Below are 49,256 nucleotides of genomic sequence, written 5' to 3'. Positions count from 1 at the left end.
TTGGGTTGATTGGCTCTATGGCCAGGGTGAAACCGCACGCAAACGCTATACCCCGGCCGGGCTGCGGCCTATGATCAGGGCCCCGGCCGGCCGATGGGCGGCCTTCCACCGACAGTGAGGCTAAATTTTGCAGGGACTTGCCCGATTCCACACCCCCTTGGTCAAACGCTTCGCTCCGGTGCTTTTGGCCCTGGCCATGGCCGGTTGCGCCGGCCACAAGCCGGCACCGCCCATCAAGGGCCTGCCGGATCGGGTCGAGCTGAGCAGCGTGCCGTTCTTCCGCGGCGATGCCGAGCAGGGCGCCTCCATGGCCCTGGCCAGCGCGCTGTCGCAGCAGGGCGTGATCATTACCCCTGGCCTGCTGGACAAGTCCCTGCACCTGCCGGGCGGCGAGGACAAGCTGCAGGCCTCCCTGCAGGCCACGGCCCAGGAATACGGCATGGTGGTCTACCCCCTGGCCGACGACTTGCCGGCGTTGTTTGCCCAGGTGGCGGCCGGCTACCCGGTGCTGGTGCGCTACATGGAGGGCAAGGTCTGGACCAGCCCGCGCTACGCGTTGCTGGTGGGCTATGACCGCTACAAGCAGCATGTGCTGCTGCGTTCGGGCAACGATCGGCGCAAGTTGATGGATTTCGCCAGCTTCGATTCGGCCTGGAAGAGCGCCGGGCACTGGGCGGTGCTGGTGCAGAAGCCAGGGCAGTTGCCCGCCAACGTCGATCGCCAGCGCTGGCTCAAGGCTGCCCATGACCTGGGCCAGGCCGGCCAGGAACAGGCCGCGGCCCAGGCCACGCGTACCCTCGGCGCGCAGTAACGAAAACGGCACCCCAGGGTGCCGTTTTTTCATTGCCGAGCTTACACGCCCAGGCGGTCACGCAGGCTGTAGTACCAGGCGCCCAGCGCGGTCAGCGGGGTGCGCAGCAGTTGGCCGCCGGGGAAGGGGTAGTGCGGCAGGTCGGCGAACGCGTCGAAGCGCTCGGCCTGGCCACGCAGCGCCTCGGCCAGCACCTTGCCGGCCAGGTGCGTATAGGTCACGCCGTGGCCGCTGCAGCCCTGGGAGTAATAGATGTTGTCGCCCAGGCGGCCTACTTGCGGCAGGCGCGACAGGGTCAGCAGGAAGTTGCCAGTCCAGGCGTAGTCGATCTTCACGTCCTTGAGCTGCGGGAAGGCCTTGAGCATTTTCGGCCGGATGATGGCCTCGATGTTCGCCGGGTCACGGGCGCCGTACACCACGCCGCCGCCGAAGATCAGGCGCTTGTCGGCGGTCAGGCGGTAGTAGTCCAGCAGGTAGTTGCAGTCCTCGACGCAGTAATCCTGGGGCAGCAGGGTCTTGGCCAGTTCGTCGCTCAGCGGTTCGGTGGTGATCACCTGGGTGCCGCACGGCATCGACTTGGACGCCAGCTCCGGCACCAGGTTGCCCAGGTAGGCGTTGCCGGCGACGATGACGAACTTGGCGCGCACGCGGCCGTTGGGGGTGTGCACCACCGGGTTGGCGCCGCGCTCGATTTTCACCGCCGGCGACTGTTCATAGATGGTGCCGCCCAGGGATTCCACGGCCGCAGCCTCGCCCAGCGCCAGGTTCAGCGGGTGAATGTGGCCGCCGCTCATGTCCAGCATGCCGCCAATGTATTGGTCGCACGCCACCACTTCACGGATGCGGCGCTGGTCCATCAGTTCCAGCTGGGTGTGGCCGAAGCGCTCCCACAGGCGCTTCTGCGATTCCAGGTGGCCCATCTGCTTGCTGGTGAGGGCGGCGAACACGCCACCGTCCTTCAGGTCGCACTGGATGTTGTACTTGGCCACGCGCTCGCGGATGATGCGCCCGCCCTCGAAGGCCATCTGGCCCAGCAGTTGCGCCTGCTTGGGGCCCACGGTGCGTTCGATGACGTCGATGTCGCGGCTGTAGCTGTTGACGATCTGCCCGCCGTTGCGGCCCGACGCGCCAAAACCGACGCGGGCGGCCTCCAGCACGGTGACCTTGAAGCCGTTCTCTAAAAGAAACAGTGCGCTGGACAGGCCGGTGTAGCCAGCGCCGATGATGCACACGTCAGTTTGCACTTCATCCTGCAAGGACGGGCGTGAAGGCGCGGCATTGGCTGATGCGGCGTAGTAGGACTGTGGATAGGGGGTGTTCGCCATTGCTGCAACCTCTGTTTTATATTTTTGACGTGTTGGCGAATCGTACCTGAGATGAAATCCGGATTCCAGCGCTAACTTGCAAGCGTGTTTTGAGCAAAAATTTCGGTTATTCAGTAAGTTAGCTCAAAAAGGCGTTGACAGCCCCCGGCAAATCCGTAGAATACCGCCTCACAGCAGGCACGTAGCTCAGTTGGTTAGAGCACCACCTTGACATGGTGGGGGTCGTTGGTTCGAGTCCAATCGCGCCTACCAAACAAAATCCGCTCTGCTGGGCGGTGTGAAAAAGGCGATCCGAAAGGGTCGCCTTTTTTGTTTGTGCGCAGAAAATGTCGCGGCTGCCAATGGGTCGCCTGAGCATCCGCGCCGTCGTGATGGTAGAGTCCCGCCCCAGACCAATCATGAGGGAACACTATGCGTAAGCTGTTGAGCGCGATGCTGCTGGTTTCATTGGGCGGCTGCATGTCGGCGAACATGGACCAGGTGCGCAGCGAAGGCGCCTACCGCGCGTTCACGTCGCAGAAGCCGGCAAAGGACGTGGCCCAGTGCATCGAATATTCCTGGCAGGACGAAGTGTTATCCGGCGCCGCCGCCGACTCCCACACCGAGCCTGCCAAGGATGGCAGCCTGACCGTGATGGTGGATTCGAAGAACTTCGCCGACGTGCGCCAGGCGGGCGCCGGCAGCTCGGTGACCTACTTCGCCGAACGCGGCGTGCCCTTGTCGCAGCAGCGGTTGGCGGCCTTGAGTACCTGCCTGTAACGCCTGTATGCACGTCCGTACGCACGCCTTCCATGGGTGATGTAGGACGCTTCTGATTTGGATTCCTTGGGTTGTTGTGCTCGCAGCGGGTACTCATACTCGCTGCACCGGCATCAACGGGTGCCGGCTCGCCCAAGGTTTTTTCCAAGGAGTGCAATCATGCCAGGCAAGAAGCCGTCTCTATTTTCAATTGCCGTGGCGCCAGCGCGTTTGAGCAGTGTAACGCTCGTCGCTGCCGTGGCCGGGAGCGCAACCATTGCCAATGCGCTGGTCCCGGGCACTGCCAGCATGCTGGTAGGGGCGCTGGTGGGGCTGCTGTTTGGCTTGTTCGCGGTCCGAGCGGGCTGAGTGGCGGCGATGGCTACCGAGTTCGATCAGATTGGCTGGTCCATTGCGTTCAGCCTGCTCGGTATTTTTATCTGCCTGGCCTTGTGCGGGGTTCGGCGCAAAGTGCCCGGCCTGACCCATGCGGTCATGATTGCTATGTCCTGCTCAGGTTTCTTTGCGGCGGTGTTGCTGGGGGTTACCGCCTATGGTGTGCCTCCTGAGGAACTCGGTGTGCTGAAGGAGCAGAAGGCTGGCATTTTGCTGGGTGCGCTTGCGATGGGATGGGCTTCGGTGGTGTCGGCTTGCACAAGCGTGGTATCACCATTGGTATCGCCTGCCGCGTCGGTGGAATGATCGCCTGCGCCGCTTTCATGAAATCGCTCCCTCACCCCTTCGACCGCTTGTCGGCTGTCGCCGCCCCGGCCTATAGTCAGGCACGGTCTGGCATGGAATGCGCTGCCCTGTGCTGCGGCGCTGCTAGAATCATGGGTGTAGTCCCCTCGTGGAGGTCTCATCATGCGCACGCTTTCTGTTGTGATGGTCGCCCTGGCGCTGGCCGGTTGTGGCGACAGCGCCGTACAGGACGCCCACAAGGCCGTGGCCTATAAATTGATGGACCCGGGGTCGGCGCAGTTTCGTGAAGACCGCGAGCTGGCAGATGGCAGCGTCTGCGGCGAGGTCAATGGCAAGAACAGCTATGGCGCCTACTCGGGCTACGGGCATTACCTGGCGCGCAAGGGCGCGGATGGCTTTCAGGTAGTGCTGGACCCGCAGGCCACCAACCCCGACGCCGCCCAGGCATGCGGTTACCCGTTGGCCGCGCTGCCAGCGCCGGCACCCGCACCTGCCCAGGCGCCAGCCGCGCCCGTGGCGGCTGCCAAGGGGCCGAATGAAATAGCCGGGGTGAAGTGGTCGGTGAAGGTGGCTTCCACCAGCGCCGAATCCGCTGCGGCCATGAGCAAAAAGCTGGCGGGCTACGGCTATGCACCGTACGTGGCGCGGGAGGACAACGTCAGTCGCGTCTACGTGGGGCCGTTCGACAGCAAGTCCGATGCCACCCGCAAACTCGACCAATTGCGCCGTGACCACAAGCTGCGCGGCGTGCTGGTGCGCTACCGCGGGGTAGGCGACCTGCCCGCGCCCGCCGTGGTGCACGGCTAGTCGACGCTGTTGATGCCCTCATCGACATAGCTGTCGGACTCGTCCGGCAGCACCTCGCTGGTGTCCACCTCTTCCTCGCCCTCGTCCAGGTCGTTCAGCGGTGCTTCGTCGCCGTGGTCGAATTCAGGTTCGTTGTCCATTTGGGGCCTCCAGCTGCTTCGGGGGTTCAGGGCTCGATGTCGTTGAACGAGCAGTACTCTTCCCAGCTCATGCCCAAGGCTTCGGCCACTTCCCGGTGCACTTCCAGGCGCATGGCCTTTAGCTCCTCCGGGCTTTGCGCGATCAGTTCCAGGGTCAGCTCCCAAGGCTCGATGCCCTGTTCCTCGGCCTGGTCGTCGAACGCCCATTGCAGCTGCTGCTGTTGTTCCTCGGGGCTCAGGGCCTTGGTTTCTTCCAGCAGGTGCGGGTTGGCAGCGGCGAATTTGTCCAGGGCAAGCTGGGTGCGGTCTTTGGCAATCATGGTGGTCTCTGTAAGGCGGTAAAGGCTTGTCTTGGGCAGCAAAGGGGGTTCAAGGGGCGGCGGCGTTCAGCGCGGCCGCCAGCAGTATCAGGGCGAACACCAGCAGCAGTAGCAGCATTACTAACTTCATCGCTTGTCCTGCGCGCGGCGCTTCGAAAGAATCACGTTCATATTACAGCGTAACGTCATGGCACGGTTCCGCGCGGCTGGGCGGGCCTCTGCGCGACGATCGGTGGTAAAATCGGCCGATCATATTCGGGAGGTGGGCGTGTGCGCAAATTGATCGTGGTAGGTGCGGTGCTGATGCTGGCCGGTTGTGGCAGCGCGGTGGAAGAGTCGGCCAAGGCCGTGCTGCTGCACCTGGACAATCCCAAGACGGCGCGTTTCACCAACGTGCGCACCACCGCCAAGGGCGATGTCTGCGGCCAGGTGCGGCAGAAGAACGCCGCCGGCCAGTTCGAAGGCTATCGCAACTACGCGGCCATCAAGACTGAAGATGGCTTTACCGCCATCATCGACGAAGACGGCAACAACCCCAAGGTGCGCGAAGTGTGCGGTGAAGCCCAGGAAGTGACGGCCAATGCCGAGCCTGGCGCCGCTGCCGCCCAGGCCGCCCACGGCTGGGAAGTGCAGGTCGTCGATGGCGCCAACATGGGCGCCCTCAGCGACATGACCGCGCGCCTGATCGAGAACGGCTTCATCGCCAGCGTCACCCAGCGTGACGGCAAGCAACTGGTGTACCTGGGGCCGTTCCAGACTAAGGAAGAGGCCGAGCAGAAGCGTGCGCAACTGCTGGCGTCCCAAGGTATCAAGTCAGTGGTGGTGGAGCACCAGGCGAACTGACTGGTCGCGGTGGCCGAGGGTCCCGTACACTCGGGCGTCAAAGACAAGGAGTGCAGCCCGTGAACGGATCGCCTGACGATATAAGCCTGGAAGCAGCCACCCAGCAGCACGCCCAGGGCCTGGCCCACCTGTACGGTGACCCGGCCGTGGCCCGGCAGGTGCTGCAATTGCCTTGGTCTACTGCTGAAATGTGGAGCAAGCGCCTGGCGGCCGGAGCCGACAATGAGCGCCGCGTGGCGCTGGTGGCGGTCGACCAGGGCCAGGTGGTGGGGCATTGCGGCCTGTGGCAGAACGAACGGGTGCGCCTTGCCCATGGCGGCTCACTGGCGATCGGCGTGGCGCCGCGCTGGCAGGGCAGGGGCGTAGGCAGCCGGTTGCTGGCGGCCGCGCTGGAAGTGGCGGACAACTGGATGGCGCTGCGCCGGGTGGAATTGACGGTGTACATCGACAACGCGCCGGCGCTGGCGCTGTATCGCAAGTTCGGTTTCGAGGTGGAGGGCGAGTTGCGCGACTATGCGGTGCGTGATGGCCGCCTGGTCAACGTCTACACCATGGCGCGCCTGCGTGGATAACACTCATTTTCCCTGTGGGAGCGGGTTCTACCCGCGAAGAATGCGCCGCAGTGAGTCAGGCATACAGCGCTGTGCTTTTCGCGGGTAGAACCCGCTCCCACAAAGATTGTGTAGCGGGTGCTGGGGTCAGCGGTGCGGGCGGGCCATTTCGTGGCGTACGCAGCCCTGGTAGTAGGTCTGCTTCACGGCGGTGGGCCGTAGGCGCGAACGGCTGTGGTAGGTCTGCTCGGTGATGCCAAGGGCCATCTTGCGCATCCAGGGCTGGCTGTAGCGATGCTGCTGCACCTTGCGCCGCGCGCTGTACAGGGTCACCCCCGACAGCTTCCACTGCTGCGCCTGGCGCGCAGCCTCTGCACCCCACTGGCACATACTGCGGTCGTGGCGGCTCAGGTCGCGGGCCATCGCGCTGCCTGCGGCAGTCGTCAGCACCACGGCCAACATGGCTAGAATCACACGTCTCATCAATAACCTCGTCTGAATGTCAAAGCGGCGCCCGCATCAGCGGCAGTTGCCGGCGATGTGGTAATGGGCGGCCAGGGCTGCGGCCTCGCTGTCGAATTCCACCCGGTTCTTGGCGGCGATCGAGCCGTATGACGGGCAGTCCGGGCGGTGGTAGGTCATGGATGTGCGGTTGCCACGCACGGCGCCGGCGGCAGTGCTGGCGGCACTGGCCACCTGCTGGGTCGCAGCCGGAGCCGCAGGCTTGGCAGCGGCGAACGGCGCGGCCTTGCCCGCTGCCTTGCCGCCCATCACCACGTCCATGAAGATTGGCGCGTGGTCGGACACGCTGGAACGGCCCTTGGCGTTGGTCATCTTCAGGTAGGCCGGGTAGTCGAACACCTTCACGCTCTTGACGTTGATGGTGCTTTCGTTGGCCACGAAAATGTTGTCATACAGGTTGGAGAACTGGCCGTCGGTGGTCGCCAGGGTGCTGGCGCCCTGCAGCATCAACGGGCGCGCGCTGGTGCGCAGGCCGGCCCAGGCGGTGGAGGTGGGCGGGGTGTTGAAGTCGCCCATCAGCATGATGTTGGTGTTGCCGTCATACACGCTCTTCAGCCAGTCCCAGTAGTCGCCCAGCACGGCGATTTCCTTGGTGCGGTCGGCCACGGTCTTGCCGTAGTGGATGTGCACGGTGGCGGCGACGAAGGTGGTGTTGTCCTTCAGGTTGCGGAAGCGCGCCGAGTAGGGCTCGCGCTCGAAGTGGTCGCCCTTGTCGAGGTAGGTCACGGCGCCGTCTTCGTAGGAGACAGCGTCGTCACGCCAGACGAAGCCGTACATCTCCTTGTAGGAGCTGCGCCCGGTAAGGTGGGAGGCCATGGCCGACCATTTCTTCCCGGTGGCCTGTTCCAGGGCTTTCTGCAGGGCGGTCAAGCCGTCCTCGTTCATCAATTCCTGTACCGCGAGAAAGTCGACGTTCTGTGCCACTTTGGCAATGCTGGTGAAGTCCTTGCCGGGGCGCACGCTGAGGTGCTCCAGGTTCCAGGTGCCGATGCGCACATCGGCAAAGGCCTGCCCGCAGACAAGCATCAACGCCAGCAGCGCCGTGGTTAATTTCCTGAACATGCATGATTCCAATCAAAAACGAGGGGAGGGGCGGGCCATGGGGGCGGCCCGCCACTGTAAGAAGCGAGGCGAAGCGGGCTCAGTCTTCCTTGGGCACGACCCAGAAAATCTGTACGCCGCCGTCGTCACGCCAGGCGAGGGTGACGTTGTCGTTCTCGCCGATCTCCTCCAGCAGCTGCGCCCAGTCCTCGGGCGATTCGTGGTCCAGCTTGAAAATCAGGGCCGACTTGGCCTTTTGCGCGGTAGGCGCGTTGATGATTTTCGAGATGCGCAGACCCAGCTGTTGGTAGCTATCGAGCGGGGAAGGGGCTGAAGATGAGTTGGCCACGAAGCATTCCTTATTTTGCTGTACGTGCATACAGTATTTCACTGTGGGCAATTTCGCAACGGGTCTACTGAAGAAGCGCGCTTCTGACCGCGAATTTCATGATTTGCTGCGCGGCCAGGAAATTTTTCTGTTTATTCGTGGCTCTCATGCAGGAGGAAGCGCCCCTTCATGCCCCAGGAGACGTCAGATGAATACCCGGAACCTGATCTTCGCCAGCGTGCTGGTGGCCACTGCCAGCCTCGCCGGTTGCTCCACGCAGACGGTAGTCACCTTGCAGAACGGCACCCAGTACATCACCCGCGCCAAGCCGGACACCAAGAGCGCCGACGGTTTCTACGAGTTCACCGACGTCTCCGGCAAGCACGTGCGCGTACGCGCCGATGAGGTGGCCACGGTCAAGCCCGAAGACTGATGGCCCTACCTGCGCTATGCTGTGACTCCGGGTGGTTTAGCCGCCCGTAGGACTTTCCCCACGCCTGTGACCCACCTCGCAGGCGCCGCAAAATTAGCCGCGCGACCCGTTGACAAAGTGGCGCGGCGTTCGCATAGTTCACTCACGCAAACGTTTGCGTTGAGGGATCCTGGCTTTATCCTTTCAGCACGATCTCTGCGCATATCCGCTGCAAACAATAATCATAAGATCGGAGTGACCCATGAAATTGCCATTCGCTGGACGTTTCCTCGCTGTCTCCCTCCTGGCCGCCGTCTGCGCTGCCGCGCCCCTGTCCCAGGCCATTGCCGACACCACCAAGCCGAAAGTGGCGCTGGTGATGAAGTCCCTTGCCAACGAATTCTTCCTGACCATGGAAGACGGCGCCAAGGACTACCAGAAGGCCCATGCCGCCGACTTCGACCTGATCTCCAACGGCATCAAGGACGAATCCGACACCGCCAACCAGATCCGCATCGTCGAGCAGATGATCGTTTCCAAGGTCGACGCGCTGGTCATTGCCCCGGCTGACTCGAAGGCCCTGGTGCCGGTGATCAAGAAGGCCATGGACGCCGGCATCACGGTGATCAACATCGACAACCAGCTGGACCCTGCCGTGCTCAAGAGCAAGGACATCAGCGTGCCGTTCGTGGGCCCCGACAACCGCAAGGGCGCGCGCCTGGTGGGTGAGTACCTGGCCAAGCAGCTGAAGGCCGGCGACCAGGTGGGCATCATCGAAGGCGTGCCGACCACCACCAACGCCCAGCAGCGCACCGCCGGCTTCAAGGACGCCATGGACGCCGCGCAGATGAAGATCGTCTCGGTGCAGTCGGGCAACTGGGAAATCGACAAGGCCAACGCCGTGGCGTCGGCCATGCTCAGCGAATACCCGGACCTCAAGGCCCTGCTGGCCGGCAACGACAGCATGGCCCTGGGCGCGGTGTCTGCCGTGCGCGCCGCCGGCAAGGCCGGCAAGGTGCAGGTGGTGGGCTACGACAACATCAACGCCATCAAGCCAATGCTCAAGGACGGTCGCGTGCTGGCCACGGCCGACCAGTTCGCCGCCAAGCAGGCGGTGTTCGGCATCCAGGCCGCGTTGAAGATGATCAAGCACGAGCCCGTGGATGGCGCCGCCAATGGCGTGATCGAAACCCCGGTAGAGCTGGTCACCAAGCCCTGATTCCCTGCACTGCCGCGCCCGCGCTTCCGGTAACGGGAGGCGGGCGCCTGGAGAATTCCTATGTCAGCTGCTGCCCCGAACGTCGTACTCTCGGTCAGTGGTATCGGTAAGACCTACGCCCAGCCCGTGCTCTCTGGCATCGACCTGAGCCTGGTGCGTGGCGAGGTACTGGCGCTGACCGGCGAGAACGGCGCCGGCAAAAGTACCTTGTCGAAGATCATTGGTGGCCTGGAAGTGGCCACCGTGGGTGAAATGCAGTACCAGGGCCAGCCCTACCAGCCCGGCAGCCGCGCGGCCGCCGAGGCGTTGGGCGTGCGCATGGTGATGCAGGAGCTGAACCTGCTGCCGACGCTGTCGGTGGCGGAGAACCTGTTCCTCGACAACCTGCCCAGCCGTGCCGGCTGGATCAGCCGCAAGCGCTTGCGCGAAGCGGCGCTGGCAGCCATGGCCCAAGTGGGCCTGGAGGCCATCGACCCGGACACCCTGGTGGGCGAGTTGGGCATTGGCCACCAGCAGATGGTGGAAATTGCCCGCAACCTGATCGGCGATTGCCACGTGCTGATCCTCGATGAACCGACCGCCATGCTCACCTCGCGCGAAGTGGAAATGCTCTTCGAGCAGATCACCCGCCTGCAGGCCCGCGGCGTGGCCATCGTCTACATCTCCCACCGCCTGGAAGAGCTGGCGCGGGTGGCCCAGCGCATCGCCGTGCTGCGCGACGGCCAGCTGGTGTGCGTGGACGAGATGAGCCAGTACAACAGTGAGCAACTGGTCAACCTGATGGTCGGCCGCGAGCTGGGCGAGCACATCGACCTGGGCGCGCGCAGCATCGGCGAGCCGGTGCTGGCGGTGAAAAACCTCAGCCGCGCGGACAAGGTCAAGGACGTGTCCTTCGAGGTACGCCGCGGGGAGATCTTCGGCATTTCCGGCTTGATTGGCGCCGGCCGCACCGAGCTGCTGCGGCTGATTTTCGGCGCCGACGCCGCCGACAGCGGCCACGTCGAGGTGGGCGCGCCGCTGCGCAAGGCCGCCATCGGCTCGCCAGCCGACGCGGTGGCCCACGGCATTGCGTTGATCACCGAGGACCGCAAGGGCGAAGGCCTGCTGCTGCCGCAGTCGATCAGCGCCAACATCGCCCTGGGCAACATGCCGGCGATTTCCGCCGGCGGCGTGGTCAACGGCGGCGCCGAGCGCGAACTGGCCCAGCGCCAGATCGCCGCCATGCGCATTCGCAGTTCCAGCCCGGACCAACTGGTGTCGCAGCTGTCGGGCGGCAACCAGCAGAAGGTGGTGATCGGCCGCTGGCTGGAGCGCGACTGCTCGGTGCTGCTGTTCGACGAGCCTACCCGTGGCATCGACGTGGGCGCCAAGTTCGACATCTACGCGCTGCTGGGCGAACTGACGCGCCAGGGCAAGGCGCTGGTGGTGGTGTCCAGCGACCTGCGCGAGCTGATGCTGATCTGCGACCGCATCGGCGTGCTCTCGGCCGGGCGCCTGATCGACACCTTCGAGCGCGACCACTGGACCCAGGACCAACTGCTGGCGGCAGCCTTTGCCGGCTATCAAAAACGAGACGCGCTGGTCAGCGATACAGCGCCCAGGAACCTTGCATGAAAACTCCCGTACTGCCCCAGGCCTCGCCTGCGGCCAAGCGCAGCGGCACCTACTTCGGCCTGGGCACCTACCTGGGCCTGGCCGGCGCGCTGCTGGCCATGATCGTGCTGTTCTCGCTGCTCAGCGATCACTTCCTGTCCTACAACACCTTCAGCACCCTGGCCAACCAGATCCCCGACCTGATGGTGCTGGCCGTGGGCATGACCTTCGTGCTGATCATCGGCGGCATCGACCTGTCGGTGGGCTCGGTGCTGGCGCTGGCGGCCTCGGCGGTCAGCGTGGCGATTCTCGGCTGGGGCTGGAGCGTGCTGCCGGCCGCCGTGCTGGGCATGGGCTGCGCGGCGCTGGCTGGTACCATCACCGGCTCCATCACCGTGGCCTGGCGCATCCCCTCGTTCATCGTGTCCCTGGGCGTGCTGGAGATGGCCCGCGGCGTGGCCTACCAGATGACCGACTCGCGCACCGCCTACATCGGTGATGCCTTCGCCTGGTTATCCGACCCCGTCGCGCTGGGCATCTCGCCGTCGTTCATCATCGCCCTGCTGGTGATCGTCCTCGCCCAGGCGGTGCTGACCCGCACGGTGTTTGGCCGCTACCTGATCGGCATCGGCACCAACGAGGAGGCCGTACGCCTGGCGGGCATCAACCCCAAGCCGTACAAAATCCTGGTGTTCTCGCTGATGGGCCTGCTGGCCGGCCTGGCCGCGCTGTTCCAGATCTCGCGCCTGGAGGCGGCCGATCCCAACGCCGGTTCCGGCCTGGAGCTGCAGGTGATCGCCGCCGTGGTGATCGGCGGCACCAGCCTGATGGGCGGCCGCGGCTCGGTCATCAGCACCTTTTTCGGCGTGCTGATTATTTCAGTGTTGGCCGCGGGCCTGGCGCAGATCGGCGCCACCGAGCCGACCAAGCGCATTATTACCGGTGCTGTCATCGTGGTGGCGGTGGTGCTCGACACCTACCGTAGCCAGCGTGCCCGGAAGCGGAGTTGAGTCATGGCAACCATTAAAGACGTGGCCGCATTGGCGGGCATTTCCTACACCACCGTGTCCCATGTGCTGAACAAGACGCGGCCGGTCAGCGAGCCGGTGCGGCTCAAGGTCGAGGCCGCCATCGCCCAGCTGGACTACGTGCCCAGCGCCGTGGCGCGTTCGCTGAAGGCGCGCAGCACGGCCACCATCGGCCTGCTGGTGCCTAACAGCATCAACCCGTACTTCGCCGAACTAGCGCGCGGTATCGAGGACTTCTGCGAGCGCAACGGCTACTGCGTGATCCTGTGCAACTCCGACGACGACCCGAAGAAGCAGCGCAGCTATTTGCGCGTGTTGCTGGAGAAGCGCGTCGACGGCTTGATCGTCGCCTCGGTGGGCGAGGACAGCGACCTGCTCAGCAGCCTTGCCACGGTGCGCACGCCCATGGTGATCGTCGACCGCAGCCTGGATGGCGTGGCCGCAGACCTGGTGCGCATCGACCACGAACTGGGCGGCTACCTGGCCACCCGGCACCTGCTGGAGCTGGGGCACCGCGACATCGCCTGCATCAACGGCCCGGCGGACACCAGCGTGGCGCAGATGCGCCTGGCCGGCTTCCGGCGGGCGCTGGCCGAGTTCAGCGTCGATAGCCAGCCGCTACGGGTGCTGGAGAGCGATTTCAGCGGCCCCGGTGGCTACCAGGCGGCCGGCCAGCTGCTGGATGGCCCGCAGCGGCCGACGGCGATTTTTGCCGCCAACGACATGATCGGCATGGGCGTGCTGCGTGCGGCCGCCGAGCGCAATATCCGCGTGCCCGGCGAGCTGTCGGTGATCGGCTTCGATGACATCCAATTGTGCCGTTACGTGTACCCGGCGCTGACCACCGTGGGCCAGTCGATTCGCCAGCTCGGCGAGCAGGCCGCCGAGCGCCTGTTGCTGCGCGTGGCCGGCAAGGCCGGGGAGGGCGTGAGCCAGCAGATCGTCGCGCCGAGCATCGTGTTGCGCGAATCCACCGCGCCGCGTTCGGACCTTTTCAATGAATACCGCTGAAACAGAGTGCAGGCACATGCAAGCGAAAGTTGTGGTAGTAGGCAGTTTGAACATGGACCTGGTGACCCGCGCCTCGCGGTTGCCGCAGCCGGGTGAAACCGTGGTGGGCAGCGGCTTCGCCACGGTGCCGGGCGGCAAGGGCGCCAATCAGGCAGTGGCGGCGGCGCGCCTGGGGGCGCCCACGGCGATGGTCGGCTGCGTGGGCGACGATGCCTACGGCGTGCAGCTGCGCCAGGCGTTGCTGGACGAGGGCATCGACTGCCAGGCGGTGGATGCGGTGCCGGGCGTCAGCAGTGGCGTGGCGTTGATCGTCGTCGATGACGCCAGCCAGAACGCCATCGTCATTGTCGCCGGCGGCAATGGCGAGGTCACCCCGCAACGGGTGTCGGCCGCCGATGCGCTGTTGCAGCAGGCCGAGGTGATCGTCTGCCAGCTGGAGGTGCCGGCGCAGACCGTGGCGTTCGCGCTCAAGCGCGGCCGCGAGCTGGGCAAGACCGTGATTCTCAACCCGGCGCCGGCCAGCGCGCCGCTGCCCGCCGACTGGTTCGCGCACATCGACTACCTGATCCCCAATGAAAGCGAGGCGCTGGCGTTGACCGGTATTGCGGTGGACTCCCTTGCCGGTGCGCAGCAGGCGGCCGCCTGGCTGCTGGCCCGGGGTGCGCGCAAGGTGATCATTACCCTGGGTGCCCAGGGTTCGCTGTTCGCTGATGGCGCTGGCTTCGAGCATTTCGCCGCGCCCAAGGTGCAGGCCGTGGACACCACGGCGGCGGGCGATACCTTCGTCGGCGCCTTTGCTGCAGCGCTGTCGCGCGGTGAAAGCGAACGCGCGGCCATCGCCTTCGGCCAGGTGGCCGCCGCTTTGTCCGTCACCCGTGCGGGTGCGCAGCCGTCGATTCCGACCCAGGCAGACGTGGCGGGGTTCGCGCGCCCATGAAGAAGACACCTTTGCTCAACATCGCCCTGTCGCGGCTGATCGCCTCCCTGGGGCACGGCGACCTGGTGGTGATCGGTGACGCCGGCTTGCCGGTGCCTGCGGGCGTGGAGCTGATCGACCTGGCGCTGACGCCCGGCGTGCCGGACTTCGTCTCGACCCTGAAGGTGATCCTCAGCGAAATGCAGGTGGAAAGCCACGTGCTGGCGCGCGAGATCCTGGGCGCGCAGCCACCGGCGCTAGGGGTGTTGCAGCAGTTGGACGGAGAGGGCGCCCTGGGTGAGCGGCAGCTGCTCAGCCACGAAGAGTTCAAGCAACTGACCCGCCAGGCCCGGGCGGTGGTGCGTACCGGTGAGTGCCAGCCCTACAGCAATATCATCCTGGTAGCGGGCGTTACCTTTTAACTCCGGCGGGGCGTGGGACGCGGCCTGCGGCCGCTGCTACAGGTGCTGCGCGTGATCTGTAGCCGCTGCCGCCAGGCTGCGCTGGCCCCGGCGTGCGCTGAAGAATTTCAGCGTGGAGAAGGGCCAGCGCAGCCTGCGGCGCGGTATGCCGGGGGTTGCGCGGTGTGTTCGGACGCGGCCTGCGGCCGCTGCTACAGGTGCTGCGCGCGATTTGTAGCCGCTGCCGCCAGGCTGCGCTGGCCCCGGCGTGCACTGAAGAATTTCAGCGTGGAGAAGGGGCAGCGCAGCCTTCGGCAGCGGCTACACCGATCCGCGTAGCAGCTGCCGCAGGCTGCGTCCGGCTGCTGCGCGGTATGCCGGGGGATGCGCGGTGTCAGACGACGCCGCTTCAAGACAGTTGCTGCTACAGGGCTGCTAGGGCGATGTGTTTGCTGAACACCTGCTCGATGAACGACTGCGCCGCCGACGTGCCCAGTTCCTTGACCAGCAGGTCGATGGCAATGATCGCCAGTTCCTCCGGGGTGCCCGGGCTGTAGGAGCATTGGCCCTGGGGCCACCTGGCTTTGATGTCGGCGTCTAGGGTTACGTTGGCCATGGTGCGTGAATTACCTGAGCAGGGGGAATGGCATCAGCGGGGCCGTTTCCCTGGCCGCTGAGCCCCGTTGCGGCAAATGGCCTGCACGGGGAGCCCAAGTAAACCATCTGCGGCAGTGTTTGGCACTCCTACTTAGGCATAAAGCGCGGATCGTGCCAAAATCAGGCTTATTTGCCTGGCTGGATACCCCTGTGCACATCGATTTGAATGACCCGAACGCCTTCACCCTCGACGCCGTGCGCCAGCTGATCGCCGCGGGCGACGACCATGTCCACAACCAGTTGCGGGTTCGCCGTGACGGTCGCGCCTGGCTGTCCACCGTGGTCGGTGGCCAGGACATCGAGGGCCTGTGTTTTCGCCTGGAAACCTGGGCGGCCGGCTCCGGCTACGTGGGCGAGGTAGCGGCCTGTGACGACGTGTGGGTGCAGCAGATCTTCAACGCCTTGAAACAGAACTGGCCGAACCCGCCCTTCGACTACATCGACGTCTATTAACATTTAGACACGATTGCGCTGCGCCAGCCCCGGACGGCTGGGGCAGACTGCGTGTCATGCAACCCTTGCGCGCGCGCGTTGTCGCACAGGGGCTGTTCTATTTTCTCAAAGGAGGCTTCATGTCCTGCATGCGTGCATCATGGTTGACCCTGCTGGCGGCAATGGCCCTGGCGGGCTGTGCATCGTCCGGCGGTGGTTCGGGCGACAGTGGTTCGGCGAGTGGCTCGCCGGCGGTAGCAAACGACGGCCGCTGCAACGCCGAAGGCGCACAGTTCGCCGTGGGCAAGCCGGCTACCCCGCAATTGCTGGAGCAGGCGCGCACCCGCTCGGGCTCGCAGATCGCCCGTATCCTCAAGCCCAATGACGTGATGACCCTGGAATACCGCTCCGACCGCCTGAACCTCAACGCCGATGGCAGCGGCACCGTGACCCGCGTCAACTGCGGCTGACCGCCTGGCGGCAAATCGCAGGCACAAAAAAACCCGTCACCAGGACGGGTTTTTTTTAGCTCGGGAGATTACTCGCCGCGAACTTGAGCAGCTTGCATGCCCTTTTGGCCTTTCTCAGCCACGAACGAAACGGTCTGGCCTTCTTTCAGGCTTTTGAAACCGTCGGATTCGATAGCTTTGAAGTGTACGAACAGGTCGTCACCGCCACCTTGAGGAGTGATGAAGCCGAAGCCTTTCTCATCGTTGAACCATTTTACGGTGCCGGTTTGGCGATTAGACATGGTGTATCTCCAAGAAACATATTAAGTAGTGCTGTGCTGCTCAGGCCAACTGGGCACACCGGGCTATCATAGTCTAATTGTTCGACCGAATAGCTCTTTAGATGCGCATTTGTCTCAGCTATTTTTTCGTCCCTGACCCGCAAAACCCGCCATACCCTTGAATTCATTGGGTTTGGCGGAAAAAAGCGGGCTAAAAAAAAGCCGAAAAAAAACACAGATTTCACCCATGCAGGGCCCATTTTCGGGCCCTGTGGGTCATGCAGCAGCACGCAAGGCGGAAAAACGGGTCATTTTTTGCTGCGGCAGCTGGCAGCGGCGTCCATCATTTTCTTCTGCAGCTGGGCGTCCACGCCGTTGTCCGAGTTGGCAACCTGCTTGAGTTCCTCGGTGCTCAGCTTGCTGGTGATGGCCTTGTCGCTGCACGCGCAGGCGGCCTTGGCCTTGTCGGCCGTGGTGTGCTCGCCGGCGGATTTCTCGCACTGCGACACGAACTGGCTCTCCGCCCCCGCAGGCCACTCGCCGGCGCTGGCCAGCTGGGGCAGGGTGATCGCGGCGCAGGCGGCCAGGGAAAGGAAAAGCGATTGAAGACGCATACCGTAATGCTCCTTGGGTTCAGGTTGACTCGAAGTATGGCTTGCCCTGCATCAGAGTGAAGGCGAGCGATCAAGTTCCTGCAAGCCTGCCGGTTTCGACCACTCATCGGTAGTTTTATATGCTAGAGTGATCGGCCTCGACAGGTGCGGGTTGCTCCTTTGGCAACCGCAATGCCGAGTTACCATTTTTACTATTCCAGTCACTCTGGTTCGGTCCTGGTTGGCCTAGCGGCTCCTGCCACTGTGAGGCAGGCATACCGCCGAATCTTGTACTGGCTCATCCCAACCCACGTGACCTTTGGTAGGGGTCACCACTAGGAGAGGAGGCGCCATGCCCATCATTACTCTTCCCGACGGCAGTCAACGTTCGTTCGATCACGCGGTTTCGGTCGCCGAAGTCGCCGCATCCATCGGTGCCGGCCTGGCCAAGGCCACCGTCGCCGGCAAGGTCGACGGCAACCTGGTCGACGCCTGCGACCTGATCGAACACGACGCCACCCTGCAGATCATCACCCCCAAGGATGCAGAGGGGCTGGAAATCATTCGCCACTCGTGCGCGCACCTGGTGGGCCACGCGGTCAAGCAGCTGTACCCGACCGCCAAGATGGTCATCGGCCCGGTCATCGACGAAGGCTTCTACTACGACATCGCCTACGAGCGTCCTTTCACGCCTGACGACATGGCTGCCATCGAGCAGCGCATGCAGCAGCTGATCGACACCGAGTACGACGTCATCAAGAAAGTCACGCCGCGTGCCGAAGTCATCGACGTGTTCACCGCCCGTGGCGAAGACTACAAGCTGCGCCTGGTCGAGGACATGCCCGACACCCAGAGCATGGGCCTGTACTACCACGAAGAATACGTCGACATGTGCCGCGGCCCGCACGTGCCGAACACTCGTTTCCTCAAGTCGTTCAAGCTGACCAAGCTGTCGGGCGCCTACTGGCGTGGCGATGCCAAGAACGAGCAGCTGCAGCGCGTGTACGGTACCGCCTGGGCTGACAAGAAGCAGCTGGCCGCCTACATCCAGCGCATCGAGGAAGCGGAAAAACGCGACCACCGCAAGATCGGCAAGCGCCTGAACCTGTTCCACCTCCAGGAAGAAGCGCCGGGCATGGTGTTCTGGCACCCGAACGGCTGGACCCTGTACCAGGTGCTCGAGCAGTACATGCGCAAGGTGCAGCGTGACAACGGCTACCTGGAGATCAAGACTCCACAGGTCGTTGACCGCAGCCTGTGGGAAAAGTCTGGCCACTGGGCCAACTACGCCGAAAACATGTTCACCACCGAGTCGGAAAACCGCGACTACGCCATCAAGCCGATGAACTGCCCATGCCACGTGCAGGTGTTCAACCAGGGCCTGAAGAGCTACCGCGAGCTGCCGATGCGCCTGGCCGAGTTCGGTGCCTGCCACCGCAACGAGCCTTCGGGCGCCCTGCACGGCATCATGCGCGTGCGCGGCTTCGTCCAGGACGATGCGCACATCTTCTGCACCGAAGAGCAGATGCAGTCCGAATCGGCCGCGTTCATCAAGCTGACCATGGACGTGTACAGCGACTTCGGCTTCAAGGATATCCAACTCAAGCTCTCCACTCGTCCAGAAAAGCGTGTAGGCAGCGACGAATTGTGGGATCGTGCTGAGTCCGCCCTGGCCGCCGCGCTGGACGCTGCTGGCCTGCCGTACGACCTGCAGCCGGGCGAGGGTGCGTTCTACGGTCCGAAAATCGAGTTCTCCCTGAAGGATTGCCTGGGTCGCGTCTGGCAGTGCGGTACGCTGCAGCTGGACTTCAACCTGCCAATCCGCCTGGGCGCCGAGTACGTGTCCGAGGACAACGGTCGCAAGCATCCGGTCATGCTGCACCGTGCAATCCTGGGTTCGTTCGAGCGTTTCGTCGGTATCCTGATCGAGCACTACGAAGGTGCGTTCCCGGCCTGGCTGGCGCCAACCCAGGCAGTGATCATGAACATCACTGATAAACAAGCCGATTTTGTGCAATCCGTGGAAAAAAATCTGACGGAAAGCGGGTTCCGTGCCAAGTCTGACTTGAGAAATGAAAAGATCGGCTTTAAAATCCGCGAGCATACGTTGCTCAAGGTTCCTTATCTCCTGGTTATCGGGGACAAGGAAGTCGAAACGCAAACTGTCGCTGTGCGTACCCGTGAAGGTGCAGACCTGGGCTCCATGCCCGTCGCCCAGTTCACCGAGTTCCTCGCACAAGCGGTTTCCCGGCGTGGTCGCCAAGATTCGGAGTAATTATTATTAAGCGTGAAATGAGACAAGATAAACGAGCTGCACCGAAAGCCCCGATCAACGAGAATATCTCGGCACGCGAGGTTCGGTTAATTGGCGCTGACGGCGAGCAGGTTGGCATCGTCTCGATTGATGAAGCGCTTCGTATCGCTGAAGAAGCGAAGCTGGATCTGGTAGAAATTTCTGCCGACGCAGTGCCTCCGGTTTGCCGAGTCATGGACTACGGCAAATCGATCTTCGAGAAGAAGAAGCAGATTGCTGCGGCGAAGAAGAACCAGAAGCAGATCCAGGTAAAAGAAATCAAGTTTCGTCCAGGGACGGAGGAAGGGGATTACCAGGTAAAACTACGCAACCTGGTACGTTTCCTTAGTGATGGGGACAGGGCCAAGATTTCGTTGAGATTTCGCGGCCGTGAGATGGCACACCAGGAGCTGGGGATGGAGCTGCTCAAGCGCGTCGAACAAGACCTGCTGGAGTACGGTTCCGTCGAGCAGCATCCTAAGATGGAAGGACGCCAGCTGATCATGGTCATCGCCCCCAAGAAAAAGAAATAACCACCAGGGCACGGCAGGCCTTGCGGTTATGTTTATCAACTGAATGCGGAGTATCCGAACATGCCAAAGATGAAAACCAAGAGTGGTGCAGCTAAGCGGTTCCTGAAAACCGCTAACGGCATCAAGCACAAGCACGCTTTCAAGAGCCACATCCTGACCAAAATGTCGACTAAGCGTAAGCGTCAACTGCGCGGCAGCAGCCTGCTGCACGCATCGGACGTTGCAAAAGTCGAGCGCATGCTGCGCCTTCGTTAATTTTCGGTCAAAGATAGAGGAAGTTACTCATGGCTCGTGTAAAGCGTGGCGTCATTGCCCGTAAGCGTCACAAAAAGATTCTGAAACTGGCTAAAGGCTACTACGGCGCGCGTTCGCGCGTATTCCGTGTTGCCAAGCAAGCGGTCATCAAGGCAGGCCAATACGCCTACCGCGACCGTCGTCAGAAGAAGCGTCAGTTCCGCGCTCTGTGGATCGCCCGTATCAACGCTGGTGCTCGTGTAAACGGTCTGTCCTACAGCCGTTTCATCGCTGGCCTGAAAAAAGCGTCCATCGAGATCGACCGTAAGGTTCTGGCTGATCTGGCAGTGAACGAAAAAGCGGCGTTTGCTGCGATTGTCGAGAAAGCTAAAGCCACTCTGGCCTAAGTACCCACGACAATCACCCAGGGCCGTTTTCCACGGCTTCGGGTGTTAAACGTCATAAACAGGGGAAGAGCCTTTAAGCTCTTCCCCTGTTTTGTATCTGGAGTCTGTACATGGAAAACCTGGATGCGCTGGTCTCTCAAGCTCTGGAGGCCGTGCAAAACGCTGAAGATATCAATGCCCTGGAGCAGATCCGGGTTCACTTCCTTGGCAAGAAGGGCGAACTGACTCAGGTGATGAAGACCCTGGGCAACCTGCCTGCCGATGAGCGCCCGAAAGTCGGCGCGCTGATCAACGTCGCCAAGGAGCGTGTTACAGAAGTCCTCAACGCACGCAAGGCCGGTTTCGAAGAAGCCGAACTGAGTGCCAAGCTCGCTGCCGAGCAGATCGACGTGACCCTGCCGGGCCGCGGCCAGGCCTCTGGCGGCCTGCACCCGATCACTCGCACCCTTGAGCGGATCGAGCAGTTCTTCACCCACATCGGCTACGGCATCGCCGAAGGCCCTGAGGTGGAAGACGACTACCACAACTTCGAGGCGCTCAACATCCCAGGCCATCACCCGGCCCGGTCGATGCACGACACCTTCTATTTCAATGCGAACATGCTGCTGCGCACCCACACCTCGCCGGTGCAGGTCCGCTCCATGGAATCTTCGCAGCCTCCGATTCGCATCGTCTGCCCAGGCCGGGTATACCGCAGCGACTCGGATATCACCCACTCGCCGATGTTCCATCAGGTCGAGGGCTTGCTGATCGACCGCGACATCAACTTCGCGGACCTGAAAGGCACCATCGAGGAATTCCTGCGGGTGTTCTTCGAGAAAGAATTGGCCGTGCGCTTCCGTCCGTCCTACTTCCCGTTCACCGAGCCTTCGGCTGAAGTCGACATCCAGTGCGTGATGTGCAGCGGCAAAGGCTGCCGTGTGTGCAAGCAGACTGGCTGGCTGGAAGTGATGGGCTGCGGCATGGTGCACCCGAACGTGCTGCGCATGTCTGGCATCGACCCTGAAGAATTCCAGGGCTTCGCCTTCGGCATGGGCGCCGAGCGCCTCGCCATGCTGCGTTATGGCGTCAATGACTTGCGCCTGTTCTTCGACAACGACTTGCGCTTCCTCGCGCAATTTCGCTAAACGAATTATTAGGAGAGCAGGATGAAATTCAGTGAACAATGGCTGCGTGGCTGGGTAAGCCCGCAGGTCGGCCGCGATGAGCTGGTGGCCCGTCTGTCCATGGCCGGTCTGGAAGTGGACAGCGTCACCCCCGCGGCTGGCGAATTCACCGGCGTGATCGTCGGCGAAGTGCTGAGCACCGAGCAACACCCCGATGCCGACAAGCTGCGCGTCTGCCAGGTCAGCAACGGCACCGAGACCTTCCAGGTCGTCTGCGGCGCGCCGAACGTGCGCCCGGGCCTGAAGATCCCGTTCGCCACCCTGGGCGCCCAGCTGCCTGGCGACTTCAAGATCAAGAAGGCCAAGCTGCGTGGCGTCGAGTCCAACGGCATGCTCTGCTCGCAGTCCGAACTGCAAGTGGGCGAGGGCAACGACGGCCTGATGGAACTGCCGGCCGACGCGCCGGTGGGTGAAGACTTCCGCGTATACCTGGGCCTGGACGACGCCAGCATCGAGGTCGACCTGACCCCGAACCGCGGCGACTGCCTGTCCCTGGCCGGCCTGGCCCGTGAAGTGGGCGCGCTGTACGCCGCTCCTGTCGCACGTCCGGTGGTGCCTGCCGTGGCCGCGGTCAACGACGAAGTGCGCCCGGTGGAAGTGCTGGCGCCTGCCGCCTGCCCACGCTACCTGGGCCGCGTCATCCGCAACGTCGACCTGTCCAAGCCGACCCCGCTGTGGATGGTGGAACGCCTGCGCCGCAGCGACGTGCGCAGCATCGACGCTGCCGTCGACATCACCAACTACGTGATGATCGAGCTGGGCCAGCCGCTGCACGCCTTCGACCTGGCTGAAATCAACGGCGGCATTCGCGTGCGCATGGCCGAGGAGGGCGAGAAGCTCGTCCTGCTGGACGGCCAGGAAGTCACCCTGCGCGCCGACACCCTGGTCATTGCCGACCACAGCCGTGCCCTGGCCATCGCCGGTGTCATGGGTGGCGAGCACAGCGGTGTGACCGCCAAGACTCGCGACATCTTCCTGGAAAGCGCGTTCTTCGACCAGATCGCCGTCGCTGGCAAGGCCCGTTCCTACGGCCTGCACACCGATGCCTCGCACCGCTACGAGCGTGGCGTGGACTTCAACCTGGCCCGCGAAGCCATGGAGCGCGCCACTGGCCTGCTGCTGGAAATCACCGGTGGCGAGCCTGGCCCGATCATCGAGACCGTCAGCCAGCAACACCTGCCGAACATCGCGCCGATCACCCTGCGTGCCGAGCGCGTCAGCCAGATGCTGGGCATGGACATGCCGGCCGCGCAGATCGAAAGCCTGATCGCCGCCCTGGGCCTGGGCATCGTTGCCGAAGGTGAAGGCCAATGGCGCGTAGAAGTGCCAAGCCATCGCTTCGACATCAGCCTGGAAGTGGACCTGATCGAAGAACTGGCGCGCCTGTACGGCTACAACCACCTGCCGGTTCGCTACCCGCAAGCCCGCCTGGCCCCGCAAGCCAAGGCCGAAGCCCGTGGCGAGCTGCCGGAGCTGCGTCGCCTGCTGGTTGCCCGTGGCTACCAGGAAGCGATCACCTACAGCTTCATCGATCCGAAGTGGTTCGAGCTGTTCAACCCAGGCGTCGAGCCGCTGCTGCTGGCCAACCCGATCTCCAACGACATGGCTGCCATGCGCAGTTCGTTGCTGCCGGGCCTGGTCAAGGCGCTGCAACACAACCTCAATCGCCAGCAGACCCGCGTGCGCCTGTTCGAAAGCGGCCTGCGCTTCGTTGGCCAGCTGGACGGCCTGAAGCAGGAGCCCATGCTGGCCGGCCTGATCTGCGGCACCCGCCTGCCGGAAGGCTGGGCGCAAGGCCGTGACACCGTGGACTTCTTCGACGCCAAGGCGGACGTGGAAGCGGTGCTGGGCTTCGCCGGCGCGCTGGCGCAGTTCAGCTTCGAGCCAGGCAAGCACCCGGCGCTGCACCCAGGCCAGACCGCGCGCATCGTGCGTGAAGGTCGCGAAGTCGGCTACCTCGGCGCCCTGCACCCAGAGCTGGTAAAAGCCCTGGGCCTGGACCGCGCGGTGTTCGTCTTCGAACTGGTGCTGGCGGAAGTGGCCGAAGGCAAGTTGCCGAAGTTCTCGGAACTGTCCCGGTTCCCTGAAGTGCGTCGCGACCTGGCCTTGGTGGCGGATCTTGAAGTGCCTTCTAGCGCGATCATGCAGGTTATTCGTGAAAATGCAGGGGAATGGCTCACGGACCTCAGCCTTTTTGACGTCTACCAAGGTAAAGGTATTGATCCCAATAGAAAAAGCCTTGCAGTTGGCTTGACCTGGCAGCATCCATCGCGCACTCTTAATGACGATGAGGTGAATTCCACGACGCAAGCTATCCTCACCTCGCTCGAACAAAGGTTGAATGCCACGTTAAGGAAGTAGCGCATGGGGGCTCTGACGAAAGCTGAGATGGCCGAGCGTCTTTACGAAGAGCTGGGCCTGAACAAACGGGAGGCCAAGGAATTGGTCGAACTGTTTTTCGAGGAAATCAGGCACGCTCTGGAAGACAACGAGCAGGTCAAACTGTCCGGTTTCGGCAACTTTGACCTGCGCGACAAGCGCCAGCGGCCTGGCCGCAACCCGAAAACCGGTGAGGAAATCCCGATCACGGCTCGCCGTGTGGTCACCTTTCGTCCAGGGCAGAAGTTGAAGGCCCGAGTTGAGGCATATGCTGGAACCAAGTCATAACGACGAGCTTCCGCCGATTCCTGGCAAACGCTACTTCACCATTGGTGAGGTCAGTGAACTTTGCGCCGTAAAACCCCACGTACTGCGGTACTGGGAGCAGGAGTTTCCTCAGCTCAACCCGGTCAAGCGCCGCGGAAACCGCCGGTATTATCAGCGCCAGGACGTGCTGATGATCCGGCAGATCCGCGCCCTGCTCTACGACCAGGGCTTCACCATTGGCGGCGCGCGCCTGCGCCTGTCCAGCGACGAAGCCAAGGACGACACCACCCAGTACAAGCAGCTGATTCGTCAGATGATCTCGGAACTGGAAGACGTGTTGGTCGTACTGAAAAAGTAACAAATCGGGTCGAGAAAATACTTCCACTTTTCAAAAGCTTGCGGTATATTCTTGATCGTTCCCTTCAACAAGGAACAGCTCTAAAGCAACAGGTTTCACGCCTAGTCGGGGCGTAGCGCAGTCCGGTAGCGCACTAGCATGGGGTGCTAGGGGTCGAGTGTTCGAATCACTCCGTCCCGACCATATAATTCAATGACTTAGCCAAATCTGAAAAGGTTGGGCTTTTTCATGTGCGTGACTTTTGCGTGACTTCTCTGTTTTTCATGCCTGCCTCCTCTTCAAAATTGTCAGTGCCGGGCCGCGCGAGTCGGTTGCTGACACCATGTTTGCCGCCTTGATAAGCTGTTCCAGTTCTGCTGCCGAGTAGTGACTGGTAATGCTGCCGTTCTTGTGGCCGAGCAAAGCCTTGCGATCCTCCTCAGTCACGCCTGCTGCACGTAGCCTTCTGCCAAAGGTGTGCTTCAGGTCGTGAATGCGGATGCTGGCAAACCCAGCGTGCGCCGGCCGCAAAAACTTCTCCTGCCACTTCTTTGCCGCCCTGACCCTGGCCTTCTTCCAGGCTGAGTCGTTCATCCGGTGGATCTGCGTTGGCTGACCATCTCCGTCCGGCTGCCCGAACGGGAAAACGTAGCTACGGTGCTTGCCGCGCATCTGGTCTACAACCGACTTCGCCACGCTGTTGAGCACCACCAGGCGCTCATCCCCGTTCTTCACCCCTGACCGTTCATGCCGGCCGCCGAAGTCGGCAGGTATCAAAAACACACTGGTGCCCAACTCGGGTACCGGTATCTCCCACTCCCACTTCAACTTGCAGACCTCCTGCTCCCGGCAGCCCGAGTTCACCTTGAACAGGGCCATCGACTGCAGGTGCGCCGGCAATTCCCCAAAAAGAATCGACTGCTCATCCCAGGACATTGGGTAAGGCTTGCGGCTCGACTTCTTCTCTTCCAGCTTCGTGAGCATCGGCACGCTATCCAGCCACGGCCTGCGCTCATCGTCTCGCCACTTCCTGGCACACAGCGACAACACCCGTACCACCCGCTCAATCGAAATATTCACCGTCCGATTTGCCACGCCGGGCTTAATCTTGCCGTCCGCCATTCGCTTCGGTGACTGCCGATCCTTGATGAACAGGGCCAAGGCCTCGTCATCGATATGGGTCAGCGGCATATCCCCGATGAAGGGTTGCAGCTGCTTGAGGTGAAGCGCCGTCAGTTTTATTGACGGCTGTCCCTGGTTTTCAATGAGGTATCGCGCTGCTGCCTCATTGAAGGTGCGCACCTTCCGCACGCCGTAGACTTTCTCCTGCCGCAGCTTCTCCAGGCGATGGATCAGGTAGCGCTCTGCTTCTTCCCGGTCACTAGTTCCAGTGCTTTCATAAAGTCGTTCTCCGCCGACCCTCTTGTCGATATGCCAGATGCCTTTCCTTTGGGAGAGGCCTGTGATCGTTTTCCGCGCCATCGTGTATCTCCGTTTTGGCGCCCGCTGCGGAGAGATTGTTGCTCCGAAGCGCCAGGTTTATCAATTGCCCTGGCCTCGACATACGCCGTGGCCCAGTCGTCAAGCTCCAGGCGGTCGAAGCCAACGCCGCGCTCCCCGATGGGGAACTCGCGCACGAAAGGCCTGACCGTCTTCCTGAATTCTTCCTTGCACATGCCGAGATAGCCCGGCGCGTCACTGGCCCGAATGAACCGCGGCTGGATGCCGCTGGATCTGGCCGCAGTTGCAGTTGCCATGGGTATGCTCCATCCGCCCTATGGCGGCAGAAGGGGTTATTGGGTGGCCTTGGCGATTGCTGCCCGAGCGCGGTCCAGGTAGTTGTGGAGCATGTTCCAGTCGTCGCCCAGTTCGGTTACCAGGTCCTGTAGGGCTTCCAGCAGGTCAGGCGCGGCGGCTATCAGCTTGGCGTTGGCCAGGGATTCCGGGCCAAACCACCAGCGCCTTTTTTCCTGCATTGGATCGATGGTGCTTACTATCGCTATGCCGATGCTGTCAGGTTCGGAGGCCGGGACAATGTATTCGTTGTCCACGGGGTCGATAAGCCATGGGCCAGGCGTGTGCTTAATTTCAGGCATGATTGATCCTTCCCGCCGAACCCCGGCAGGCAGTAGAGAGTGGGTGAGGGGTTACGTGTACTGGCGGGTGATGCGGTCGGCGATGCCGTCCAGGTGTTCGGCCATGTAGTACATGTCGTTGTTGTCGCGGCGGGATACAACGGCGCACCGTGCTACGTTGCGTCCATCGAGGATGCGCGCGACCAGGCGGATCGCGGCAGCCTCAGCCCGGCGCCGTAGCCAGCCCTTTCGGGGCAGGATCCTCATGCCGCCTCCTTGGCTCGCTGCCACCAATGCCAGGCCCTGGACATATAGCGATCCAGGTAGCTGCCGTTGGTGAGGCGCTGGCTCTGGCACCAGGTGACGGTGCAGTTGTTGTCCTCGGCGTAGGCCTGCTCGAACTTGTCACGGTCGGTCATAACAGATCTCCAGGGTTTTCCCACATCGCCTCATTGTCTTCCTCCAGCCTGGCGCACTTTTCGCGCAGCCCGGTCACCTCTCGGGCCAGCCCAATCAGATACTCCAGCGCTCCTTTCTCCTGAGCAGGGTTGAAGCCCAGTTCAGAGGCCGCAGCCTTGATCTGGCCAGAGGCGTTGAAGGATGCGCGCTGGACGGTGCGCAGGTTTTGGAGTTCGTTCAGCAGGGCCAGGATTGCGGCAGGGCTGGTAGCCGAGATGAACGCGCGCTCCTCAGCCCCGGTGATACTGCGCAACCCATGGCTCTCTGGGTGATACCAAGAAGCCGGCTCTGTAGCCTCTGCCAGGCGCTTCAGTTCGGTGTAGTCGGTCATGGCTTCACCGCCTGCCAGTAGGCTTTCAGGTCAGGCGAGGTGCGGACCAGACCTCGGCGCTTGAGGCGCTGGCAGGCCTTGCTCACATCCTCGCGCTCCGCTCCGACGGCGCCGCACATGGCCCAAGCAGTCGAGCCATCCACGGTTTGCAAATGCTCGAGCACCTTGGTATCGATCGTCTTCTGTTTCATCGGGCAATACCTCGCCACACCGCTACAGCGGCTGGCTTGAAAGTGAAAGAAATCTACGGGGAAAGGGCGGGACTGGAGATTTTCCGGGCCGGCTCAAGATTTTCTGAGCGGCGCGGCTCCAGTGATGCCCGGGTTGAGGCGCTTGAATTCGTCGAGGCACGCGTTCCAGCCCTCGGCTCTATAGGATGGGATTGTTCGTGGTACACCTCTACGCTCCGGAAGCACCACCGGCGCCTGGGCGGCCGAATGGCGGTAGAGCGGTACCAACGAAACTTCATCTGCGCGCCAAAGATTGCTGATCTTTCTGCCGTACTGGAGCCACTTAGCGGGCCTGCCGCTTTCGTGGGTTGCCTCGCATAGATATGCCACCGGCTCAGGCGGACAAACCGGGCAAGGCCACCGCAGCGAGCCGTCGCCGGAGGGGCAGGTGCAGCGGGCGAGTGCAGGTTCTGGCAGCAGCGGCACCAGGTTCGTATCGTTCCAGCCTGCCGGCGCATCACTGGGCACCCAATCGCGCTTGTGGCCGAACACCAGCCAGGAACCATCGGCCTTCCTGTAGAACTGGCCGCTGATGGTGTGCGTGGCGCCAGGTGGCGGGCAGTTGGGGCAGTTCCAGTGGTGGTCTGCCGCAGACTCAACGTTACGGCACGGCTCGCAGTACCCGCCCAGGCCGCACTGGCCGCCGTCCTTGGTGCAGGTGTTCGGCTGGGCCAGCAGCGCGCGAATCTCTTCGCACTCCCCGTAGATGCTCATGCCGTCCATGTAGATGCGCTCGAGGCGCTCCAGCAGCTCACGCGGAACGCTGATTTGGTCTTTGCTCATACTGCGACCTCTCTTACCTTGAATTCCCCGTGATCGCAGTGAAAAGTCTCGGGGTCATTCAACCATGAGCAGACGTCTTCAGCCTCGGCGCGAGAAGCAAACCGGAAGGCCTCATGCTCACCGTTGAACTGGCCGACCGAGCCAGCAATGTGCGTGACGTACATTAGGTAATCCTTGCGGTCTTCAAAGATGATGAATTTCGAGCTCACGATCCCACCTCCGGGCTGTCCTTGGTCATCTGCCCACCGGTCGCACTGGCCTTGTGGCACTTGGGGCACGACGGCTTGCCACCGACGCCGTAGAGCTCTTCAGGGGTGTAATCGCCACTTGCAAGCAGGGCCTTCTCTTCAGGCATTTGGACGCAGCAGGAAGGTCTGTCTTTGGTAAGTTGGCTGAGGAAGAGGTCGTTGCGACCGATCACCCCCAGTGTGAATCCGCGAAAGCCGATGGACGCCTTCATCTCAAGCAGCTCGGCCTGGGATTCCCGGACACGCTGCGTGGCTTCGTCAAGGCGCTGATCCGCCTCGTTCAGGCGCTGCTGCAGAGCAGCCTCATGGGCCTGCCCCCGCTTCAGGCCAAGCGCATAGCTCGCATCCTGAAGCGCGATCAGGTCGTCATTGCTTCTTGGCGAGTGGTGCACAAAATCGTTATGCAGCCGGTTGATCTCGTTCTGATCGTCTTCGGGGTAGTTCATCTATCTGTCCTCTGCGCCTGCCGCAGCAGGCTGTGATAGGGGAGAAGTACAAATGTGCTCTTGGCGCTATGCCGCCTTCGACTGGCTTGCCGCGGCGCGCCAAGGGTCATTGGCCCGGGCCAGCGCCGCCATCGGCGGCGGGCTGACGCTGTTGCCGCACATGTGCACCTGCTGGGTCTTCGTGAACAGCTTGCCGTCGGCGCCCTTGTCGATCTTGTAGGTGGCCGGGAAGCCTTGGGCCTTGTAGAGCTCATGGGGCTGCAGCATCCGCAGGCAGATATCGACGATCACGTAGGGCGTGCCCTTGACGTGCACAGTGACCAGGGCCAGGCGGTCCTTGGTGGTGATGGTCGGCGCGGGCTGGTCACAGCCGCTGGTGTTCTCGGTGCCGTAGTAGCTGACCAGAAAGGCGGCCACTCTAAGGGCGCCTTCTTCGTGCTCGGGCGACAGCTTGTATTCGACCAGGGCGTGGTGCTCGGCGCCGGCGGTCATGGTGCCCACCGGCTCGCCCATTCCGCGGCCCACGCAGTTTTTGCGCAGGGTGGCCAGGTGGGCACTTACCAGCTGCTGCTGGCTGCCGGTGTTGGTCACGGTGGTCATGGGCTCGTCCATGCCCTTGGCGTGGGTGGTGTTGAAGCCTCCATTCATCTGCGCCATGAAGGCCGTCACCAGCGCATGCTTGGCGCCGCCGGCGACGACCGTGCCCAGAGGTTGATCGAGGCCTGGCACTCGAGGCTGCTGGCCGGCACGCTCACCGTAGCCGGTCTGGATCAGGGTAGGGCTGATCAATGTCAGCTCGCCGCGATTGGCGCACGTCACCGTCGGCAGGGGCTCGGTTGGGTCGTTCACCCGGTCGCTGCCCTGGTGCGTGGCTGGTGCGATGATCGGGCTGGCCATGGCGAACGACCCACCGCGAGGCCAAGCCGTCACCGTGCGCAGCGGCTCCTGCGCGGACTGGGCCAGGGTGCCCGACCAGTTCGCGATCGGCACGATGAAGGGCGCAGGGTTGTCGATGACGAACTTCTTCATGCCCTTGGCGACTCGGCGAAGGGTGGCGCTGGCCAGCTCTTCCTTCCGGCCGAAGATGCTGCGGGTCGGTACCGACCAGTCGATGCACTCGGCAGCGGTGCGCCACTTCTGCTGGCCCTTCACCGGGTTCTTGGCGTGGGTTGGCTCCGGCCACACGATGGGCTGGCCGTCGCAGCGCGCGATCATGAACAGGCGCTCGCGGCTGGTCGGCGCGCCGAAGTCGCAGGCCTTGATGATGCGCCACTCGACCGCGTAGCCCAGGCCTTCCAGCAGGGCCACGAACCGGCGCCAGGTGGTACCGCGGCGTTTTGGGTCCGGCACCAGGAACTGCTGGCCCACCGGCACGACCTCACCAGGTTCTGCTACGTGGTGTTCGATCTTCTCCTTGCCCTTAGCGCCCATCACGCTCACCAGCTTGATCACGCGGCCGGTGGCCTTGTCGCGCTTGGCGATCAGCGGGCCCCATTGCAGGATCTGCTTCACGTTCTCCAGGCTGATCAACCGGGGCTTCTTCTTGCCCGCCCACTTCAGGCCGATCCACGACAGGTTGCGGATCTCGCGCTTGCGCGGCTGGCCGCCGGCGGCCTGGCTGTGGTGGGTGCAGTCGGGCGACATGTGGAACCAGCCCACGGCGCGCCCGCCGCATTCCTCGTCCGGGTCACCCTCGAACACGTCGGTGGTGAAGTGGCGCGCCGCTGGGTGGTTGGCGGTGTGCATGCTGATCGCCGCGGCGCTGTGGTTTTTGGCCACTGCCACCGCGCGGCCCAGGCCCATCTCCAGGCCGGTACCGGCGCCGCCGCCACCACAGAAAAAGTCGACCACGATCTCATCGTCTTGCGGGTCGAAGCCCAGGCCGTACTGGGTTTTGAAGTCGAGCGGGTGTTTCTTGAATGAGGTCATGGGCATTCCTTTCGGACAGCCGCCCGCCTGCCGATGGCTGGCCGAGGTGGCGATATAGGGGAGGGTGGGGTTAGGCGCTGGCGGTCAGCGCTGAGGTGGCGTAATTCGTTGAAGTGAGGTATTGCTGTTGCCGGCTCAGTTCTAGGCAAGGGTAAAACGATGTACCAGAAGCAGTATTGGACGGAGCTGTACGAGCTCAAATGCCATCAAAAGTACTTGGCTCTTCATCAGGAGAGCGCTGAAAACTGGGAGCGGCGGATCAAGGTTTTCATGGCAATTGTGTCCAGCACCAGTATTGGTGGATGGGCTCTGTGGAAAGACCTTGCACCACTGTGGGCAACGCTCATCGCTGCATCACAAGTAGTGACCGCTATTTATGCGTTTCTTCCGTTCAAATCAAGGATTAAACCAATCAGCTTGGCTGTGACCTCGTTGACTGTACTGTTTGATCAGGCTGAACATGGGTGGTTTGCGGTTTCGGAAGGGGAGCTGACAGCCGCTGAAGTGAACGATGCAAGGTATAAAATCAGAAAGGCGAAGACAAAGATCATGTCGGACACCATCGGCGTCTTGGTCATCCCGCATGATGCCGATCTGATGGAAAAAGCAGAACGCGAAGCAACGTTGTATTTCAAGAATTATCACGGGGAAACTGAAGATGTCGAATAAGGTTGTCAGGCCTACACCAAGCGGAAAGCAACAGGGCGGTAAACCGCAGGTAAGTGACAAGAATCTTCCGGCAACGGTTGGAGGAGTTCCGCCAATGCCGAAGGTGAAGCCAACCAAAAACGGATAAGGGGGTCAGGGGGACAGAATTTCGTCCCCCGGATCCTTCTGAATCATCAGCAGGCTCTTCCGTTCAAACGCCAGCGCCACTTTTCGCGATAGTGCTATTTCGTGGCGCGGCGGTTCCAGCAGCGGCAGCGCGCCGGCCGGGCCCAGCTCATGCAGCCGATGAATCATCAGCGTCATCGCCTCGCCCTGCTCCTCGATCCCGGCCCACTGCATCAGTTCGGCCAGGGCCTGCTTGGTGCCTGGGCGCACCTTCAGCCTCAGATCCTCTTCCTGTAGCGCTGCTGCCTTGGCGTGGCGGCGTTCGTCACGCTGCTGCTGAGTCAGTGCCATGCTGATCTCCATTTCTCACGAAGGTGGTGCCCGGGCCGTATTCCATCAGGTCGCAGACCCGGTTGATGATGCGCAGCGCGGCGTCGAATACCTCGGCATCATCCGGCTCGCGGGCCAGGCGCCTCATGTTCGGCTGGTGTTCGAGGCAGACCTTGTCCACCAGGCGGTGGGCCAGTGCGCGGAGTTCGTCGGCGCTGTCGTGGAAGCGCAGACTTAGCGCAAACGCCACGGCCACATCATCAGGCCGGTACTGGCCGCCGCTCCGGGTGTTGTAGAGCTTCTTCACCGACTTCATCCACGACGGAAGGGTCACGACTCCAGACGCTGTCTTTTGCATATTGGTCTTCCTGCAGCCCACTGGGCGGTAAGTAGAGTTGGTCTTGCCGGCGGCGCTGGCGCACTCGGTTATTCAGCCGCTTCAAACCCGGCGCCCCGCGTAGGCCAGTTGCACCTGGTACTTGGCTGCGATCTGCTCAACCTGCGGCGTGGTCAGCTTCTCGCCGAGGGTACGCAGCTTGTTGCGCAACTGGATGGCCGTGCGTGTCACCGGGCCGTGGGCAGTGTCCATTACGGCATGGGTCCGAATGAGGCCCGCCAGATCCCGCTCCTTCTGCATAAACTCGCGGCGCGCACCGGCCCGCTGGGTCATGGCGGTGTTCCAGGACAGCGGCCGGCGGGGGTGGGTTTCGCTCAGGCCGCACTGCTGGACCTGCCCGCCAGACATGAAGAAGGCCGCTTTTGCGGCCTCCAGTTCGGCTTGGCGCTCGGCGCCTGCCAGGATTTCATGATCGATCATGGGCACCTCAGAACGGTATGTCGTCGTCGAAGCTGTCGAAGTCTTGGGCTGGCTGGGCAGCGGCCTGTGGCGCGGGCCGTGATTGCTGGGTGCGCGGCGCCTGCTGCTGAGTGCGCTGCTGTTGCGGCGCCGGTTGCTGCTGGGCGGGTGGTGCGCCGGCGAACTTGATGATGATCACCTTGCCGGTGAGCTTGACTCCCTGGCTGCCGTCACCCTTGGCGTAGGTCTCGACGTGGGCATCGTCGATGGTGAAATGCAGTTGCTGCCCCTTCAACAGGTAGGGCGCCATGGCCTCGGCCTGCTTACCCCAAAGCGTTGCATCAATCCACTGGGTGGGGCGCTTGCCGTCTTGCCCCTTGCGGCCGTATTCGCAGGCCAGAGCCAGGTTGCACACGGCGTCGCCGTTGGGGGTGTAGCGCAGTTCAGCGTCTCGGCCCAGCCGGCCGATATCGGTAAGAGTTGGCATCGTGATTCCTTGAGTTATGCGGCCAGGCCGAGCACCTTGTTCATGCGCTCGTCGAGGATTTCGTAGAAGGTGGCAACGCGTTCGGTCAGCTTGCGGATCAGCACTTCGTCGCGGTAGGCGCGCTTGATGAACAGCGGCATGCCGGGCCAGTAGCACACGAAGTCGATCCACTCGCGCTCGGAGACCCACAGACCGCCCTGGCACTGAGCGATATGCTCCTTCGGGATCTCGCCGCCCAGGATCACTTCAACCTGCAGCTTCGGCAGCTTGGTCTTGATCTCGGTCAGGCCCTTGTCGCCAATAAGCGAGTCGGGCGAGTAGCCGATGCCGTGGTTCAGGATGATGCCCACCTGGTGGGCCTTCACATCCTCGCGACTTTCGTACAGGCCGCGGGCGATGCCCTCGTACTCATGGCCGCGCTCGGTGTGCCGGTTGCCCTGGAAAGGATCGGCGGCTTCACCGGTGATGCGCTCACCGATGAGGGTGTTCATGTAGGTGAATGCCCCGGCGCCGAAGCCCGCTTCACCCTTGCCGTTCACCAGCAGGCTGTCCAACTCGCTGCAAGTGATGATGCCCAGGCGCAGGTCCAGCCACGCCTGGGTGCCTTGCTCAACGTCACTGATGATCTTCATTGCCTTCCCCTTCAGGATTCTTCGCGTTCTGGTTCGCCGACTTGGTGAGCATTGCCAGCACCTGGTCGAACATGCATTTCTCGACTGCCGACGGCGTGCCGTGGATGCCAGCGAACGCCTTCTTGGCCTTCTCGCTGCACTTTTCCAGCAGCATGGCCAGTTGGGCGGCCTGGGCGGACGTGACGCGCGGGGTAACCGCTGCACCGCCGCCATTGCCGTCGTCGTCCTCGCCGGTGGTGGTGAAGTTGAGCAGGGCGCCGGCGGTGTAGCGCTTGCCGTAGCTCACGCTGGAGGCCACGGCCTGGACGCCGTTCTTGCTGCCGCTGGTGTCGGCCGGCAGCAGCAGGGAAGTGGTCTCCCGGTGTCCGCCGCGATGGCTCAGCACGCCTTCCACTTCGATCCCGCGTTCGTTGCGCGGCGTGCGGAAGGTGATCGCGAAGCCGTGTCGGGCCAGAACCGGCTTGATCACCTCGTTGATGTCTTCCCAGAGCGCGTAGGTGCTCTGGATGCGGCCGTTTTTGTCCTTGATGCCGCCGCGCTCGCCGATCACCGGCAGTTCTTCCTGCATGCGGGCCAGCGCTTCGTCGTACTGCTGCTTGGCCTGCTGCGCCTGGAAGCGTTCGTGCATCGACATCAGCCGTTCCATCTTGTCGATGTCGGCGGTAGGGGACATGGCCACTTGCTGGATGATCTGCAGGATGGTGGCCGATTCTGCCGCCTGCACTGGCAGGGCGGCCTGGTCAACTCGGGCTACGTTGCTCATAGGAACCTCAGTATTGAATGCTCATAGCTGGGATGAAGCCGCTGGCCACCAGCTTCACGGCCAGGCGGGCGCAATCTTCGCTCATGCCGTTGGCCATGAAGGCCTCTTTGGCTGCCTTGTAGATGGCGCCTTTGTGGGCCTTGTCGGCTTCACGCAGCCGTTCCTGGCGCAGGATCTCGTCAGCGGCTTCTTTCTGGCGGCGCTGCTCGTCCAGGCGGGCTTGATCGGCGGCGCGCTCGGCATTCTTCTCTGCTTCGATCCGTGCGATTTCCGCTGCCTGAATAGCTGCCAGCCTGTCTGCTTCCGCCTGGGCCGCCATGCGCTCGGCCTGCTCAGCCTGGAGCTGCAACTGCAGGCGCTGGTTCTCGGCTTCGCGCTCCCGTGCCGCGGCCTGGCCTTTCAGTTCCTGCTCACGCTTGGCAGCTGCATCCCGCTCGGCTTGCTGCTCCTGGGCCACACGCTGACGCTCGGCCTCGACGGCTGCCTCCTGGGCCAGACGGATGCGGTCTTGCTCGGCGCGCTCGTCTGCTTCGCGGCGCAGCCGGGCCAGTTCGGCCTGCTCGGCTTCGTACGCCTGGCGCTGGGCCAGTTGGCCGCGCAGGCTGGCAAGCGCCTGATCCTTGGCCTGGGCGGCCTCGGGCAGGAACTCTTGCCAGCTATCGTCCAGCGCTACCAGTTCCAGGTCGGCGATGACTTGGGCGACGTGCGCCGCGGCCGGCGGCTCGGCGAACACAGCCAGATCTTTGATGCGCTGGATGCCGTCGTTGTGGGCATCCACCCGTGCATCCTCGGCCTTTTCCCAGTCGGTCAGCGGCTGGCGCGCCTCGTCACGAAGCGCGTCCATGCTGGTCACGAACTCGCGCAGCTCGGCCTCGATGACCTTGGGCATCTCCTTCAGCCGCTTCAGGTACTCGCGGCCCGGCTTCTCCACGGCGGTCTTGGACTTGCTGACCTGCGCGGCCAGACTGGCGATACGCTCGCGACCCTTGCGGGTGGTCAGGTCCGGAACCTCGCCGGTGGCCTGGGCCTTTGCGTGCTCCAGGAACTGCTTGAGGCCGCCGGCCACGTAGATAGCCGGCACGTTTTCCTGGCTGATGTCGTCGATTGTGATGACCTGCTGTTTTGCGGACATGATTGCTCCTGCGCCATGCCGTCACCGGGGCGCTGCGATAGATAGGGGAAGGGGGTTACTTGACGTTGTAGGCGTAGCAGAACCAGAGGAGGGCGATCATGGCTGTTGCTCCTGCGCGGCCCGCTTGGCCTCGCGATACTGAATGGCGCACTGGGCGTGCTGGGTTCGCCAGCCACCTTGGTGCCGCTCGAAGTGGCCCGCGCCGGCGGCTACATGGCCGTGGCACCGATAGCAGGTACCGGGGTACTTATTGCGCATTTCGCTGCTCCTTGCTGTAGCGGTGAACCCACAAGCCTTGATGCTCGCGGTACGATTTGACTGGCCAGCCGATGAAGCCCAGGCGCTCGGCGCGCTTGATCACGTCGGCAGGGTCGGTGCCGGCCACTTCTTCGAGCTGCTCGTCGATCAGCGTTTTCACGGGTGCAGTGCTCATGCAGCCTCCTTGCGCCGCTGGCAGATCCGCCGCAGACGCGCGCTGTAGTAGTGGAATTCTTCGATGGTGATCAGGGTGGACTGCATGGAGCGGATGATCTGGCGCTCTACCAATACCTCGTAGAAGCGTGGGGCGTCGTCCCGGTCCAGATCATCCAGCGCCTGCGAGATCTGCACGTGCACGCTGGCTGGGCGGTTCAAAACCCGCACTCCTGCTCAATTCGTGCTACCTCGCGGGCGGCGTCGCGGTAGGTGTCAGCATGCGGCGCAGCCAGGTTGTAGGCCAGATCCGGCACCACGCTTTCGCCGCCGACGGCGCGGGCGGCCAGCATGAACAGGGGATGGCCGGGGCCCACGGCGAAGATCGCAATCAGGATCTGCTCAACGCAGCGCCCGGCGTCGAGCTGGGTGGCGTTGTGCTCGGCCAGGGCCTCGGTCAGCCGGTTGAAGCTGACCAACACCTTCGGCTTGCCGACTGCATTCGGCGCCTCAACGTTGCGCCGGTGGAGGAGGTCGTCCGCAGCCTCTGCCAGCCATTCCTGGCCTGCTTGCGACTCCAGAAAGCTTTCCTCTTCTTGAGGGATGTGTTTGAGCAGGGCTGCCATGGTGGCCTCCGTGATGTGGACCGCATTGGTCAGATACCAGGCGCGGGTGACCAAACCCACCGTGAATGGTGGCCTGGCACCTGCCGATGCGGTCTTGAAATGGAAAGAGGGTTGTTACGCTGAAAACAGCTCATGCTGCTGCGGCTCAGGTAGCAGGAAGGCCAGCAACTTTTCGCTGGGCCAGTCCGTCACATCGATCCAGTCGGCGTGCATCGCCTTCCGGACAGCGGGATGCAGCCAGCGGGCATCCTGCTTGTTGGGGCTGACGCAGAAACGAAAGCCCTGGTCCTTCAGGCTCATGCTGCCTCCGGGAATTTCTCGCCGCAGAACATGCAGTAGCTGCCGAGCACGTTGATGGTCGCCTTGGCCTTCACTGTCTTGCCCTTGGCGGTCTGTCGGGTGCCAATAACCTCGCACTCGGCGTACTGAATCCCGGACGGAATCAGCATGTAGCCGGACAGTGTCGCCTTGGCACCGGTTATCTCCGGGTACCGTTCTGCCGCCAGTTTTTCGAATTTCGCTCTGCAATCGCACATCGCTGAATCCTCGTTATCAGAACCCTCAAGACAGCCACCTTCGTCCCGCTGGTTGCCGTTGGGCGCGGGGAGGGAGCTGTCTGGAGGGTTCGGGGAAGGCGAAAGCCCGAGATTTGCCCGGGCTTTCTGGTAGGCGTTGCCGCAGTTGGGAGGCCTCGGCGCGCTGTCCGGTTACATGGCGGTATCTCCTGTGGCTCGCTCACTGGGAAGGCAGTGGCCACCTATGGAAGCTGCATTGGAATGTCGGTCCTGACCAAGATGCCTAACTACGTCCGCCCGTTCGCATACAAACAGTTGGCCTGGATCAGCTTTTTTCATGGGGCGCCGACATTCCGATGCAGCCTCTTTCGAGGTGATCGGGCGGGCCTTTCCCGCTCGGTCGGTCTATCCCGCTCACTGTCACCGTCATTTCTGGTCGTGTGGGCTAGACCTCCCACGCCTTCCACCAGGGCTCATACGGTTTTGCGTTGCTAAGGTGCAGATGACCGGTGCTGATCTCCGGCTTAGCGGCCCCTGCTGTCAGCCCCACTTAAGGCGCTGTCGGATAGCATCGTGTGCCGCTGGGCATTCCTTTCTGCGCATCAGCCTGCGCATTCATCTGCATCGATAACCCCTCTCGCGACGGTGGCTGCCGTCCAACTATCGTTGTGCGAAAGGGGTTACCGATGGGCACTCTTGCGAATGCCTACGGGCTGGTTATTCGTTATTGAGCCAGCGCAAGACCGCTTCCTCGCCAATGGCGCTGAGAAACTCCGTCGGGTCCACATCGCCATTGGAAAGCCATGCCACGATCTCAGCTTCATCCATCGTTTCCAGCAGTTTGCCGGCGCCGATGTGATTCACTATTTCGTGCGGCTCTAGGTCGAGCAGGCGGTCATCGATATCCAGTTCGGCTGCGATTTCCCGAGGCTGCGCATCTACTGTCACGCGCACCTGGCCGTTACGACCAACGCTCTCCACGCTCACGCTTTCTGCGTCAAATGTGATGCTCATCTTGTCTGCCCTCCAGGGCGGTTGATTTTCCAGATAACCCTGTCACTCAAGGTCATCGAGGAAATCGGGTGCCGGTCTTTTCCCGGCTGTCATCCAGTCCTCGGCACTGGCGCCGCTCCGTACCCGCCGCTAATTGCAGGCCGTGAGTCGTCGTTGGTTTGGGCGGTGAGCTTCCTCCCCGTGGCGTCAATCAGCATCTGTTCGCCATGGATCGCAGGTCCTTACAACATGCACGCTGCAGCTCGTTTGCCCGGGTAAGTGGGGCAGGGTGCATGAGGTCCGGCGCCCCTCAATGCCGAAGCTTGGGGCGCTAATTCGATACGTTGTCTCTCCCATCTGCCGCCGGGATGGCGGGGCGCATTGCTTGCCGGGTCGTTCACTCGGTTAGGGCGTTTCGCCTTCGATCAGCCGTACAGGGTTGTCCTGTCGTTGGCGGGCTATCTGACCCGTCTGATCGCCGGTCGCCGGTAGAGGCAATGCGGTCTGTTGGTATTTCTTGTATTGCGCTGGCTGTTAAAGAGCGGCGGGTCTGTTGAGGCCCTGGCGAATCGCGTTTCGCGTTTCGATGGGTGAACAATACCAATGGCAATATTTGCCTGTCAATGCCATTGGTAATAAAAAATACGAAGGGCGCAAAAAAGCCCGCTGCGTGGCGGGCTGGTTTTGATTGCTAAGTCAGATCTGCCTGAAGAGGGATTTCCGGTCAGGCTGCCGCATAGGGTTGTGCGAGTTGTAGTCCACCAGGGCTATATGGCCTGGGCCAAACTTCTGGAAGTGGACGACATAGTCGGAGGTTCGATAGCTTGCCATGGGGTTCTTGCAGGCATTCCAGCGGGGGTATCCGATATGGACGTGCCAGAGCTTGTGCAGGTTGGCAAACCGTATTTTGCGCGCTCGGTCAGGGTCGCTGTGCGGAACAGCATCGGTTGGGCCGTACTTCCCAGGGAAGCCTTTCAGCCCGTGAGCCTTGAAGTGCTCAACGAAATCGTCGATGAGGTCTTGCTCGTCATCCGTGAGGTCGTCATAAAGCAGGGTAAAGTGGTCGCTGAAGTCTACTTGTCCCGGCATTTTCTAGCGTTCTCGCGCATCCATACACGGAAATCCTCGCGCGACAAGTTCTCTGGCATTGTGAACCGTTCGCCGCTGATAGCTTTCTGCATCCGCACAAGGTCGAAATTCACTTCTTCCGCAGACGGGTCTGGGCGTGGGTGCTGGTAGTCTCGCTTCATGGTCGTATGCCTGGGTTGCTTCATGTACTGGCAAAACGTAATTAACGATCTGCCTGAGATCACTGTATAGCTTCTGATCGCCCGCGCCACGAAATGCTTGAGTTAATTTCGTGGCGCGCACGACCTATCGGATGAATGGCGTCACGTCAAAAAGCGGGCCATATGGCGATCTATTTGCGTCTTGGCGACCGGCGGACAGTGGACCACCAGAAGACTCGCCCGAGCATTTTCACTTCTTCACGCCACTGGTCCGCGCTCATCTGCTCATCAGGATATTCGTCGCCGTTCTCACTGCTGATTCGAATAGCCCCATGAGGAAGGCGGTATAGGTACTTGGTGCGCAGCATGCCGCCATGGTTGAAGGCGTAGATTTCCCCGTCAATGATGGATGTGTCGCTCATATCAAACCCGATGGCCGCGCCGTCCATGATAAGGCGCTCCATGCTTTTGCCTTTGACCCTGGCCACCGCCGCGCTTTTGCAGTCAACGCCAGCTGCCTTCAGGGTGGCATTACTGAACCGCAGGTGCCTTCCCGCAACCTCAATCACTTCCGTCATACCGTCTCCGCCGGCAAATTCGACCTCGGCGTAGTAAGGCACTTCGCAATCATCTTCGTCTAGTGGGTCACCCTCATCCCAAACGGATAGCTCCCCTAGTAGCTCCATGTTGGGTTCAATGCCGCTGGTGTCGACTTGAACATTCTCCAGGGCCTGGCGCGCAGCGGCCTTCTGCAGCATGTCGTCGGCGAATGTAACCAGGTCGTTAATCTGCTGGGCCAGCCGCTGACTGAAGTCCGAGACAGGGACTTCCAGAATCTTGGCAAACGCGGAGGCGACGTTTGCATTTAGCGGGTTGACGCCATTCAGGTAGTGGCTCACGGAGCTTTGGTTCATCTCCAAGAGGTGCGCGAGCTTTTCCTGGGTCAACCCTAGCTGGCGCTTCTTGGTGTTGAAGATTGCCTTCAGTCGAAGGCACTCCTCTTTTCGGTCTTGGGGTAGGGGTCTTTTGCTCATCGGCCGATCGTATTCCCAGCGGTATTAATCATCAAATGCCGATGGCATTTACTTTTAAAAATGCCATAGGTAATATCCATCCATGAGAAACCCATGGAGACAACCATGAAACGCACCCACATCAAGCAATTCGCTGCCGAACTAGGCCAGTCCGAAGCTGCTGTATTGCTCGGAATGACCCAGGGCGCGCTGAGCAAAGCGATCCGCGTGGGTCGCGACGTGTACGTAACCAAGCACGCTGACGGTAGCTACACAGCCGAGGAAGTGCGCCCGTTCCCGTGCCAGGCCCAGCCCAAGAAAACTGCCGCCTAACCATTTCATTAGCCAGGAGCAAACCCCGTATGTACGCGAACCCCAAACACCTGCATGACCGCGAGATCAAGGTCAGGGTCGATGAGGACACATTCGACCTGATCCAGGCGCTGGCCAAGTTCCATCGAACCCAGCGCGCCGTCCTATGTCGCGAGCTGCTTGAAGCGCAGCTCGCCGCCCTTGCTGCCGAGGATACAAGCGAACACAACGCGGCCTGAAGTCGCTGAGGAGGCCCCATGCCAATCGAACAGGTCGGCTTGGACCAGGCCTCGATGGAGCAGCTCAAGCGTGAAGCAGAGAAGAGGGGGATAACCCCCGAAGAACTGGCAGCAGAGCTTATGCGTCGAGAACTGGCCAACCGCACCAAACCCCGAAATCCAAGGGGACCAGTAACACCGTTTCGAAGGAAGGCCTGAGTAGGCCCTGAAGAGTTCCTGATACGCCCGAATTTCGGGCACAAAAAAACCGGGATTCCGGCCCGGTTCTTCGCTACAGCTATGTGGAGTTCATTATGCATACCACGCCCCACCTGATCAATACCCCACCACCCGCGCCACGAAACGGCAGCTACGAAAACGTGGCGCCGACGATGTCATCGCGCGCTATCGCCGACTTGGTTGGCTCTCGTCACGACAAGGTTAAGCAGTCCATCGAACGCCTGGCGGCACGCAAAGACAGCACCGGCCAGCCAGTTATCGCTCTTCCCCCACTGGGGGAATACCTGGACAACCTGGGGCGCAAGGCCTCGGAGTACATGATCTGCAAGCGCGACAGCTTCGTCGTTGTGGCTCAGCTCAGCCCTGAATTCACAGCAGCGCTGGTTGACCGCTGGCAGGAGCTTGAGCAAGGGCAGGGGAGAGTCATAGCCACGCTCCCCGACTTCTCCAACCCTGCTGCCGCGGCCCGCGCCTGGGCAGAGCAGTTCGAACTGCGCCAAGCCGCTAATGAGGCCCTGGCCATCGCCGCACCAAAGGCTGAATTCGTGGATCGCTACGTCGAATCCACCGGCCTGAAGGGATTCCGCCAGACCGCCAAGCTGCTGGGGGCCAATGAGGCCCGCTTCCGTGAGTTCTTGATCGACAAAAAGATCATGTACCGCATGGGCGGCGAGTGGCAGGCGTACCAGGGCCATATCGATGCCGGCCGCTTCGACGTGAAGACCGGCACCAGTGAAAGCGGCCACGCCTTCAACCAGACCAAATTTACCCCGAAGGGCGTCACCTGGGTGGCCGGCCTGTGGGCTCAGTACAAGCTGGAGGTCGCATGATGCACTACTTCAAACGCAACATCGGCGACTACCACAAGAAGGCTGGCCGCCTGACGATGCTTGAGCACGGAGCGTACACGCTCTTGCTCGACGCGTGCTACGACCGTGAACGCTTCCCCACCAGGGATGAAGCAATCGACTGGTGCTGGGCACGAAATCAAGACGAAACCGACGCTGTTGATCTCGTTTTGCGCAAGTTTTTCGACCTCGTTGATGGTCGCTACGTCCAGGCGCGCATTCAGGAAGAGATCGCCGCGTATCAGGCCACGGCCTTGAAAAATAAGGAGATTGCCGAAAAACGCGAGGAGGCCAAGCGGACGAAGCGTGCACCACTCGTACACGAAGCGTGCACGGATGGTCACCTAACCAATAACCATAAACCACTAACCAATAACCAAGAACCAGTAGATCAAAAGACTGCGGCGCAGGCGCCTGCGGAGGAGCTGTTCCCGAAGTTCTGGAAGCTCTACCCGAACAAGAAGGGCAAGGCAGCCGCCGAGAAGGCCTGGAAGAAACTCAAGGTCACTGACGACCTGTTCACCCTGATCACCCAGGGCCTTGCCAAGCAATGCGTCTCCCCCGGCTGGACCAAGGACAACGGCCAGTACATCCCGCACCCGGCCACTTGGTTGAACGGCAAGCGCTGGGAGGATGAAGTTCAGGCCCCGAGCAACGTCCACCACCTGCCCACCAGCCGCCACCACGGCTTCGCTGACCGCGATTACACCTCTGGCCTGAAGCAACGGGAGGACGGCAGCTATGCGCTCTGAGAAAGTCGTACCGATCACCGAGACCCTGTCCAACATGCGCGTCCAGCCGGCCGAGTGCGAGAAGCACGGGGCGTTCGAGCAGAAGATCACGGTCATCCTGAACCGCGAGCTGAAGGGCACCTGCCCTGAGTGTCAGCGCGTTGCCAACCTGGAACGGGAAAAGGCGGCCGAGGCTGCGCAGGCCTTCGAGATTCGCCAGTCCCTGGCCCGCAAGCTGGGTGACGCCCTGATTCCCAAGCGCTTCACCACTCGCACCCTGGAGAACTACCAGGTCGAGCACGAAGGCCAGCGCAAGGCCCTGAGTTTCTGCCGCCACTACGTGAAGGTCTTCGACGAGATCCTGAAGTCAGGCCGCTGCATGGTGCTGCTGGGCAAGCCGGGCACCGGGAAAACGCATCTGGGCGTTGCCATGGCCAACGACCTGCTGCACAACACCTCGCGCACGGCCGTCTACCGCACCGTAGGGGCGATTCTCCAGGCAATCCGTGCAACGTATGGCCAGGGCAGCGAACGCACCGAGGCGGAGATCCTGAGCAGCCTGGTGACTCCCGACCTTCTGGTGCTGGACGAAGTAGGTGTCAGCAAGGAGCAGCCCAGCGACTTCGAGCTGACCACCCTGTTCGCCATCATCAACGGCCGGTACGAGCAGGAACGTCCCACGGTGGTGATCACCAACCTTGAGGCCGAGCAGCTGCCCGGCGCCATGGGCGAGCGCTGCATCGACCGCCTGCGTGAGGGCGGAATGATCGTAGTCCCGTTCGAGTGGGAATCGCAGCGCGGCAAGGAGGGGTTTTGACATGACCGATAACACCGAACTGAAGCGCCTGGCAGAGGCTTCCTCTCCCTATACCGAAGTCTCATCTGAGATAGAGGTGTGGGATCAGCATTCGGGCTACAGGCTTTCCAGTGAGTCCGATGTCGAATTTATGAACGCCGCAAACCCTGCCGCCATCCTGGCGCTGATCGCCGAGAACGAGCAATTCCGAGTCGACCGCGCCAACGCAATGGATGACGCCTGCTTGATCGCTGGTGAGCGCGACCAGCTCAAGGCCGAGGTCGAGGCGCTGCGAGCTCAGCTTTCAAAATCGCCATCGGTAGGCTTCGACTGGGACGCCGAGACCACGGCCATGCGCAAGGATGCCGGTCGGTACCGGTGGCTGAATAGCCAACGCTCCAAGGTCTGGAAAGAGATCGCGGATGTTCCGATGAATGAGACTGATCAGTTCATCGATGCCGCCATGAGCAAGGAGACCGGCCATGACTGACAAAATCAGCGTGAACAGCTCCACCAAGCTCTCCGAGGCCATCACCCGCCTGACCGCCATGTTCCGCGAGAAGAAGTACGTGGTGGTCTCCCTACGCCCGGGCAAGGACCGCACCCTGGACCAGAACGCCCTGTGGTTCGCGTTCTACCAGCGCATCGCCCAGATGACCCAGATCGGCGACGTGGAGGACGCGCGCCGCTACTGCAAGCTGCATTTCGGCGTGTCGATCCTCAACGCCGAGGACGAGGACTTCCGCAACGCCTGGTTCCGCACCATGAAGCACCTGTCATACGCCGAGAAGCTGGACCTGATGGGCGACTGCAAGCTGTTCGGCACTGACGGGTTCCCCGTAACCCGCCTGTTCAATCGCGCCCAGGGCGTGGCCTACACCGACCGCATCGTGGCCGACTTCACGGCCAAGGGTGTTTTCTTCGGCGACCTTCTTGGTGAGGAAGCAGCATGAACATTCAGAAATTCCTGCCAGCGCTCAAGCGCGCCTACGCAAGGTTCGAGACCTTCGGCTGCCTGGCCTACACCTCGACCTGGACGCCTGCGGATCTGCATCAGGGGGTGTTGCTGTGATGGGGTTCTACTGGCGGTGGGCAGAATCAACATTATTTGGGACTTGCTACAACAAGCCATTCTCTGCGGCCTGGGATGCAGCCCTCAACAGGCTTATCGACAGGTATTGGGATACAGCAAAAGTTGGCCAATATTTTGTGATCCTTGGGGATACCAAGGTATGGATTGAAAACGAATTTTACTCTTATGGAACGCAATATGAGTCGGGCATGGAGTTTCGGCCGTCCTTGAGGACAATGCGCCGCCTTGACTCTCTTGTCCGGCACATCAAGGCGCAACGCGATGCGGAGAAGAAGGCTGAGAACGACAGGCAGCTTGAGGAGCTTGGTCGATGAACCTTCAAAATAGATCGCCGAGTCCTAAGTGCTGCCGCAATCCTGCGTGCGGAAAGTCTTTCACACCCCAGCGCCTGGGCCAAGCCGTATGCAGCCCTGCCTGCGCGCTGGCCACCAAGGACGTGCACCAGGTGAAGGCCCGCAAAGCCATCGCCGACCGTGAGCGTCGCGAGATCAAGGTGCGCAAGGAGAGACTGAAATCGCGCGGGGACTACCTGCGCGAGGCCCAGATCGCCTTCAACGCCTACATCCGTGCTCGTGACCAGATGGCCGGCCACGCCTGCATCAGCAGCGGCAAGCCCCTGGACTGGTCTGGCAACCAAACAGATGCGGGTCACTATCGCAGCGTCGGCGCCGCGCCTCACCTGCGGTTCGATGAGCGCAACTGCCATGCCCAGAGCAAGCAGGACAACCGATTCCTTTCCGGCAATGCCGTGGATTACCGGATTGGCCTGATCGCCCGCATCGGCCTGGAGGCGGTCGAGGCGCTGGAGGCTGATCAGAGCGTGCGCAAATACACGATCGACGACCTGAAGGCCATCACCGCCCAGTACCGGGCCAAGCTCCGCGACCTGAAGAATGAGGCCGCCTAATGGCTGAACTCGCTTTCGTCCTGATGTGCACGGCCACCTGCGGCCTCTTCTGCCTGAATCTGAAGCTGCACCGCCGGCTGAAGAACAAGAACTGAATTTTGCAATGGGGGATGGGGAATGATGAAACTGAACAGTGCACGCCTGGCTTGGCACGATGCCCTTTACACCCCATGGGACAGCCAGGGCGCCCACGTTGAACAGATCGGGCTGCTGGGCTGCTCCGTACAGAAGACCGAGAAGATGGTGACCAGCCGGCACGCCATGCACCAGTCGGTATCGGCGCGCATCCAGCACGCCATCGCCACGCTGCCAGGCCACCTGCAGGCCTTCGGCAACTTCATGTACAGCCCGATGGCCAGCATTGACGAGAAGGAGGAGGCGGAGGAGTTGGTGTTCCTGGGGGCGTACAACGCTGGCCCGAAGATGATGGCCAAGAAGTTCGAGCGGGCGCGCCACGTGGCGATTGCTGTCCTATTCCGGTACCGCCGCATGCACCAGGGCGGCCAGAGCGAAGGAGTGGACCCGCTGCCGACCCCGGAGGCGTTCCGCGGGTGGGTGCTCCAGGAGTACGGGGTGAAGATCGACTCGCGCAACTGGGAGCGGGATTGGGAGGAGTTTGTGCAGGCCTGTTTCGACGCGTGCAACGATCTGGACAAGGCTGCCCTGGTCCCTGTTTCTCGGTGCATCCAGGCAATGAAGGAGGCCGCATGAAAATCACTCTGCAGCGACTCAAAGAAAGCGTCCGGTATAGCCCGATCGTTGGGGTATTTGAGTGGCGCCGGGTCGGCCGACGGGTTCGCCCTGGGTTTTTGGCTGGCGGCACAATAAGCACCGGCTACGTCGTTATCACGATTGATCGGAAGCGTTACCTGGCGCACCAACTCGCATGGCTCTACATGACCGGTGAGTGGCCTGACCGTGCAATCGACCACATCGACGGTGATCGTTCCAATAACGCGTTTTCGAATCTTCGCCTTGCCACTGCCAGCGAAAACCAATGGAACAAGGAAATGCTGGCCAGCAACACCAGTAAGGTGAAAGGGGTTTATTGGTACAAGGAACTGAAAAAGTGGCGAGCCTTCGTGGGGTTTCGTGGAAAGGATCACTACGTTGGCGTTTTTGATCGGCTGGAGGACGCAGAGGAGGCTGTGAAATCGAAGCGAAAGGAGCTGCATGGTGAGTTCGCGAACCACGGCATGCATAAGTATGAAATAGAGGAAAATGAGTCAGAAAAAGAACTCTTGACTCAAATGTGCGGCTAGTCCAGAATCTTTCCCATATTAGAGTTTTGCCTCTGGCAAAAACCTCTCACCAGAACCCCGCCATCGTGCGGGGTTTTGTCGTTTTAAGCCCCTCAGGTCTGCTACATTCACGGCATTCGAGGAGGAAGGCAAATGGGATTGATCGCTATTTCAGACCGAAAGCTCATGCCGATGGCGGCCAAAGCGGCAGATATCAAGGTTGAGCTTGATGAGGAAGATGGCAGGATCGCTTCCTACTGGAACGAACTCGGCGATGTCTGGGAACCACTGTCCGATCGAGATGACGCCGCTCGACTTGCTGAAAAGTTATGCGATAACGAGATCATGCGCCTGGCTATAGTCAGGGCTGCCGCCGAGATTGGCGCCATGAAACCATAATTTCCTGCCTAGCCGCGGGAGATAGCCCAGCCATCGCGCTGGGCTTTTTATTTCAGCCCCTCCACACCCATTGCTCCGAGCTGGGAGTGCTGTAGGGGCTGTTTGCTTTTGCGGGTTAGCTCAGTTGGTAGAGCGCCGGGCTCATATCCCGGTTGTCGCTGGTTCAAGTCCAGCACCCGCAACCAGCCAACCAACGCCAAGTGCCCGCAGCCGCGGCCCTTCCCATACCTGGAGCTCCCCCATGATGATGCGATACCTCAAGTACTGCGCCTTGGCGCTGTGTGCCTGTTTCGGCGTGTCCGCCTACGCCGACGGCCTGCGCGTGGAACGACCGGCTTTCACCGTGGCCCGCGTGCTGGCCTCCATCGGTGACTTCTACAACGCCTCGGCCGCCCGCCTGGAGCTGACCCTGGCCCAGTGGCGAACGGGCAGTGAAAGCACCGATGAAGCCCTGAAGTCGAACCTGCGCGCATCCAGCAACCACTTCGTGATGGCATCGGCCAAGCCGTTGCCCGAGAACTACGGCCTCGTACCCTGCTGATTTCGCCTGGAATAGAAAAGCCCGGACCGAGCGCCGGGCTTTTTTGTCTCCATTTGAAAGCCGCCCGGGTGGCCGTTTTCAAATGCAGATACTGGCCCTCATTAGGCCCTCAAATTTCCCTCGTTGCTCCTCGCGACACCTTGGCCGCCTCCCCACGGCCTTTTTTATTCGAATGGACTGAGCCTATGACCGGAATCGCCGACAGCACCGCGTTCAAGGTCATCGTGCCAGTCTTCCAGATGATCCTGTCCGCAGGCGCCATAGGTGCCTTCACCTTCGTCTTTGGCGCCATTGGCGCGTTCCAGGCGCAGATGGCCAAGCGCGACACGGATTACGCGGTACTCCGCGAGCAGGTAGAAACCTTGAAGAGCAGGGCGGATGCCAACGACAAGATCGTTGATGTGGTCCGGGTCTCTACCCAGCGCAACGAGTACCAGGTGTCCGCGATCATGGAGAGCATCCGTAACGGCGTGCTCAGCGGACGACCCAAGTGAAACGCCTGCTGATCGTCCTCCTGCTCGCCGGGTGCGCCCAGAAGCCGACGATCACCCCCAAACCAGTCGAAACCCACACGACGGTTTACCGCTTCACCAGCCATTCGTGTGATGCCCCACCCGAATCCAAACGCCTGCGCGATGCGCTAAACGACGCCGCCAGGTGGAAAAGCTATGCCGAAAGCCTCGAGAAACTGCCCTCCGCGAAGGTCTCGCCCAATGAAGCTCATCCCTGAATGGCGCAAGTGCTGGCGAATGAGCAGCGTGCAACTGGCTGCGGCCGGCGCCGTGCTCAATGCCGCCGCTGCTGCCTGGTCTGTGTTCCAGGGCACGGTGAACCCACTGGTGTTCGCCTGCGTGAACATGGGCCTGAGCTGCGCAGTTGCCGTGGCCCGGGTGGTTCAGCAATCGAAGCTCCAGGGGCCGCCGCCGGGAGATCACCCATGAGCATCAAGACCGTTTCCACATCCATCCGCGCCTGGTTCTCCGGGCTTTTCA

At 62.0% G+C, this 49,256-nt stretch carries 78 protein-coding genes and 3 tRNA genes (1 of these 81 running past the window's edge); 47 read left to right on the top strand and 34 right to left on the bottom strand.

Annotation, left to right across the window (positions count from 1 at the left end):
• Window positions 1-196: 196 nt before the first annotated feature.
• Window positions 197-811, top strand: coding sequence for a peptidase C39 family protein (locus RAM80_RS07960; RefSeq protein WP_416427432.1), 615 nt, complete (start codon window positions 197-199; stop codon window positions 809-811).
• 41 nt (window positions 812-852) lie between these two features.
• Here RAM80_RS07960 and RAM80_RS07955 read toward each other — a convergent pair whose 3' ends face one another.
• Window positions 853-2,136 (bottom strand): NAD(P)/FAD-dependent oxidoreductase, encoded by a 1,284-nt coding sequence (locus tag RAM80_RS07955; RefSeq protein ID WP_416425682.1) that lies wholly within the window; start codon window positions 2,134-2,136, stop codon window positions 853-855.
• 175 nt (window positions 2,137-2,311) lie between these two features.
• Here RAM80_RS07955 and RAM80_RS07950 point away from each other — a divergent pair.
• The 5 genes from RAM80_RS07950 to RAM80_RS07930 all read left to right on the top strand — a co-directional run bounded on the left by RAM80_RS07950 (window position 2,312) and on the right by RAM80_RS07930 (window position 4,383).
• Window positions 2,312-2,388 (top strand) — tRNA-Val (locus RAM80_RS07950).
• A 159-nt stretch (window positions 2,389-2,547) separates the two neighbouring features.
• On the top strand, window positions 2,548-2,895 hold the full coding sequence (locus RAM80_RS07945) for a hypothetical protein (RefSeq protein ID WP_416425680.1): 348 nt from the start codon (window positions 2,548-2,550) through the stop codon (window positions 2,893-2,895).
• Between the two features lie 159 nt (window positions 2,896-3,054).
• Window positions 3,055-3,243, top strand: a complete 189-nt coding sequence (locus tag RAM80_RS07940) for a hypothetical protein (protein WP_416425678.1) — start codon at window positions 3,055-3,057, stop codon at window positions 3,241-3,243.
• Between the two features lie 9 nt (window positions 3,244-3,252).
• Window positions 3,253-3,576: a hypothetical protein gene (locus tag RAM80_RS07935; RefSeq protein ID WP_416425677.1), complete on the top strand. Its 324-nt coding sequence runs from the start codon at window positions 3,253-3,255 to the stop codon at window positions 3,574-3,576.
• 162 nt (window positions 3,577-3,738) lie between these two features.
• Window positions 3,739-4,383 (top strand): SPOR domain-containing protein, encoded by a 645-nt coding sequence (locus RAM80_RS07930; protein WP_416425675.1) that lies wholly within the window; start codon window positions 3,739-3,741, stop codon window positions 4,381-4,383.
• Here the strand turns inward: RAM80_RS07930 and RAM80_RS07925 are convergent.
• Together RAM80_RS07925 and RAM80_RS07920 are read right to left on the bottom strand one after the other, a co-directional pair.
• On the bottom strand, window positions 4,380-4,523 hold the full coding sequence (locus RAM80_RS07925) for a hypothetical protein (RefSeq protein WP_416425672.1): 144 nt from the start codon (window positions 4,521-4,523) through the stop codon (window positions 4,380-4,382). The two genes, RAM80_RS07930 and RAM80_RS07925, sit on opposite strands and share 4 nt — an antisense overlap.
• Before the next feature lie 26 nt (window positions 4,524-4,549).
• Window positions 4,550-4,843, bottom strand: coding sequence for a DUF6388 family protein (locus tag RAM80_RS07920; protein ID WP_416425671.1), 294 nt, complete (start codon window positions 4,841-4,843; stop codon window positions 4,550-4,552).
• Window positions 4,844-5,113: 270 nt separating this feature from the next.
• On the opposite strand from RAM80_RS07920, the gene RAM80_RS07915 reads away from it, so the two are divergent.
• Window positions 5,114-5,686, top strand: coding sequence for an SPOR domain-containing protein (locus RAM80_RS07915; protein WP_416425669.1), 573 nt, complete (start codon window positions 5,114-5,116; stop codon window positions 5,684-5,686).
• 59 nt (window positions 5,687-5,745) lie between these two features.
• Entirely contained in the window at window positions 5,746-6,258 is a 513-nt protein-coding gene (locus tag RAM80_RS07910; protein ID WP_416425667.1) for a GNAT family N-acetyltransferase, read from the top strand.
• A 126-nt stretch (window positions 6,259-6,384) separates the two neighbouring features.
• Here the strand turns inward: RAM80_RS07910 and RAM80_RS07905 are convergent, their stop codons facing one another.
• The 3 genes from RAM80_RS07905 to RAM80_RS07895 all read right to left on the bottom strand — a co-directional run bounded on the left by RAM80_RS07905 (window position 6,385) and on the right by RAM80_RS07895 (window position 8,200).
• Window positions 6,385-6,720, bottom strand: coding sequence for a hypothetical protein (locus tag RAM80_RS07905; protein WP_416425666.1), 336 nt, complete (start codon window positions 6,718-6,720; stop codon window positions 6,385-6,387).
• 36 nt (window positions 6,721-6,756) lie between these two features.
• The gene (locus RAM80_RS07900) at window positions 6,757-7,821 is read right to left on the bottom strand and encodes an endonuclease/exonuclease/phosphatase family protein (RefSeq protein ID WP_416425665.1); all 1,065 of its coding nucleotides are present in this window, start codon (window positions 7,819-7,821) and stop codon (window positions 6,757-6,759) included.
• A gap of 79 nt (window positions 7,822-7,900) precedes the next feature.
• Window positions 7,901-8,200 carry a DUF1654 domain-containing protein gene (locus RAM80_RS07895; protein ID WP_416425663.1) on the bottom strand — a complete coding sequence of 100 codons (300 nt, stop codon included), beginning with the start codon at window positions 8,198-8,200 and terminating at the stop codon, window positions 7,901-7,903.
• A gap of 136 nt (window positions 8,201-8,336) precedes the next feature.
• Here RAM80_RS07895 and RAM80_RS07890 point away from each other — a divergent pair, with 136 nt between their 5' ends.
• From RAM80_RS07890 to rbsD, 7 genes are all read left to right on the top strand, one after another.
• Entirely contained in the window at window positions 8,337-8,561 is a 225-nt protein-coding gene (locus tag RAM80_RS07890) for a YgdI/YgdR family lipoprotein (RefSeq protein ID WP_416425662.1), read from the top strand.
• A 241-nt stretch (window positions 8,562-8,802) separates the two neighbouring features.
• Complete coding sequence (locus RAM80_RS07885) at window positions 8,803-9,759, top strand: sugar ABC transporter substrate-binding protein (RefSeq protein ID WP_416425661.1); 957 nt, start codon at window positions 8,803-8,805, stop codon at window positions 9,757-9,759.
• Window positions 9,760-9,819: 60 nt separating this feature from the next.
• Window positions 9,820-11,373 carry a sugar ABC transporter ATP-binding protein gene (locus RAM80_RS07880; protein ID WP_416425659.1) on the top strand — a complete coding sequence of 518 codons (1,554 nt, stop codon included), beginning with the start codon at window positions 9,820-9,822 and terminating at the stop codon, window positions 11,371-11,373.
• Window positions 11,370-12,362, top strand: coding sequence for an ABC transporter permease (locus RAM80_RS07875; protein WP_416425658.1), 993 nt, complete (start codon window positions 11,370-11,372; stop codon window positions 12,360-12,362). The genes RAM80_RS07880 and RAM80_RS07875 overlap by 4 nt, the downstream gene beginning before the upstream one ends.
• Window positions 12,363-12,365: 3 nt before the next feature.
• Window positions 12,366-13,391 carry a LacI family DNA-binding transcriptional regulator gene (locus RAM80_RS07870; protein ID WP_416425657.1) on the top strand — a complete coding sequence of 342 codons (1,026 nt, stop codon included), beginning with the start codon at window positions 12,366-12,368 and terminating at the stop codon, window positions 13,389-13,391.
• Window positions 13,392-13,407: 16 nt separating this feature from the next.
• Window positions 13,408-14,328, top strand: coding sequence for a ribokinase (gene rbsK / locus RAM80_RS07865; protein WP_416425656.1), 921 nt, complete (start codon window positions 13,408-13,410; stop codon window positions 14,326-14,328).
• Window positions 14,325-14,729: a D-ribose pyranase gene (gene rbsD, locus RAM80_RS07860; protein ID WP_416425655.1), complete on the top strand. Its 405-nt coding sequence runs from the start codon at window positions 14,325-14,327 to the stop codon at window positions 14,727-14,729. Before rbsK ends, rbsD begins: the two co-directional genes overlap by 4 nt.
• Window positions 14,730-15,132: 403 nt before the next feature.
• On the opposite strand, the gene RAM80_RS07855 is transcribed toward rbsD, so the two are convergent.
• Window positions 15,133-15,324 (bottom strand): hypothetical protein, encoded by a 192-nt coding sequence (locus tag RAM80_RS07855; protein WP_416425654.1) that lies wholly within the window; start codon window positions 15,322-15,324, stop codon window positions 15,133-15,135.
• 191 nt (window positions 15,325-15,515) lie between these two features.
• On the opposite strand from RAM80_RS07855, the gene RAM80_RS07850 reads away from it, so the two are divergent.
• The gene (locus RAM80_RS07850; RefSeq protein WP_416425652.1) at window positions 15,516-15,818 is read left to right on the top strand and encodes a hypothetical protein; all 303 of its coding nucleotides are present in this window, start codon (window positions 15,516-15,518) and stop codon (window positions 15,816-15,818) included.
• A gap of 119 nt (window positions 15,819-15,937) precedes the next feature.
• Window positions 15,938-16,267, top strand: coding sequence for an I78 family peptidase inhibitor (locus tag RAM80_RS07845; protein ID WP_416425651.1), 330 nt, complete (start codon window positions 15,938-15,940; stop codon window positions 16,265-16,267).
• Window positions 16,268-16,335: 68 nt separating this feature from the next.
• On the opposite strand, the gene RAM80_RS07840 is transcribed toward RAM80_RS07845, so the two are convergent.
• On the bottom strand, window positions 16,336-16,548 hold the full coding sequence (locus RAM80_RS07840; protein ID WP_003234260.1) for a cold-shock protein: 213 nt from the start codon (window positions 16,546-16,548) through the stop codon (window positions 16,336-16,338).
• Between the two features lie 287 nt (window positions 16,549-16,835).
• The gene (locus tag RAM80_RS07835; protein WP_416425650.1) at window positions 16,836-17,141 is read right to left on the bottom strand and encodes a hypothetical protein; all 306 of its coding nucleotides are present in this window, start codon (window positions 17,139-17,141) and stop codon (window positions 16,836-16,838) included.
• 331 nt (window positions 17,142-17,472) lie between these two features.
• On the opposite strand from RAM80_RS07835, the gene thrS reads away from it, so the two are divergent.
• From thrS to RAM80_RS07790, 9 genes are all read left to right on the top strand, one after another.
• On the top strand, window positions 17,473-19,395 hold the full coding sequence (gene thrS / locus RAM80_RS07830; RefSeq protein WP_416425649.1) for a threonine--tRNA ligase: 1,923 nt from the start codon (window positions 17,473-17,475) through the stop codon (window positions 19,393-19,395).
• Complete coding sequence (gene infC, locus RAM80_RS07825) at window positions 19,395-19,946, top strand: translation initiation factor IF-3 (protein WP_176572446.1); 552 nt, start codon at window positions 19,395-19,397, stop codon at window positions 19,944-19,946. Before thrS ends, infC begins: the two co-directional genes overlap by 1 nt.
• A 60-nt stretch (window positions 19,947-20,006) precedes the next feature.
• Window positions 20,007-20,201, top strand: coding sequence for a 50S ribosomal protein L35 (gene rpmI / locus RAM80_RS07820; protein WP_027620572.1), 195 nt, complete (start codon window positions 20,007-20,009; stop codon window positions 20,199-20,201).
• A gap of 29 nt (window positions 20,202-20,230) precedes the next feature.
• Window positions 20,231-20,587 (top strand): 50S ribosomal protein L20, encoded by a 357-nt coding sequence (rplT, locus tag RAM80_RS07815; protein WP_002553161.1) that lies wholly within the window; start codon window positions 20,231-20,233, stop codon window positions 20,585-20,587.
• A 110-nt stretch (window positions 20,588-20,697) separates the two neighbouring features.
• On the top strand, window positions 20,698-21,714 hold the full coding sequence (pheS, locus tag RAM80_RS07810) for a phenylalanine--tRNA ligase subunit alpha (protein WP_416425648.1): 1,017 nt from the start codon (window positions 20,698-20,700) through the stop codon (window positions 21,712-21,714).
• A 21-nt stretch (window positions 21,715-21,735) separates the two neighbouring features.
• Window positions 21,736-24,114 carry a phenylalanine--tRNA ligase subunit beta gene (gene pheT, locus RAM80_RS07805; protein ID WP_416425647.1) on the top strand — a complete coding sequence of 793 codons (2,379 nt, stop codon included), beginning with the start codon at window positions 21,736-21,738 and terminating at the stop codon, window positions 24,112-24,114.
• Window positions 24,115-24,117: 3 nt separating this feature from the next.
• Complete coding sequence (gene ihfA, locus RAM80_RS07800; protein WP_002553164.1) at window positions 24,118-24,420, top strand: integration host factor subunit alpha; 303 nt, start codon at window positions 24,118-24,120, stop codon at window positions 24,418-24,420.
• Entirely contained in the window at window positions 24,401-24,757 is a 357-nt protein-coding gene (locus RAM80_RS07795) for a MerR family transcriptional regulator (protein WP_158155781.1), read from the top strand. Before ihfA ends, RAM80_RS07795 begins: the two co-directional genes overlap by 20 nt.
• A 106-nt stretch (window positions 24,758-24,863) precedes the next feature.
• A tRNA-Pro gene (locus RAM80_RS07790) sits at window positions 24,864-24,940 on the top strand.
• Window positions 24,941-25,018: 78 nt separating this feature from the next.
• On the opposite strand, the gene RAM80_RS07785 is transcribed toward RAM80_RS07790, so the two are convergent.
• The 10 genes from RAM80_RS07785 to RAM80_RS07740 form a co-directional block, all read right to left on the bottom strand.
• Complete coding sequence (locus RAM80_RS07785) at window positions 25,019-26,218, bottom strand: tyrosine-type recombinase/integrase (RefSeq protein ID WP_416425644.1); 1,200 nt, start codon at window positions 26,216-26,218, stop codon at window positions 25,019-25,021.
• A gap of 311 nt (window positions 26,219-26,529) precedes the next feature.
• Window positions 26,530-26,832, bottom strand: a complete 303-nt coding sequence (locus RAM80_RS07780) for a hypothetical protein (RefSeq protein WP_416425643.1) — start codon at window positions 26,830-26,832, stop codon at window positions 26,530-26,532.
• Window positions 26,833-26,883: 51 nt separating this feature from the next.
• Window positions 26,884-27,078 carry a hypothetical protein gene (locus tag RAM80_RS07775; protein ID WP_416425642.1) on the bottom strand — a complete coding sequence of 65 codons (195 nt, stop codon included), beginning with the start codon at window positions 27,076-27,078 and terminating at the stop codon, window positions 26,884-26,886.
• The gene (locus tag RAM80_RS07770) at window positions 27,075-27,230 is read right to left on the bottom strand and encodes a hypothetical protein (RefSeq protein ID WP_416425641.1); all 156 of its coding nucleotides are present in this window, start codon (window positions 27,228-27,230) and stop codon (window positions 27,075-27,077) included. The genes RAM80_RS07775 and RAM80_RS07770 overlap by 4 nt, the downstream gene beginning before the upstream one ends.
• The gene (locus RAM80_RS07765) at window positions 27,227-27,601 is read right to left on the bottom strand and encodes a hypothetical protein (RefSeq protein ID WP_416425640.1); all 375 of its coding nucleotides are present in this window, start codon (window positions 27,599-27,601) and stop codon (window positions 27,227-27,229) included. The genes RAM80_RS07770 and RAM80_RS07765 overlap by 4 nt, the downstream gene beginning before the upstream one ends.
• Window positions 27,598-27,792 (bottom strand): hypothetical protein, encoded by a 195-nt coding sequence (locus tag RAM80_RS07760; protein ID WP_416425639.1) that lies wholly within the window; start codon window positions 27,790-27,792, stop codon window positions 27,598-27,600. Before RAM80_RS07760 ends, RAM80_RS07765 begins: the two co-directional genes overlap by 4 nt.
• Window positions 27,793-27,885: 93 nt before the next feature.
• Window positions 27,886-28,614, bottom strand: a complete 729-nt coding sequence (locus tag RAM80_RS07755; protein WP_416425638.1) for a hypothetical protein — start codon at window positions 28,612-28,614, stop codon at window positions 27,886-27,888.
• A complete protein-coding gene (locus tag RAM80_RS07750) occupies window positions 28,611-28,823 on the bottom strand; it encodes a hypothetical protein (RefSeq protein WP_416425637.1) in 213 nt (70 codons plus the stop codon). The genes RAM80_RS07755 and RAM80_RS07750 overlap by 4 nt, the downstream gene beginning before the upstream one ends.
• Complete coding sequence (locus tag RAM80_RS07745; protein ID WP_416425636.1) at window positions 28,820-29,308, bottom strand: hypothetical protein; 489 nt, start codon at window positions 29,306-29,308, stop codon at window positions 28,820-28,822. The genes RAM80_RS07750 and RAM80_RS07745 overlap by 4 nt, the downstream gene beginning before the upstream one ends.
• Before the next feature lie 66 nt (window positions 29,309-29,374).
• Entirely contained in the window at window positions 29,375-31,237 is a 1,863-nt protein-coding gene (locus tag RAM80_RS07740) for a DNA cytosine methyltransferase (RefSeq protein WP_416425635.1), read from the bottom strand.
• Window positions 31,238-31,396: 159 nt separating this feature from the next.
• On the opposite strand from RAM80_RS07740, the gene RAM80_RS07735 reads away from it, so the two are divergent.
• On the top strand, window positions 31,397-31,906 hold the full coding sequence (locus RAM80_RS07735; RefSeq protein WP_416425634.1) for a hypothetical protein: 510 nt from the start codon (window positions 31,397-31,399) through the stop codon (window positions 31,904-31,906).
• A gap of 132 nt (window positions 31,907-32,038) precedes the next feature.
• Here RAM80_RS07735 and RAM80_RS07730 read toward each other — a convergent pair whose 3' ends face one another.
• The 15 genes from RAM80_RS07730 to RAM80_RS07660 all read right to left on the bottom strand — a co-directional run bounded on the left by RAM80_RS07730 (window position 32,039) and on the right by RAM80_RS07660 (window position 40,959).
• Window positions 32,039-32,362 carry a hypothetical protein gene (locus RAM80_RS07730; protein ID WP_416425633.1) on the bottom strand — a complete coding sequence of 108 codons (324 nt, stop codon included), beginning with the start codon at window positions 32,360-32,362 and terminating at the stop codon, window positions 32,039-32,041.
• Window positions 32,337-32,699 carry a hypothetical protein gene (locus RAM80_RS07725; RefSeq protein WP_416425632.1) on the bottom strand — a complete coding sequence of 121 codons (363 nt, stop codon included), beginning with the start codon at window positions 32,697-32,699 and terminating at the stop codon, window positions 32,337-32,339. Before RAM80_RS07725 ends, RAM80_RS07730 begins: the two co-directional genes overlap by 26 nt.
• A gap of 81 nt (window positions 32,700-32,780) precedes the next feature.
• A complete protein-coding gene (locus RAM80_RS07720) occupies window positions 32,781-33,158 on the bottom strand; it encodes a hypothetical protein (protein ID WP_416425631.1) in 378 nt (125 codons plus the stop codon).
• Window positions 33,159-33,165: 7 nt separating this feature from the next.
• Window positions 33,166-33,624 carry a single-stranded DNA-binding protein gene (gene ssb / locus RAM80_RS07715; protein ID WP_416425630.1) on the bottom strand — a complete coding sequence of 153 codons (459 nt, stop codon included), beginning with the start codon at window positions 33,622-33,624 and terminating at the stop codon, window positions 33,166-33,168.
• Window positions 33,625-33,638: 14 nt separating this feature from the next.
• On the bottom strand, window positions 33,639-34,256 hold the full coding sequence (locus tag RAM80_RS07710) for a lambda exonuclease family protein (RefSeq protein WP_416425629.1): 618 nt from the start codon (window positions 34,254-34,256) through the stop codon (window positions 33,639-33,641).
• The gene (locus RAM80_RS07705) at window positions 34,240-35,019 is read right to left on the bottom strand and encodes an ERF family protein (RefSeq protein ID WP_416425628.1); all 780 of its coding nucleotides are present in this window, start codon (window positions 35,017-35,019) and stop codon (window positions 34,240-34,242) included. The genes RAM80_RS07710 and RAM80_RS07705 overlap by 17 nt, the downstream gene beginning before the upstream one ends.
• Window positions 35,020-35,026: 7 nt before the next feature.
• Window positions 35,027-36,151, bottom strand: a complete 1,125-nt coding sequence (locus RAM80_RS07700; RefSeq protein WP_416425627.1) for a hypothetical protein — start codon at window positions 36,149-36,151, stop codon at window positions 35,027-35,029.
• A 247-nt stretch (window positions 36,152-36,398) separates the two neighbouring features.
• Window positions 36,399-36,584 carry a hypothetical protein gene (locus RAM80_RS07695; protein WP_416425626.1) on the bottom strand — a complete coding sequence of 62 codons (186 nt, stop codon included), beginning with the start codon at window positions 36,582-36,584 and terminating at the stop codon, window positions 36,399-36,401.
• On the bottom strand, window positions 36,581-36,784 hold the full coding sequence (locus RAM80_RS07690; RefSeq protein ID WP_416425625.1) for a hypothetical protein: 204 nt from the start codon (window positions 36,782-36,784) through the stop codon (window positions 36,581-36,583). Before RAM80_RS07690 ends, RAM80_RS07695 begins: the two co-directional genes overlap by 4 nt.
• The gene (locus RAM80_RS07685) at window positions 36,781-37,188 is read right to left on the bottom strand and encodes a hypothetical protein (RefSeq protein ID WP_416425624.1); all 408 of its coding nucleotides are present in this window, start codon (window positions 37,186-37,188) and stop codon (window positions 36,781-36,783) included. The genes RAM80_RS07690 and RAM80_RS07685 overlap by 4 nt, the downstream gene beginning before the upstream one ends.
• Before the next feature lie 114 nt (window positions 37,189-37,302).
• The gene (locus RAM80_RS07680) at window positions 37,303-37,488 is read right to left on the bottom strand and encodes a hypothetical protein (RefSeq protein ID WP_008369849.1); all 186 of its coding nucleotides are present in this window, start codon (window positions 37,486-37,488) and stop codon (window positions 37,303-37,305) included.
• Complete coding sequence (locus tag RAM80_RS07675; protein WP_416425623.1) at window positions 37,485-37,724, bottom strand: hypothetical protein; 240 nt, start codon at window positions 37,722-37,724, stop codon at window positions 37,485-37,487. Before RAM80_RS07675 ends, RAM80_RS07680 begins: the two co-directional genes overlap by 4 nt.
• Window positions 37,725-38,420: 696 nt before the next feature.
• Window positions 38,421-38,717, bottom strand: a complete 297-nt coding sequence (locus RAM80_RS07670; RefSeq protein ID WP_416425622.1) for a hypothetical protein — start codon at window positions 38,715-38,717, stop codon at window positions 38,421-38,423.
• A 675-nt stretch (window positions 38,718-39,392) separates the two neighbouring features.
• Window positions 39,393-39,785 carry a hypothetical protein gene (locus tag RAM80_RS07665; RefSeq protein WP_416425621.1) on the bottom strand — a complete coding sequence of 131 codons (393 nt, stop codon included), beginning with the start codon at window positions 39,783-39,785 and terminating at the stop codon, window positions 39,393-39,395.
• Window positions 39,786-40,116: 331 nt separating this feature from the next.
• Window positions 40,117-40,959, bottom strand: coding sequence for a LexA family transcriptional regulator (locus RAM80_RS07660; protein ID WP_416425620.1), 843 nt, complete (start codon window positions 40,957-40,959; stop codon window positions 40,117-40,119).
• A 105-nt stretch (window positions 40,960-41,064) separates the two neighbouring features.
• Between RAM80_RS07660 and RAM80_RS07655 the strand changes: the two genes are divergently transcribed.
• From RAM80_RS07655 to RAM80_RS07560, 20 genes are all read left to right on the top strand, one after another.
• Window positions 41,065-41,271 (top strand): Cro/CI family transcriptional regulator, encoded by a 207-nt coding sequence (locus RAM80_RS07655; protein WP_416425619.1) that lies wholly within the window; start codon window positions 41,065-41,067, stop codon window positions 41,269-41,271.
• 29 nt (window positions 41,272-41,300) lie between these two features.
• Window positions 41,301-41,489, top strand: a complete 189-nt coding sequence (locus tag RAM80_RS07650) for a hypothetical protein (RefSeq protein ID WP_277963874.1) — start codon at window positions 41,301-41,303, stop codon at window positions 41,487-41,489.
• Window positions 41,490-41,507: 18 nt separating this feature from the next.
• Complete coding sequence (locus RAM80_RS07645) at window positions 41,508-41,687, top strand: hypothetical protein (RefSeq protein WP_416425618.1); 180 nt, start codon at window positions 41,508-41,510, stop codon at window positions 41,685-41,687.
• A gap of 95 nt (window positions 41,688-41,782) precedes the next feature.
• Window positions 41,783-42,538, top strand: a complete 756-nt coding sequence (locus RAM80_RS07640; protein ID WP_416425617.1) for a phage antirepressor KilAC domain-containing protein — start codon at window positions 41,783-41,785, stop codon at window positions 42,536-42,538.
• Complete coding sequence (locus RAM80_RS07635; RefSeq protein WP_416427431.1) at window positions 42,538-43,308, top strand: YdaU family protein; 771 nt, start codon at window positions 42,538-42,540, stop codon at window positions 43,306-43,308. The genes RAM80_RS07640 and RAM80_RS07635 overlap by 1 nt, the downstream gene beginning before the upstream one ends.
• On the top strand, window positions 43,298-44,104 hold the full coding sequence (locus RAM80_RS07630; RefSeq protein ID WP_416425616.1) for an ATP-binding protein: 807 nt from the start codon (window positions 43,298-43,300) through the stop codon (window positions 44,102-44,104). The genes RAM80_RS07635 and RAM80_RS07630 overlap by 11 nt, the downstream gene beginning before the upstream one ends.
• 1 nt (window position 44,105) lies before the next feature.
• Window positions 44,106-44,573 carry a hypothetical protein gene (locus RAM80_RS07625; RefSeq protein WP_416425615.1) on the top strand — a complete coding sequence of 156 codons (468 nt, stop codon included), beginning with the start codon at window positions 44,106-44,108 and terminating at the stop codon, window positions 44,571-44,573.
• On the top strand, window positions 44,566-45,036 hold the full coding sequence (locus RAM80_RS07620; RefSeq protein ID WP_416425614.1) for a hypothetical protein: 471 nt from the start codon (window positions 44,566-44,568) through the stop codon (window positions 45,034-45,036). Before RAM80_RS07625 ends, RAM80_RS07620 begins: the two co-directional genes overlap by 8 nt.
• Window positions 45,033-45,155 carry a hypothetical protein gene (locus RAM80_RS07615; protein WP_416425613.1) on the top strand — a complete coding sequence of 41 codons (123 nt, stop codon included), beginning with the start codon at window positions 45,033-45,035 and terminating at the stop codon, window positions 45,153-45,155. The genes RAM80_RS07620 and RAM80_RS07615 overlap by 4 nt, the downstream gene beginning before the upstream one ends.
• Window positions 45,155-45,490, top strand: coding sequence for a hypothetical protein (locus RAM80_RS07610; protein ID WP_416425612.1), 336 nt, complete (start codon window positions 45,155-45,157; stop codon window positions 45,488-45,490). The genes RAM80_RS07615 and RAM80_RS07610 overlap by 1 nt, the downstream gene beginning before the upstream one ends.
• Window positions 45,487-46,083, top strand: coding sequence for a recombination protein NinG (locus tag RAM80_RS07605; RefSeq protein ID WP_416425611.1), 597 nt, complete (start codon window positions 45,487-45,489; stop codon window positions 46,081-46,083). The genes RAM80_RS07610 and RAM80_RS07605 overlap by 4 nt, the downstream gene beginning before the upstream one ends.
• 117 nt (window positions 46,084-46,200) lie before the next feature.
• A complete protein-coding gene (locus RAM80_RS07600; protein WP_416425610.1) occupies window positions 46,201-46,794 on the top strand; it encodes a hypothetical protein in 594 nt (197 codons plus the stop codon).
• Entirely contained in the window at window positions 46,791-47,345 is a 555-nt protein-coding gene (locus RAM80_RS07595) for an HNH endonuclease (protein ID WP_416425609.1), read from the top strand. Before RAM80_RS07600 ends, RAM80_RS07595 begins: the two co-directional genes overlap by 4 nt.
• Window positions 47,346-47,477: 132 nt before the next feature.
• A complete protein-coding gene (locus tag RAM80_RS07590) occupies window positions 47,478-47,723 on the top strand; it encodes a hypothetical protein (RefSeq protein ID WP_416425608.1) in 246 nt (81 codons plus the stop codon).
• Between the two features lie 109 nt (window positions 47,724-47,832).
• Window positions 47,833-47,908: transfer RNA gene (locus RAM80_RS07585), tRNA-Met, on the top strand.
• Between the two features lie 56 nt (window positions 47,909-47,964).
• Entirely contained in the window at window positions 47,965-48,264 is a 300-nt protein-coding gene (locus tag RAM80_RS07580; protein WP_416425607.1) for a hypothetical protein, read from the top strand.
• A 185-nt stretch (window positions 48,265-48,449) separates the two neighbouring features.
• Window positions 48,450-48,758 (top strand): hypothetical protein, encoded by a 309-nt coding sequence (locus RAM80_RS07575; RefSeq protein WP_416425606.1) that lies wholly within the window; start codon window positions 48,450-48,452, stop codon window positions 48,756-48,758.
• A complete protein-coding gene (locus RAM80_RS07570; RefSeq protein ID WP_416425605.1) occupies window positions 48,755-48,994 on the top strand; it encodes a hypothetical protein in 240 nt (79 codons plus the stop codon). The genes RAM80_RS07575 and RAM80_RS07570 overlap by 4 nt, the downstream gene beginning before the upstream one ends.
• Window positions 48,978-49,205, top strand: coding sequence for a hypothetical protein (locus RAM80_RS07565; RefSeq protein WP_416425604.1), 228 nt, complete (start codon window positions 48,978-48,980; stop codon window positions 49,203-49,205). The genes RAM80_RS07570 and RAM80_RS07565 overlap by 17 nt, the downstream gene beginning before the upstream one ends.
• Window positions 49,202-49,256: the beginning of an Ig-like domain-containing protein gene (locus tag RAM80_RS07560; RefSeq protein WP_416425603.1), read on the top strand. Its footprint extends 365 nt past the window's final position; only the first 55 of its 420 coding nucleotides appear in the window; it begins with the start codon at window positions 49,202-49,204; its stop codon lies beyond the right edge, outside the window. Before RAM80_RS07565 ends, RAM80_RS07560 begins: the two co-directional genes overlap by 4 nt.

The sequence above is a fragment of the Pseudomonas sp. App30 genome (assembly GCF_047947025.1).
Taxonomy (GTDB): domain Bacteria; phylum Pseudomonadota; class Gammaproteobacteria; order Pseudomonadales; family Pseudomonadaceae; genus Aquipseudomonas.
This window is presented reverse-complemented; position numbering and strand designations above follow the sequence as displayed.

Coding starts and splice junctions, on each gene's coding strand:
- RAM80_RS07885 (WP_416425661.1), top strand. CDS start 8,803: ATGAAATTGCCATTCGCTGGACGTTTCCTCGCTGTCTCCCTCCTGGCC.
- RAM80_RS07655 (WP_416425619.1), top strand. CDS start 41,065: ATGAAACGCACCCACATCAAGCAATTCGCTGCCGAACTAGGCCAGTCC.
- ssb (WP_416425630.1), bottom strand. CDS start 33,624: ATGCCAACTCTTACCGATATCGGCCGGCTGGGCCGAGACGCTGAACTG.
- RAM80_RS07730 (WP_416425633.1), bottom strand. CDS start 32,362: ATGGCACTGACTCAGCAGCAGCGTGACGAACGCCGCCACGCCAAGGCA.
- RAM80_RS07695 (WP_416425626.1), bottom strand. CDS start 36,584: ATGAGCACTGCACCCGTGAAAACGCTGATCGACGAGCAGCTCGAAGAA.
- RAM80_RS07630 (WP_416425616.1), top strand. CDS start 43,298: ATGCGCTCTGAGAAAGTCGTACCGATCACCGAGACCCTGTCCAACATG.
- RAM80_RS07595 (WP_416425609.1), top strand. CDS start 46,791: ATGAAAATCACTCTGCAGCGACTCAAAGAAAGCGTCCGGTATAGCCCG.
- RAM80_RS07720 (WP_416425631.1), bottom strand. CDS start 33,158: ATGATCGATCATGAAATCCTGGCAGGCGCCGAGCGCCAAGCCGAACTG.
- RAM80_RS07605 (WP_416425611.1), top strand. CDS start 45,487: ATGAACCTTCAAAATAGATCGCCGAGTCCTAAGTGCTGCCGCAATCCT.
- RAM80_RS07855 (WP_416425654.1), bottom strand. CDS start 15,324: ATGGCCAACGTAACCCTAGACGCCGACATCAAAGCCAGGTGGCCCCAG.
- RAM80_RS07635 (WP_416427431.1), top strand. CDS start 42,538: ATGCACTACTTCAAACGCAACATCGGCGACTACCACAAGAAGGCTGGC.
- RAM80_RS07685 (WP_416425624.1), bottom strand. CDS start 37,188: ATGGCAGCCCTGCTCAAACACATCCCTCAAGAAGAGGAAAGCTTTCTG.
- RAM80_RS07565 (WP_416425604.1), top strand. CDS start 48,978: ATGAAGCTCATCCCTGAATGGCGCAAGTGCTGGCGAATGAGCAGCGTG.
- RAM80_RS07835 (WP_416425650.1), bottom strand. CDS start 17,141: ATGCGTCTTCAATCGCTTTTCCTTTCCCTGGCCGCCTGCGCCGCGATC.
- RAM80_RS07705 (WP_416425628.1), bottom strand. CDS start 35,019: ATGAGCAACGTAGCCCGAGTTGACCAGGCCGCCCTGCCAGTGCAGGCG.
- RAM80_RS07745 (WP_416425636.1), bottom strand. CDS start 29,308: ATGAACTACCCCGAAGACGATCAGAACGAGATCAACCGGCTGCATAAC.
- RAM80_RS07785 (WP_416425644.1), bottom strand. CDS start 26,218: ATGGCGCGGAAAACGATCACAGGCCTCTCCCAAAGGAAAGGCATCTGG.
- RAM80_RS07780 (WP_416425643.1), bottom strand. CDS start 26,832: ATGCCTGAAATTAAGCACACGCCTGGCCCATGGCTTATCGACCCCGTG.
- RAM80_RS07615 (WP_416425613.1), top strand. CDS start 45,033: ATGAACATTCAGAAATTCCTGCCAGCGCTCAAGCGCGCCTACGCAAGG.
- RAM80_RS07935 (WP_416425677.1), top strand. CDS start 3,253: ATGGCTACCGAGTTCGATCAGATTGGCTGGTCCATTGCGTTCAGCCTG.
- RAM80_RS07960 (WP_416427432.1), top strand. CDS start 197: ATGGCCGGTTGCGCCGGCCACAAGCCGGCACCGCCCATCAAGGGCCTG.
- RAM80_RS07875 (WP_416425658.1), top strand. CDS start 11,370: ATGAAAACTCCCGTACTGCCCCAGGCCTCGCCTGCGGCCAAGCGCAGC.
- RAM80_RS07675 (WP_416425623.1), bottom strand. CDS start 37,724: ATGTGCGATTGCAGAGCGAAATTCGAAAAACTGGCGGCAGAACGGTAC.
- RAM80_RS07660 (WP_416425620.1), bottom strand. CDS start 40,959: ATGAGCAAAAGACCCCTACCCCAAGACCGAAAAGAGGAGTGCCTTCGA.
- RAM80_RS07775 (WP_416425642.1), bottom strand. CDS start 27,078: ATGAGGATCCTGCCCCGAAAGGGCTGGCTACGGCGCCGGGCTGAGGCT.
- rplT (WP_002553161.1), top strand. CDS start 20,231: ATGGCTCGTGTAAAGCGTGGCGTCATTGCCCGTAAGCGTCACAAAAAG.
- RAM80_RS07670 (WP_416425622.1), bottom strand. CDS start 38,717: ATGAGCATCACATTTGACGCAGAAAGCGTGAGCGTGGAGAGCGTTGGT.
- RAM80_RS07930 (WP_416425675.1), top strand. CDS start 3,739: ATGCGCACGCTTTCTGTTGTGATGGTCGCCCTGGCGCTGGCCGGTTGT.
- rpmI (WP_027620572.1), top strand. CDS start 20,007: ATGCCAAAGATGAAAACCAAGAGTGGTGCAGCTAAGCGGTTCCTGAAA.
- RAM80_RS07770 (WP_416425641.1), bottom strand. CDS start 27,230: ATGACCGACCGTGACAAGTTCGAGCAGGCCTACGCCGAGGACAACAAC.
- RAM80_RS07920 (WP_416425671.1), bottom strand. CDS start 4,843: ATGATTGCCAAAGACCGCACCCAGCTTGCCCTGGACAAATTCGCCGCT.
- RAM80_RS07710 (WP_416425629.1), bottom strand. CDS start 34,256: ATGAAGATCATCAGTGACGTTGAGCAAGGCACCCAGGCGTGGCTGGAC.
- rbsD (WP_416425655.1), top strand. CDS start 14,325: ATGAAGAAGACACCTTTGCTCAACATCGCCCTGTCGCGGCTGATCGCC.
- RAM80_RS07870 (WP_416425657.1), top strand. CDS start 12,366: ATGGCAACCATTAAAGACGTGGCCGCATTGGCGGGCATTTCCTACACC.
- RAM80_RS07650 (WP_277963874.1), top strand. CDS start 41,301: ATGTACGCGAACCCCAAACACCTGCATGACCGCGAGATCAAGGTCAGG.
- RAM80_RS07740 (WP_416425635.1), bottom strand. CDS start 31,237: ATGACCTCATTCAAGAAACACCCGCTCGACTTCAAAACCCAGTACGGC.
- RAM80_RS07925 (WP_416425672.1), bottom strand. CDS start 4,523: ATGGACAACGAACCTGAATTCGACCACGGCGACGAAGCACCGCTGAAC.
- RAM80_RS07840 (WP_003234260.1), bottom strand. CDS start 16,548: ATGTCTAATCGCCAAACCGGCACCGTAAAATGGTTCAACGATGAGAAA.
- RAM80_RS07645 (WP_416425618.1), top strand. CDS start 41,508: ATGCCAATCGAACAGGTCGGCTTGGACCAGGCCTCGATGGAGCAGCTC.
- RAM80_RS07575 (WP_416425606.1), top strand. CDS start 48,450: ATGACCGGAATCGCCGACAGCACCGCGTTCAAGGTCATCGTGCCAGTC.
- RAM80_RS07845 (WP_416425651.1), top strand. CDS start 15,938: ATGTCCTGCATGCGTGCATCATGGTTGACCCTGCTGGCGGCAATGGCC.
- RAM80_RS07955 (WP_416425682.1), bottom strand. CDS start 2,136: ATGGCGAACACCCCCTATCCACAGTCCTACTACGCCGCATCAGCCAAT.
- RAM80_RS07795 (WP_158155781.1), top strand. CDS start 24,401: ATGCTGGAACCAAGTCATAACGACGAGCTTCCGCCGATTCCTGGCAAA.
- pheT (WP_416425647.1), top strand. CDS start 21,736: ATGAAATTCAGTGAACAATGGCTGCGTGGCTGGGTAAGCCCGCAGGTC.
- thrS (WP_416425649.1), top strand. CDS start 17,473: ATGCCCATCATTACTCTTCCCGACGGCAGTCAACGTTCGTTCGATCAC.
- RAM80_RS07620 (WP_416425614.1), top strand. CDS start 44,566: ATGACTGACAAAATCAGCGTGAACAGCTCCACCAAGCTCTCCGAGGCC.
- RAM80_RS07755 (WP_416425638.1), bottom strand. CDS start 28,614: ATGAGCAAAGACCAAATCAGCGTTCCGCGTGAGCTGCTGGAGCGCCTC.
- RAM80_RS07600 (WP_416425610.1), top strand. CDS start 46,201: ATGATGAAACTGAACAGTGCACGCCTGGCTTGGCACGATGCCCTTTAC.
- RAM80_RS07580 (WP_416425607.1), top strand. CDS start 47,965: ATGATGATGCGATACCTCAAGTACTGCGCCTTGGCGCTGTGTGCCTGT.
- RAM80_RS07765 (WP_416425640.1), bottom strand. CDS start 27,601: ATGACCGACTACACCGAACTGAAGCGCCTGGCAGAGGCTACAGAGCCG.
- RAM80_RS07940 (WP_416425678.1), top strand. CDS start 3,055: ATGCCAGGCAAGAAGCCGTCTCTATTTTCAATTGCCGTGGCGCCAGCG.
- RAM80_RS07900 (WP_416425665.1), bottom strand. CDS start 7,821: ATGTTCAGGAAATTAACCACGGCGCTGCTGGCGTTGATGCTTGTCTGC.
- RAM80_RS07625 (WP_416425615.1), top strand. CDS start 44,106: ATGACCGATAACACCGAACTGAAGCGCCTGGCAGAGGCTTCCTCTCCC.
- RAM80_RS07610 (WP_416425612.1), top strand. CDS start 45,155: ATGGGGTTCTACTGGCGGTGGGCAGAATCAACATTATTTGGGACTTGC.
- RAM80_RS07735 (WP_416425634.1), top strand. CDS start 31,397: ATGTACCAGAAGCAGTATTGGACGGAGCTGTACGAGCTCAAATGCCAT.
- RAM80_RS07590 (WP_416425608.1), top strand. CDS start 47,478: ATGGGATTGATCGCTATTTCAGACCGAAAGCTCATGCCGATGGCGGCC.
- RAM80_RS07725 (WP_416425632.1), bottom strand. CDS start 32,699: ATGCAAAAGACAGCGTCTGGAGTCGTGACCCTTCCGTCGTGGATGAAG.
- RAM80_RS07680 (WP_008369849.1), bottom strand. CDS start 37,488: ATGAGCCTGAAGGACCAGGGCTTTCGTTTCTGCGTCAGCCCCAACAAG.
- RAM80_RS07700 (WP_416425627.1), bottom strand. CDS start 36,151: ATGTCCGCAAAACAGCAGGTCATCACAATCGACGACATCAGCCAGGAA.
- ihfA (WP_002553164.1), top strand. CDS start 24,118: ATGGGGGCTCTGACGAAAGCTGAGATGGCCGAGCGTCTTTACGAAGAG.
- RAM80_RS07890 (WP_416425662.1), top strand. CDS start 8,337: ATGAATACCCGGAACCTGATCTTCGCCAGCGTGCTGGTGGCCACTGCC.
- RAM80_RS07665 (WP_416425621.1), bottom strand. CDS start 39,785: ATGCCGGGACAAGTAGACTTCAGCGACCACTTTACCCTGCTTTATGAC.
- RAM80_RS07640 (WP_416425617.1), top strand. CDS start 41,783: ATGCATACCACGCCCCACCTGATCAATACCCCACCACCCGCGCCACGA.
- RAM80_RS07945 (WP_416425680.1), top strand. CDS start 2,548: ATGCGTAAGCTGTTGAGCGCGATGCTGCTGGTTTCATTGGGCGGCTGC.
- RAM80_RS07760 (WP_416425639.1), bottom strand. CDS start 27,792: ATGAAACAGAAGACGATCGATACCAAGGTGCTCGAGCATTTGCAAACC.
- RAM80_RS07880 (WP_416425659.1), top strand. CDS start 9,820: ATGTCAGCTGCTGCCCCGAACGTCGTACTCTCGGTCAGTGGTATCGGT.
- rbsK (WP_416425656.1), top strand. CDS start 13,408: ATGCAAGCGAAAGTTGTGGTAGTAGGCAGTTTGAACATGGACCTGGTG.
- RAM80_RS07905 (WP_416425666.1), bottom strand. CDS start 6,720: ATGAGACGTGTGATTCTAGCCATGTTGGCCGTGGTGCTGACGACTGCC.
- pheS (WP_416425648.1), top strand. CDS start 20,698: ATGGAAAACCTGGATGCGCTGGTCTCTCAAGCTCTGGAGGCCGTGCAA.